Annotated in this window: 55 protein-coding genes, 1 tRNA gene and 6 pseudogenes (1 of these 62 cut by a window edge); 43 read left to right on the top strand and 19 right to left on the bottom strand. The window is 59.5% G+C overall.

What is annotated here, in order from left to right:
• Both NKI16_RS30125 and NKI16_RS30120 read left to right on the top strand, forming a co-directional pair.
• Window positions 1–351, top strand: the final stretch of a protein-coding gene (locus NKI16_RS30125) for a thermonuclease family protein (RefSeq protein WP_352828441.1). It extends 462 nt beyond the left edge of the window; only the last 351 of its 813 coding nucleotides appear in the window; its start codon lies off the left edge, out of view; its stop codon occupies window positions 349–351.
• A gap of 100 nt (window positions 352–451) precedes the next feature.
• Window positions 452–901, top strand: a complete 450-nt coding sequence (locus NKI16_RS30120) for a hypothetical protein (RefSeq protein WP_352924253.1) — start codon at window positions 452–454, stop codon at window positions 899–901.
• A gap of 279 nt (window positions 902–1,180) precedes the next feature.
• On the opposite strand, the pseudogene NKI16_RS30115 reads toward NKI16_RS30120, so the two are convergent.
• A pseudogene (locus tag NKI16_RS30115) lies at window positions 1,181–1,431 on the bottom strand (DUF2285 domain-containing protein).
• A 132-nt stretch (window positions 1,432–1,563) separates the two neighbouring features.
• Between NKI16_RS30115 and NKI16_RS30110 the strand changes: the two are divergent.
• The 3 genes from NKI16_RS30110 to NKI16_RS30100 are packed head-to-tail and all read left to right on the top strand — an operon-like array spanning window position 1,564 to window position 3,504.
• Window positions 1,564–2,691, top strand: coding sequence for a hypothetical protein (locus NKI16_RS30110; RefSeq protein ID WP_352692236.1), 1,128 nt, complete (start codon window positions 1,564–1,566; stop codon window positions 2,689–2,691).
• Window positions 2,688–3,041, top strand: a complete 354-nt coding sequence (locus NKI16_RS30105; RefSeq protein ID WP_352646953.1) for an STAS-like domain-containing protein — start codon at window positions 2,688–2,690, stop codon at window positions 3,039–3,041. Before NKI16_RS30110 ends, NKI16_RS30105 begins: the two co-directional genes overlap by 4 nt.
• The gene (locus NKI16_RS30100) at window positions 3,025–3,504 is read left to right on the top strand and encodes a hypothetical protein (RefSeq protein WP_352646951.1); all 480 of its coding nucleotides are present in this window, start codon (window positions 3,025–3,027) and stop codon (window positions 3,502–3,504) included. The genes NKI16_RS30105 and NKI16_RS30100 overlap by 17 nt, the downstream gene beginning before the upstream one ends.
• 28 nt (window positions 3,505–3,532) lie before the next feature.
• Here the strand turns inward: NKI16_RS30100 and NKI16_RS30095 are convergent, their stop codons facing one another.
• From NKI16_RS30095 to NKI16_RS30060, 8 genes are all read right to left on the bottom strand, one after another.
• On the bottom strand, window positions 3,533–4,291 hold the full coding sequence (locus tag NKI16_RS30095) for a tyrosine-type recombinase/integrase (protein ID WP_352692235.1): 759 nt from the start codon (window positions 4,289–4,291) through the stop codon (window positions 3,533–3,535).
• Between the two features lie 187 nt (window positions 4,292–4,478).
• Window positions 4,479–4,895 (bottom strand): hypothetical protein, encoded by a 417-nt coding sequence (locus NKI16_RS30090; RefSeq protein WP_352924251.1) that lies wholly within the window; start codon window positions 4,893–4,895, stop codon window positions 4,479–4,481.
• A 65-nt stretch (window positions 4,896–4,960) separates the two neighbouring features.
• A complete protein-coding gene (locus tag NKI16_RS30085; protein ID WP_352692298.1) occupies window positions 4,961–5,503 on the bottom strand; it encodes an FRG domain-containing protein in 543 nt (180 codons plus the stop codon).
• A 288-nt stretch (window positions 5,504–5,791) separates the two neighbouring features.
• The gene (locus NKI16_RS30080; protein ID WP_352692233.1) at window positions 5,792–6,229 is read right to left on the bottom strand and encodes a hypothetical protein; all 438 of its coding nucleotides are present in this window, start codon (window positions 6,227–6,229) and stop codon (window positions 5,792–5,794) included.
• Entirely contained in the window at window positions 6,226–7,086 is an 861-nt protein-coding gene (locus NKI16_RS30075; protein ID WP_352827714.1) for a hypothetical protein, read from the bottom strand. The genes NKI16_RS30080 and NKI16_RS30075 overlap by 4 nt, the downstream gene beginning before the upstream one ends.
• Window positions 7,087–7,486: 400 nt before the next feature.
• A complete protein-coding gene (locus tag NKI16_RS30070; protein WP_352692297.1) occupies window positions 7,487–8,107 on the bottom strand; it encodes a nitrogen fixation protein NifQ in 621 nt (206 codons plus the stop codon).
• 336 nt (window positions 8,108–8,443) lie between these two features.
• A complete protein-coding gene (locus NKI16_RS30065; protein WP_352924249.1) occupies window positions 8,444–8,644 on the bottom strand; it encodes a ferredoxin in 201 nt (66 codons plus the stop codon).
• A 40-nt stretch (window positions 8,645–8,684) separates the two neighbouring features.
• Window positions 8,685–9,902, bottom strand: coding sequence for a cytochrome P450 (locus NKI16_RS30060; RefSeq protein ID WP_352924247.1), 1,218 nt, complete (start codon window positions 9,900–9,902; stop codon window positions 8,685–8,687).
• Between the two features lie 645 nt (window positions 9,903–10,547).
• On the opposite strand from NKI16_RS30060, the gene NKI16_RS34155 reads away from it, so the two are divergent.
• A complete protein-coding gene (locus NKI16_RS34155; protein WP_502897637.1) occupies window positions 10,548–10,673 on the top strand; it encodes a hypothetical protein in 126 nt (41 codons plus the stop codon).
• Between the two features lie 91 nt (window positions 10,674–10,764).
• Here the strand turns inward: NKI16_RS34155 and NKI16_RS30050 are convergent, their stop codons facing one another.
• On the bottom strand, window positions 10,765–11,832 hold the full coding sequence (locus NKI16_RS30050; RefSeq protein WP_352924245.1) for a hemin-degrading factor: 1,068 nt from the start codon (window positions 11,830–11,832) through the stop codon (window positions 10,765–10,767).
• Window positions 11,833–11,864: 32 nt separating this feature from the next.
• Window positions 11,865–11,969: a hemin uptake protein HemP gene (hemP, locus tag NKI16_RS30045; protein WP_023678236.1), complete on the bottom strand. Its 105-nt coding sequence runs from the start codon at window positions 11,967–11,969 to the stop codon at window positions 11,865–11,867.
• Between the two features lie 588 nt (window positions 11,970–12,557).
• Between hemP and NKI16_RS30040 the strand changes: the two genes are divergently transcribed.
• From NKI16_RS30040 to NKI16_RS29960, 17 genes are all read left to right on the top strand, one after another.
• Window positions 12,558–12,878: a HesB/IscA family protein gene (locus NKI16_RS30040; protein ID WP_023678237.1), complete on the top strand. Its 321-nt coding sequence runs from the start codon at window positions 12,558–12,560 to the stop codon at window positions 12,876–12,878.
• 264 nt (window positions 12,879–13,142) lie between these two features.
• Window positions 13,143–13,388, top strand: coding sequence for a NifU family protein (locus tag NKI16_RS30035; RefSeq protein WP_352609761.1), 246 nt, complete (start codon window positions 13,143–13,145; stop codon window positions 13,386–13,388).
• Window positions 13,339–14,556 carry a cysteine desulfurase NifS gene (gene nifS, locus NKI16_RS30030; RefSeq protein WP_352924243.1) on the top strand — a complete coding sequence of 406 codons (1,218 nt, stop codon included), beginning with the start codon at window positions 13,339–13,341 and terminating at the stop codon, window positions 14,554–14,556. Before NKI16_RS30035 ends, nifS begins: the two co-directional genes overlap by 50 nt.
• Window positions 14,553–15,761 (top strand): homocitrate synthase, encoded by a 1,209-nt coding sequence (gene nifV / locus NKI16_RS30025; protein ID WP_352516051.1) that lies wholly within the window; start codon window positions 14,553–14,555, stop codon window positions 15,759–15,761. Before nifS ends, nifV begins: the two co-directional genes overlap by 4 nt.
• The gene (nifW, locus tag NKI16_RS30020) at window positions 15,758–16,138 is read left to right on the top strand and encodes a nitrogenase stabilizing/protective protein NifW (RefSeq protein ID WP_352577709.1); all 381 of its coding nucleotides are present in this window, start codon (window positions 15,758–15,760) and stop codon (window positions 16,136–16,138) included. Before nifV ends, nifW begins: the two co-directional genes overlap by 4 nt.
• 187 nt (window positions 16,139–16,325) lie before the next feature.
• Window positions 16,326–17,177, top strand: coding sequence for an electron transfer flavoprotein subunit beta/FixA family protein (locus tag NKI16_RS30015; protein WP_352924240.1), 852 nt, complete (start codon window positions 16,326–16,328; stop codon window positions 17,175–17,177).
• Between the two features lie 18 nt (window positions 17,178–17,195).
• On the top strand, window positions 17,196–18,305 hold the full coding sequence (locus NKI16_RS30010; protein WP_352924238.1) for an electron transfer flavoprotein subunit alpha/FixB family protein: 1,110 nt from the start codon (window positions 17,196–17,198) through the stop codon (window positions 18,303–18,305).
• 9 nt (window positions 18,306–18,314) lie between these two features.
• Window positions 18,315–19,622: an FAD-binding protein gene (locus NKI16_RS30005; protein ID WP_352924261.1), complete on the top strand. Its 1,308-nt coding sequence runs from the start codon at window positions 18,315–18,317 to the stop codon at window positions 19,620–19,622.
• An 11-nt stretch (window positions 19,623–19,633) separates the two neighbouring features.
• On the top strand, window positions 19,634–19,933 hold the full coding sequence (locus NKI16_RS30000) for a ferredoxin family protein (protein ID WP_352480510.1): 300 nt from the start codon (window positions 19,634–19,636) through the stop codon (window positions 19,931–19,933).
• A 185-nt stretch (window positions 19,934–20,118) separates the two neighbouring features.
• Window positions 20,119–21,882, top strand: a complete 1,764-nt coding sequence (nifA, locus tag NKI16_RS29995; RefSeq protein ID WP_352924236.1) for a nif-specific transcriptional activator NifA — start codon at window positions 20,119–20,121, stop codon at window positions 21,880–21,882.
• A gap of 236 nt (window positions 21,883–22,118) precedes the next feature.
• Window positions 22,119–23,597 (top strand): nitrogenase cofactor biosynthesis protein NifB, encoded by a 1,479-nt coding sequence (nifB, locus tag NKI16_RS29990; protein WP_352924234.1) that lies wholly within the window; start codon window positions 22,119–22,121, stop codon window positions 23,595–23,597.
• A 32-nt stretch (window positions 23,598–23,629) separates the two neighbouring features.
• On the top strand, window positions 23,630–23,824 hold the full coding sequence (locus NKI16_RS34150; RefSeq protein ID WP_023678248.1) for a 4Fe-4S dicluster domain-containing protein: 195 nt from the start codon (window positions 23,630–23,632) through the stop codon (window positions 23,822–23,824).
• A 98-nt stretch (window positions 23,825–23,922) separates the two neighbouring features.
• A complete protein-coding gene (locus NKI16_RS29980; protein WP_352639920.1) occupies window positions 23,923–24,243 on the top strand; it encodes a nitrogen fixation protein NifZ in 321 nt (106 codons plus the stop codon).
• Entirely contained in the window at window positions 24,240–24,452 is a 213-nt protein-coding gene (nifT, locus tag NKI16_RS29975; protein WP_023678250.1) for a putative nitrogen fixation protein NifT, read from the top strand. The genes NKI16_RS29980 and nifT overlap by 4 nt, the downstream gene beginning before the upstream one ends.
• 38 nt (window positions 24,453–24,490) lie before the next feature.
• Window positions 24,491–25,396, top strand: coding sequence for an SIR2 family NAD-dependent protein deacylase (locus NKI16_RS29970; RefSeq protein WP_352924232.1), 906 nt, complete (start codon window positions 24,491–24,493; stop codon window positions 25,394–25,396).
• 73 nt (window positions 25,397–25,469) lie between these two features.
• Complete coding sequence (locus NKI16_RS29965; RefSeq protein WP_352924230.1) at window positions 25,470–27,338, top strand: ABC transporter ATP-binding protein; 1,869 nt, start codon at window positions 25,470–25,472, stop codon at window positions 27,336–27,338.
• A complete protein-coding gene (locus tag NKI16_RS29960) occupies window positions 27,338–29,233 on the top strand; it encodes an ABC transporter ATP-binding protein (RefSeq protein WP_352639923.1) in 1,896 nt (631 codons plus the stop codon). The genes NKI16_RS29965 and NKI16_RS29960 overlap by 1 nt, the downstream gene beginning before the upstream one ends.
• A 597-nt stretch (window positions 29,234–29,830) precedes the next feature.
• Here NKI16_RS29960 and NKI16_RS29955 read toward each other — a convergent pair.
• The 3 genes from NKI16_RS29955 to nifA (NKI16_RS29945) form a co-directional block, all read right to left on the bottom strand.
• Window positions 29,831–30,871: an LLM class flavin-dependent oxidoreductase gene (locus NKI16_RS29955; RefSeq protein WP_352639924.1), complete on the bottom strand. Its 1,041-nt coding sequence runs from the start codon at window positions 30,869–30,871 to the stop codon at window positions 29,831–29,833.
• Between the two features lie 91 nt (window positions 30,872–30,962).
• Window positions 30,963–32,102 carry a histidinol-phosphate transaminase gene (gene hisC / locus NKI16_RS29950; protein WP_352542067.1) on the bottom strand — a complete coding sequence of 380 codons (1,140 nt, stop codon included), beginning with the start codon at window positions 32,100–32,102 and terminating at the stop codon, window positions 30,963–30,965.
• A gap of 234 nt (window positions 32,103–32,336) precedes the next feature.
• Window positions 32,337–34,109, bottom strand: coding sequence for a nif-specific transcriptional activator NifA (nifA, locus tag NKI16_RS29945; protein ID WP_502897638.1), 1,773 nt, complete (start codon window positions 34,107–34,109; stop codon window positions 32,337–32,339).
• Between the two features lie 735 nt (window positions 34,110–34,844).
• Between nifA (NKI16_RS29945) and NKI16_RS29940 the strand changes: the two genes are divergently transcribed.
• The 4 genes and pseudogenes from NKI16_RS29940 to NKI16_RS34145 form a co-directional block, all read left to right on the top strand.
• Entirely contained in the window at window positions 34,845–35,054 is a 210-nt protein-coding gene (locus NKI16_RS29940; RefSeq protein WP_156937379.1) for a hypothetical protein, read from the top strand.
• 54 nt (window positions 35,055–35,108) lie between these two features.
• Complete coding sequence (locus NKI16_RS29935; RefSeq protein WP_023678259.1) at window positions 35,109–36,437, top strand: dicarboxylate/amino acid:cation symporter; 1,329 nt, start codon at window positions 35,109–35,111, stop codon at window positions 36,435–36,437.
• Window positions 36,438–36,739: 302 nt separating this feature from the next.
• A complete protein-coding gene (locus NKI16_RS29930; protein ID WP_023678260.1) occupies window positions 36,740–37,771 on the top strand; it encodes a LacI family DNA-binding transcriptional regulator in 1,032 nt (343 codons plus the stop codon).
• A 414-nt stretch (window positions 37,772–38,185) separates the two neighbouring features.
• Window positions 38,186–38,430, top strand: a pseudogene (locus NKI16_RS34145) (IS1634 family transposase); the annotation flags it as partial.
• A 92-nt stretch (window positions 38,431–38,522) separates the two neighbouring features.
• Here the strand turns inward: NKI16_RS34145 and NKI16_RS29925 are convergent.
• Window positions 38,523–39,545 carry a LysR family transcriptional regulator gene (locus tag NKI16_RS29925; RefSeq protein WP_352846623.1) on the bottom strand — a complete coding sequence of 341 codons (1,023 nt, stop codon included), beginning with the start codon at window positions 39,543–39,545 and terminating at the stop codon, window positions 38,523–38,525.
• Between the two features lie 269 nt (window positions 39,546–39,814).
• Between NKI16_RS29925 and NKI16_RS29920 the strand changes: the two genes are divergently transcribed.
• The 9 genes and pseudogenes from NKI16_RS29920 to NKI16_RS29880 form a co-directional block, all read left to right on the top strand.
• Window positions 39,815–40,408 carry a NodA family N-acyltransferase gene (locus tag NKI16_RS29920; RefSeq protein ID WP_023678262.1) on the top strand — a complete coding sequence of 198 codons (594 nt, stop codon included), beginning with the start codon at window positions 39,815–39,817 and terminating at the stop codon, window positions 40,406–40,408.
• The gene (nodB, locus tag NKI16_RS29915) at window positions 40,405–41,061 is read left to right on the top strand and encodes a chitooligosaccharide deacetylase NodB (protein WP_352586914.1); all 657 of its coding nucleotides are present in this window, start codon (window positions 40,405–40,407) and stop codon (window positions 41,059–41,061) included. The genes NKI16_RS29920 and nodB overlap by 4 nt, the downstream gene beginning before the upstream one ends.
• 14 nt (window positions 41,062–41,075) lie before the next feature.
• Window positions 41,076–42,434, top strand: a complete 1,359-nt coding sequence (gene nodC, locus NKI16_RS29910; RefSeq protein ID WP_352924227.1) for a chitooligosaccharide synthase NodC — start codon at window positions 41,076–41,078, stop codon at window positions 42,432–42,434.
• A 48-nt stretch (window positions 42,435–42,482) separates the two neighbouring features.
• Window positions 42,483–43,079 carry a nodulation methyltransferase NodS gene (nodS, locus tag NKI16_RS29905; protein ID WP_352450799.1) on the top strand — a complete coding sequence of 199 codons (597 nt, stop codon included), beginning with the start codon at window positions 42,483–42,485 and terminating at the stop codon, window positions 43,077–43,079.
• Window positions 43,080–43,114: 35 nt separating this feature from the next.
• Window positions 43,115–43,363, top strand: a pseudogene (locus tag NKI16_RS29900) (carbamoyltransferase N-terminal domain-containing protein); the annotation flags it as partial.
• A 38-nt stretch (window positions 43,364–43,401) separates the two neighbouring features.
• A complete protein-coding gene (gene nodI / locus NKI16_RS29895) occupies window positions 43,402–44,313 on the top strand; it encodes a nodulation factor ABC transporter ATP-binding protein NodI (protein ID WP_023678267.1) in 912 nt (303 codons plus the stop codon).
• A gap of 3 nt (window positions 44,314–44,316) precedes the next feature.
• The gene (locus NKI16_RS29890; RefSeq protein WP_023678268.1) at window positions 44,317–45,105 is read left to right on the top strand and encodes an ABC transporter permease; all 789 of its coding nucleotides are present in this window, start codon (window positions 44,317–44,319) and stop codon (window positions 45,103–45,105) included.
• Between the two features lie 67 nt (window positions 45,106–45,172).
• Window positions 45,173–46,135 (top strand): LysR family transcriptional regulator, encoded by a 963-nt coding sequence (locus tag NKI16_RS29885; protein ID WP_023678269.1) that lies wholly within the window; start codon window positions 45,173–45,175, stop codon window positions 46,133–46,135.
• An 8-nt stretch (window positions 46,136–46,143) separates the two neighbouring features.
• Window positions 46,144–46,405, top strand: a pseudogene (locus NKI16_RS29880) (hypothetical protein); the annotation flags it as partial.
• Window positions 46,406–46,434: 29 nt separating this feature from the next.
• Here NKI16_RS29880 and NKI16_RS29875 read toward each other — a convergent pair.
• Window positions 46,435–46,590, bottom strand: a pseudogene (locus NKI16_RS29875) (hypothetical protein); the annotation flags it as partial.
• Window positions 46,591–46,625: 35 nt separating this feature from the next.
• On the opposite strand from NKI16_RS29875, the gene NKI16_RS29870 reads away from it, so the two are divergent.
• From NKI16_RS29870 to NKI16_RS29850, 5 genes are all read left to right on the top strand, one after another.
• Window positions 46,626–46,835 carry a hypothetical protein gene (locus NKI16_RS29870; protein ID WP_023678271.1) on the top strand — a complete coding sequence of 70 codons (210 nt, stop codon included), beginning with the start codon at window positions 46,626–46,628 and terminating at the stop codon, window positions 46,833–46,835.
• Window positions 46,836–47,305: 470 nt separating this feature from the next.
• Complete coding sequence (locus tag NKI16_RS29865; RefSeq protein ID WP_023678272.1) at window positions 47,306–48,106, top strand: calcium-binding protein; 801 nt, start codon at window positions 47,306–47,308, stop codon at window positions 48,104–48,106.
• 386 nt (window positions 48,107–48,492) lie between these two features.
• Window positions 48,493–50,265 (top strand): type I secretion system permease/ATPase, encoded by a 1,773-nt coding sequence (locus NKI16_RS29860; protein ID WP_245274754.1) that lies wholly within the window; start codon window positions 48,493–48,495, stop codon window positions 50,263–50,265.
• Window positions 50,243–51,556, top strand: coding sequence for an HlyD family type I secretion periplasmic adaptor subunit (locus NKI16_RS29855; RefSeq protein ID WP_023678274.1), 1,314 nt, complete (start codon window positions 50,243–50,245; stop codon window positions 51,554–51,556). Before NKI16_RS29860 ends, NKI16_RS29855 begins: the two co-directional genes overlap by 23 nt.
• A 670-nt stretch (window positions 51,557–52,226) precedes the next feature.
• On the top strand, window positions 52,227–53,444 hold the full coding sequence (locus tag NKI16_RS29850) for a tyrosine-type recombinase/integrase (RefSeq protein WP_245274750.1): 1,218 nt from the start codon (window positions 52,227–52,229) through the stop codon (window positions 53,442–53,444).
• 21 nt (window positions 53,445–53,465) lie between these two features.
• Here NKI16_RS29850 and NKI16_RS29845 read toward each other — a convergent pair.
• A tRNA-Ile gene (locus NKI16_RS29845) sits at window positions 53,466–53,541 on the bottom strand.
• 184 nt (window positions 53,542–53,725) lie between these two features.
• On the opposite strand from NKI16_RS29845, the gene NKI16_RS29840 reads away from it, so the two are divergent.
• Complete coding sequence (locus NKI16_RS29840) at window positions 53,726–54,436, top strand: SIMPL domain-containing protein (RefSeq protein ID WP_023678276.1); 711 nt, start codon at window positions 53,726–53,728, stop codon at window positions 54,434–54,436.
• A gap of 113 nt (window positions 54,437–54,549) precedes the next feature.
• Here NKI16_RS29840 and NKI16_RS29835 read toward each other — a convergent pair whose 3' ends face one another.
• Together NKI16_RS29835 and NKI16_RS29830 are read right to left on the bottom strand one after the other, a co-directional pair.
• Window positions 54,550–54,909: a hypothetical protein gene (locus NKI16_RS29835; RefSeq protein ID WP_023678277.1), complete on the bottom strand. Its 360-nt coding sequence runs from the start codon at window positions 54,907–54,909 to the stop codon at window positions 54,550–54,552.
• Window positions 54,910–55,151: 242 nt separating this feature from the next.
• Window positions 55,152–55,598: a YcgN family cysteine cluster protein gene (locus NKI16_RS29830; protein WP_023678278.1), complete on the bottom strand. Its 447-nt coding sequence runs from the start codon at window positions 55,596–55,598 to the stop codon at window positions 55,152–55,154.
• A gap of 235 nt (window positions 55,599–55,833) precedes the next feature.
• Between NKI16_RS29830 and NKI16_RS29825 the strand changes: the two are divergent.
• A pseudogene (locus NKI16_RS29825) lies at window positions 55,834–56,260 on the top strand (OmpA family protein); the annotation flags it as partial.

Here is a 56,260-nt window from a genome sequence, read left to right as displayed (position 1 = left end):
GCCTCATGGATGGTGGAACACGGCCAGGCGCTGGATTGGCCGCGCTATAGCCACGGCGCGTACGCGGAGCAGCAAGCAAAGACAGAGGCGGCGAAGGTCGGTCTGTGGGTCGGAATGTTTCAGGCGCCCTGGGAATGGCGCGCGGCGCACGCGGATGGCGCGGCGCCGTCGGGCCAGCCGCTCGGCATCATCGGCAGCCGGCAAGTGGCGCGGAGCTATTCGTGCGAGCCGCGGAGGACGTGCTCGCAGATCAGCACGTGCGATGAAGCCCAATGGTATGTTGGCAACTGTTCGTGGGGCCGCAAGCTGGACCGAGATGCCGATGGAGTAGCGTGCGAAACGCTGTGTTAGTGAAAGACAATCCGCCGAAGGGGTTTGGCGGAACTGAGTGATTGGATGGGAGGGTGAAATGGGGCTCGGTCGACGAGCCGCAGTTTCGGCTGCGGTAGTCTTGGCGCTTGCAAGCGCCTCGTGCACGACATCGCAACAGTCGCTCAAGAAGAATCCGAGCGCAGTCAGCACTTCAGCGCTCTGCAGGACGCTGGCGTCTACCAAGGACGCGACGTTCCAGCAGGATCTTTTCGCTGAACTAACGCGCCGATCGGTGACGCTAGATCAGTGCGCCAACATGATCAGGAAGCAGAACCAGGCGATCGCAGCCGGCGTCGCAATCGCTGCGGTGGGCGCGGCCGTTGTGGTATGCTCGAATAACAACTGCGGCGGTGGGGGCTATGTCAGGCCGAACTATTACCAGGGTGCTGACTGGGACGAATTCTACAGCCAGTACAGCCAACTTGTTTGGGCTTGTCGAGACATCGCGACCGGTCAATTTGTCGACTACAGCAACTGCATGGGCAAAGCGCAGACAGATTGGCGCTGGCCTGCAAAATACGTCTTCTGAAACGAACGCCAGCAAGACGCTTGGCAAGCTGGGGTGAGAATTGAATTACTATATCTACGAGAATTGGGCCCACGATCGGGGGCGAATCCATAGAGCCGACTGTGGCTTCTGCAACGGAGGTCAAGGCACGCAGGCCGGAGCGGGCGACAGGAACGGCCGCTGGCTCGGCCCATTTGACCGAGAATCCGCATTCGCAAAAGCTACCCAGCTCAATGGCGCTGACATGCGCGGCTGCTCAATATGTAATCCCTAAACGACTGTCGGGCGAGGAGGGAGATTTCAGTGCCGCGCGCCGCCGGCCAGGAGGTATCTGTAGCCATTCGTCGTCATCCACCGTGCGCGGGCAAGATGTGTCTCCCATGCCCGGAATGCACGATCCTTCTCCGGATCGATGTGCAGCACGATCCTGGCGACCTCGCGCCAGTCCGCATCTTCATATAGGTAAGCATGCATTCTTCGTCGTAGCCGGTCAGGACCGATGAATTGGGCGCCTCGTCGGCGACGTCGGGGTCAAACAAGGGTTTGCGCATGGCCAAGTTCTAGTGACCGTTAGCCGTGTTGCAAATCGCGGATGCGAAATTCTGAGCCGCTTGGAAAAGCGTTAGCCCCTCCTTGACTCTGCCGAGCGTTTAATTTCAACAGTCCAGCGGGGGTGACGAAAAGTGAAGAAACCTGACGAGGTCTGGAAGAATTGGCATGCATTGAGAGCAGCCAATGAACGTCGCCGCAAAGCAGCAACGTCAGGGGGAAGCCGTATTCCGACAGTCTTACCTGCGGAGACTGCCAATCCGAGATTGCCAAGACCGGCAACCGACATCGTTGCACCTATAATGGAAGTAAGAAGGGGCAGTCGGCGCAAACCCTACCTGTATATTCAACCTCCTGCTGATTTCTCGCTTCGATCGAACTATGAACAGGTCGCGTCGTTCTTCGCGTATCTTCGTTTCCAAATTTATCGTGACAAAATACCATCTGAGCTCCCTAGGGGTGTTGCTTTCGAGGCTTTTCAACGTGCCTCGCCAGGGGCGGCCCTCGTATTGGCGGCAGAGTTATTCCGTTGGCAGCAATTTATCGGGAGAAAGCTCGCCATCCTGAGACACAGCCTCTGGAATCCAGAAATTGATTATCTTTTCCAGAACCTGGGTCTGTTCGATTTTCTTGAGACCCCCAACAAACCAAAGATCCGGCGCCGGCCCGCAGCGCCCCTGGTTGAAATCCTCAAATATCGCAGTGACACTGATGTGGTGGGCGCCAAATGCGACGATTTGTTGGAACATTTGGCGGAAATTTCCGGACCAATACATGCGGCCAATTTCATCTATGACGGGCTCATTGAGGCTCTTAAGAACTCTAAGCAACACGCCTATTTGGAACCCGATGAGTGGTTCGGCGTTCCTGCGGGTACGTGGTTTATGTCCGGTTCGTATAACCGAACTTCGCAGTCCCTCACAGCAGCAGTTTATGACATGGGAGTTGGAATTCCCCGCACCTTGCCCCGGGCTACGATTTGGGAAGGGGTGCGCGGTGTTTTGACTGCATTGGGTGGAACGACCGATGATGCGCAGATGATCAAAGCCGCTATGGAATACGGGCGCACCCGTACCATGGTCCAGGGGCGTGGCAACGGCCTTCCCACGATGATGAGGATCCTCGACCACCACCGTGGATACCTGCGAATTATCAGCGGGACGGGTGAGGCTGTTTATGATAGCGTAGATAGTGTGATAACCACGACCAACCACAGGGTGGCCTTGGGCGGCACACTGATTGAGTGGAGCATTTCAAAATGACGATGGCTCTGAAGAATCGGGTGGCGACGATCAACATACTCAAGCAGTTTTCGAAGACCCCCGGCGGCCGATACTACACTGATGGCCCCGCATCGGGGCAGAAATTTCGTGAGGAATTTCTGCTTCCCGCATTGGCCGCGAACGACCGCGTCGTCGTTGAGATGGATGGGACTAGAGGTTACCCGTCTTCGTTTTTGGAAGAGGCCTTCGGCGGTTTGACCCGCGAACTGAAATGGTCGCCTGAAGAGTTCCGCCAGCGCATTGAACTTCATGCATCGCCGGACTTCGCTGTGTATATTTCAGATATTGAATTTCATGTCAGAAAAGCGAGCGATGGCGGACGGCGCTGAAACCTTCTTCATCTCCGTGCTCGGCGGCGTAGCTTCTGGTTTGGTCGGTTTAACTGGATTGGCCATTCAGCAGCGTTTCACATCGAACACGCAGATGATTGACGCCACCCTTGCGGAACTTGAGCAAATGACCGCGGAATGCGCAGCCAAAGCTTCGGCCGTTTGGATGCTGCCGGGCGACCCCTTGTCGCCAGACGTGGAAAATACAATCGTCAGCCTACACGACATCAATGTTTTCGCGAATTTCGTCACTACGCGCGTCAAGAACTCGCACACTAGAGTCAATTCCGCCTTCCTGAATTTTAGGCAAGCCACTAGCGGCGATGATTTTGATGTGAAGGGACGCCAGCCCGACCCTACCAGGGTGCTTGAGATTCGTTCCACGGCCTCAAAGCTCAAGATTGCGTTTCGAGAGGTGAACTACGAGCGAAAGGCGTTCCACTTTCCGTACCTGGATATCTGAGGCCCGGTTCGTCCGTCCGATCGGGCTATCAGATATCAGGCGCTAGCCGCCTGATCGTGTCGGCCACGTAGGAAGGCGCCAAGTGTGCATAGTGCTTCTCGGCCATTCGAGTATCGCTATGGCCGAGCGCTTCGGCGATGACGATCAGGGGCGCCCCGTTGCGGACCATCGTGCTGGCATAGGTGTGCCGGATCTCGTGCAGCGTCACGTCTGACAGTTTGGCCCGAGCGAGCAGCGCCTTCCACGGCCTATTGTATGTGGACGGCGCCCAAGCCGCGCCGCTTTCCTGCCGCAGCAGCGCGTCGGTGCCGGGACGGTCGCGAGAAAGCCTTTCGAATAGCTCGGCGCCGCCGGCAGGCAATGGGATGTGCCGCGGCTTGCCGCTCTTGCTCTCGGCAATGAAGACAGACTTGTTGGCTGCGTCGTAGTCCGACACACGCAGCCGGGCGAGCTCGCCGAAACGGGCGCCAGTCACCAGGGCGGCCGACACGAGATCGCGAATTGCGCCGTTACTGGCGGCGATCAACGCCTTCTGCTCAGCCGGCGAAAGGAAGCGGACCCGCGCGGCAGTCGTGCCGCGGTACGGCTTCACAAGGCGCCACGCAGCGTCATCAGTAACTAGCCGATTGTTGAACGCCCAATTGAGCGCGGCTTTCAACGTCGTCAGCGTTCGGTTGGCTGAGTCCCGGCGGCGGCGGATAGTTTCCGGGTCCGACAGATCGACGGTAACGACATTTGCCTTTTTGGCGAATTTGCCGGTGCGCAACCGCTTCTGCGCCGAAACCATGCCGTCGCGCCAGGCACGAATCTTTTCTATCGAGAGATCCGCGACCTTCGACGATCCGAGCTTTGGTCGAATGTGGAACGCTGCCCTTGTCTTCGGATCGACTTCATGCCCTCGGCGGCGCGTGCTTCGAAATACCGATCGAGCACGTCATTTAGAATCAGCGCCACAGGGGCATCGTTGCCAGCCTTTAGCGATTTGAGCCACCCGCGAGCCGCGTCCTTTGCCTGCTCATGCGAAAGGATGGTTGAACCACGGCGGGGATGAGATCGTCGGCGCGGCCCAGCTTGATCTTGACGCGAGTGCCGTCGCTCGAGCAGCGATGCTGCCAGCCAAGAACCACCACGGCCATAGCTCCCGCGGCCGCGCCCGTAGCCCAACCGCAAATGGGATTGATGATCTCCCATTCGGGAGCATCCGAGTAAGAAAGAGCCGCCCGACTAGTTCGGCTGGATAATACGCTGCGGCGCTGCGCCATATTCGCTCCGAAGATTTTCGTTGCCAATTTCGTTGCAACAAACCCGCCCAATCGCAGATGGTCGCGTCTACACAATAGCGCACATTGACCTTTTAAATCAAACGTGTATGGCTGATCAAAGTTGTTCATGAATGTTCAAGATGCCGCCCTCTCACGGCGGGAACAGCGGTTCGATTCCCCTTGGCTTACGAAAATCAATGACTTACTTTTGGATGCGTCATTCGGTCGAATATCCGCCGAATAAACGTCCGCGTAGACCAGCGATTGAGGCGGCGTGTCCGCGCCAGTGTGAGTTCCCATCCGCGTTCCGCGTGGCCCCGATCGCAGCTCCCGCTACGGCGCACGCTTTCTTGCCAGCGTCGAGCTCGATAGCCCGGCAATGGCCAGTTTTGTTGTCGGGCAGCTGTGGGTGGTCGCTCACTACGAGGACATGCTGGAGCGCGGCAGTGAGCTCGCCAAGCGGTGAACGGCGCAGCCGACACGATCCTTAACCGCATCATGGATTCCTCTTTGCGTACCTGGCTACTGATAGTGAGGCTAGAGATCGAGCCGTAGTGCTGTGCGCGCACCAGCATGTCGAACATCGACTTGTCGTTGCTGAACTCTGTAGGTGCCTCAAGCATTAGTTCGCTGAAGATGCGGTTCTCCGCATCAGAGCGCACTCCCCGCATAATAGAGGGCTTCAGTTGCCACTTGGCATCAGACTCGCCACGGTAGCAGCGAGCGCCACCTGTCATCTCAGGGAGCTCGAACACCCGTTGCAGGTATGCCGTCACGCTTTCGACTAGCAGCGGCTTCTTCGTGCCCCGGTTCGCTTCATAGTGGAGGTCGCAATCTTGGCCGCCCCAGCCGACTTGGGACGAGGAACCATCCTACGTATATGTGAGGTCATCCGCCGTTCGCTCCATGCCCCTCATGTGCATAAGATAAACAAAGGCAGAAAATCTACAAGTTCATCCTCGTCTAAATTGAGCTTACTTCTTCCAAGAGCTTAATCAGTCGACCATTGAGTCTTTTCGTTTTGTTCACGAGGTCGATCGAAGATTTCCGTAAACCGCCTTTATAAATGATAGGATTGCAAATAGCATCATCATTACCATTGCAAGTGTGAATGCCATGGTCACATAGTCCCAGGTGGGTTGCAGCTTCCCTATGGTTTCGCGGGTCAGAGGGAAATTTAGCCAAATCCTTATGGCATTGCAGAAGCAAAAGAGGACCACAACGGCAGCGGCGAAGCCTATAGCGATCGCTTTAAGGCGTGCCGCAGTTGTGGAAACAGTAATCAATACGAAGAAAATGGCGAACAGAGTGGAAATGGCCAACGCTGTGGAAATGACCTGATCGTTGGCATCTGAACGCATTATGTACGTGTTTTTGAAGAGCGTAGCCCAGCTAGAAACCCAGCCCTGAAGAAGCTCTGGCGTGACCTTTCGAATAAAGTCAAAAATCTCTTCTAAACTCATCCGCCTGAGCTCTGGAAGAGCGGCATTGGTATGGCTCCCAACACTCGGCCATGCTTGTCGCGAAACTCGTAGAACGCCGGCGCAGGCCCCCAGGCGTTAGAAAAGGGGGTGAGCACGTCAAAGCTGATCGATCCGTCGCGCGAAAGCCCTGTCGCCTCTTTGTTTTCTTTGAAGAAGGCCGCAGCGAAGAAGTCGGATTTTATCGGGAAAACAGGCGTGACCGTAACGTCCTCAACCTTGCCAAGCTTTCTTCCCTCATACTGTTTCGCGGAGTAAGCGAAGAAGCTTTGGAAGCCACCCCCCGTCACGCCTCCTGGGATCGGTGCGATGCCAATTTTTCCGGTAACTTCGAGCATTGTGTCGTGCGGATCATCTGGGTCGCTTGGGAAGAATACTCTCACATCATCCTGCCACCCATCGGGAGGTAAGTCCGTACCCTGAGGTTCGTTCCCAACTTGGGTGGCGGGAGCGCAATTTCCTTCTTTGCCATTTCGTTCTTCGTCGTCGGCCGTCCCCATGAACTCGGCAGGCGTCCTTTCTCCGAGGTTCCCATGTTGGATGCAGCCACGCACTGGCCTGGGGCTGATGTCGTCACGCAATCGAGGCGTGGGTAGTTCGACTGTCGCGGGAACATAGGTCTGAAATGGCCCAGCGATAAACCAGGTGACTAGGAGATCGCTGTTGGGATCGAGGTTTTTAACACAAGAAATGTAACGTCGCAGCTTGCCTTTCTTCTCGACCCAGGAGCTGGTTACGAAGTTGAAGTTGCCGACGTGATGTTCCTGACGGGTATCGCCCTCACCGCAGGTTTTCGCTTCGGCCGATACAACCCCGACTACCAACGACGCGGCGAGCATTGGAAGCATTCTGGATCGCGATTTCATAGTGACCACCCGACTTGGCGGCACAATGCTGCCCAAAAATCGAGAAACTGCAATCATGCCAGCTTAAAAATGCAACAAATATCCTCACGAATTGTCAGTGCGATCACTGTCACTCTCCCGTTTTCCGCTTTAGCTCACTTTGAGGCTCTCTTTTTGCGGCAACGAGAAAGACGCTCGCAAGCAGGTCAAATCGCTTGCGCCTGCCGTAAGAGCTCCACCGGCGGCGCGCCATGACGACGGCCCGCCGAAGCGAGCACCGCGAGCAATCGGACAGCAGGCACAGCATTCAATCCCCGAAGGCGTCAGTCGACATTCGACAAGAGACATATGGCGCGGCGCGAGCGCTGGGGCTTACGACTGACGGAAGCGGCTCTCAATCCGAGGCGATGCCGTTCTTGATCCGTGTGAGGTGGCTTTCGCCTTCCTCCGGGCCGAAGCAGCTTTCGAAATCATTGCATTCCCGGCAACTGGGCGCGCTGCACAGCGAAAAACCTTCGGCCTCGCAGAGCTTGCGGTAAAAGTATCTCTTCCATTTCATGTTTTGGGTGTTGCCGGCCGCCAGCGTCGGAAAATGCGAGGCGAGCAGGCGGCCGAGGTCGGTTCGATTAAAAAGGCCAAGGTCCTGCCAGAGATGGTCATTGCGCATGGCACGCCGGGCGATGATCTTGGCGAAGCGGGCGCTCGCCGGGTCGCCGGGCCGGGCATGCGCCAGCAGCAGTCCGCGCAGAAGTTCTTCCTCCAGATCCGGCTCGGGCTCGCTCACCTCTTCCAAGGCAAACGCGTTGATAGGAATAGCAGGGAAACAGCGGGCCAGGACATCGCGCAGCTCGGCGCGCGAAAGGCCGGTTGCCTCCGTCGCCGTCGCCTCGCCGGCCTCGATCTCCTCGAGCGCACGTGAAAGCACACAGGCAAGCACATGCTGGTCGAACCTCCTCTCCAGCTCGATCTGCGGCCATTGGCCGGTGCTGAGCCGGGCATAATGTTGGGCAAATATGGTGCGTTCTCCTGGTTTGTCCTATCAAATCATGCAGAGACCCGGCCTGCCGCAACATGGGTCGGGCAGTTCTTCGGGTATACGCAGTCGCGGATCGCCTCGCGGTCGAGTAGTTCGGCAATTTTCGTCTGGTCCATCGGCTCTGTCGCAAATTCTGTGATTGGAAGAGGCGTTTCGCGAGCCCCCGCCCTGCCGTTTGCGCCTCATGGGGAACACTGGCGCCGGAAATGCCCCCGCAGAGTTGGAGGTGGACCGTGCAGGACAAACGTCGCGTGCTGAGTGCGGCCACATGGTCGGCCCCATTCAAGCCCGCCAGACTCTCGGTTGAATGAGTCCTCAAAGCGGGCAGCGGGTGAGTTCCAGCGCACGTTCAGGACAGGATCGCGCGCCCCGCGATGCAGGCAGTTCCTCCCCTTTCGCAACTTCAATGTCACCAGGCAGGATGTAGCCCTCGTCATCAAGCTTGAAGATGTCCGGCGCTTGCGCCGCGCATCGCGCGTGACCCTGGCATTTGGCCTTTTGGACGATGATGCGCATGGCGCTGCCTCCATTGTCTGTGCCCCGGCTCGGGGCGGGCCTAAGACCAGTCCAGGATCAAATTTTCGATCCCGAACACATGGCCGCCAGAGGTTATCGGTGCCGTACCCTGCTTGATCCTGAAAGCCGGGATGCGCGCCAGCCACTCCTCCAGGCCAATGACAATCTCCCGCCGGGCAAGGTGTGAGCCAAGGCAACGGTGGGGACCATAGCCAAACGCTGCGTGGCGGTTGTCCTCCCGCTCCAAATCGATCGTGTTGGGGCATTCGAATTCCGCCGGGTCACGATTGGCAATCATCGTGGCGCAGGAAACATAGTCCCCCTTCCGGATCGGCGCGCCTTCGAAGTCGATATCTTTCGTAGCCACGCGGATCAACTGAATGGGCGGATAGGCCCGCAGCAATTCTTCGGTTGCGAGCGGGATGCGGTCCGGTTCGCTCCGCAGCAATTGCTGATCTTTGAGGTTGCGCGCGAGGTACGCCAAGTCAAAGCCTATAGCTGCTGCGACCGTGTCGAGCCCAGCGACGAAGACAAGCACGCCGATGCCGCGGACTTGGGTGTCCGTCAGCCGGCGGCCCTCGACCTGTGCCTGCACGATAAAGGTCATGAAATCGTCAACCGCCTCCTGGCGGCGCATGGCTGCAAGTTCGTCGATGAATGCCACGATCGTCCGGGCAGCCACAGGTCGTTCCTTATCGTCGCCGTGGAGCAGATCTTTCCCCCAGCCGACGAATGTATCGAGTCGGTCATCGGGCAACCCCAGAAAGCGAAGAAAGGTGCTCACCGCGAAAGGAAAGGCAAAATCCTTCATCGCGTCGCAGCTTGTGCCCGATGCGACAATTCTATCGATCAGCATGATTACTTGCTCGCGGACAGCCGGCTCCAACACCCTCACCCGCTTTGGCGAAAGCAGCGGACTGAGCAGTGAGCGAAAGACGCCATGGGCCGGTGGATCGAGCTCAAGCGGGATCGTCGGCCAGTTTTCACCCAGTATGGAGGAGAAGATGCTGCGATGGCTGGAAAAAGTCTCTGCGTCCTGCAGCACCTTCCGCTGGTCCGCGGCACGGGTGATGACCCAGGTACCCCGGCCATCTTGCGTGTTGTAGCGGGAGTAAAAGATCGGAGGCCCGTCATGTACGCAAGCGACAGCTGCGTGTGGATCCCCGTTGGGTGTTGGTGGCATGCCTGGCGATGTAAACAGACTGAAGTCCCTCACCATTTCGGGCGGGACATGATCTGGAACGGGGTTGGTCGCCATTTTGTGTTCTCTACATTGGCGTTCATGGCTCGATTGAGATTGCACGGCTGTTCATAAAGTCGATTTCCAGCATGGGCACGTCTCTTGTCGGGCGCCTTCTAGATTCTGTCGCCTGATACAGCCCACCTGCACCAGCGCGGATGAGATCGGTTGCGAAGTCGATCAGAAGGGGCATCTCCGCCGCGCTGCGGTCATGAAGCAAAGCCGCCGCTTAATCCCGTTAGGGTTGAGAGGCTGGTCAATCACCTCTGAGCACCGTGACGCACTGCTGATGCCCTGCTGATCAAATTGTCGAAGCAAGTCGCGTGCCGGATAGGCGTACCCATGGCGCTGCACCAATCGATGCCAGCCTGCACTGGGCCCGCCGCTGATGATCACCTGTCCATCATTCTTAGGACAACGTCCGACAACCGACATCCGTGGTCGGTTTTGTCGAGTCCGGGACATCGGGCTGTTTCGGCTTGGCTGCTGCTGCACAGCCTTCCGGTCGACGAGCGAGGAGATCGCTCGCACGGCCCGGATTGAGCAACGACGCGATCCAGCGCAACGATCGGGTGCGGTCCGACAAGAACCGACGGCGCTTGCGCGCGATGATCGGAAATATCAACAAGGTCGAGCCGCGCTTCGGTTCGGCGCTGATGGCGTATGCGTTTTATCGCTCGCAGGCGCTGCAAGGATTTTCGGTCAGACGGCGATGCACTCGTGCGCAGCAGTCCGGCCGGCGACGAACTGGACCGTATCGATGCGGTCAATTCCGGCGTGCACACCTAACCGTCCGTATGCGCTACTACCTCGCAGCCGCTGTCGCAACGTGGTGCCGAGTCCTATGGCGGCCGGTTCAATCCGAGGGCCTGTCGGCACTCTACACGTCACCGTGGGTCGGACCATGAACACGTGGCAGACTCTCGGCCAGAAACCGCCAGTCGCTGCGCTCGCGTTCGCCTTCCTTGCGCGTGCCGAAGAACTGGATGATCATCTTGCCGTCGGCGCCATAGGCTTCAATGGACGTGACGTGACCGTCCCTCGTCGGCTTGCGCACGGCCCAGACCTCGCGGATGTGATGGGTCCTAAGATGCAGATGGAAGGTCTCGTCGAGCACATTGATCCGCGGCCCGATCTGCTTGACCGACTTGATCGGGCCGGAATGGATCTGGATGCAACCATGATTGCCGACAAAGCACATGATCGGCATCTCGTCTTCGGCCGCCTGTTGGAAGAGGGCGCCAACGGCATCATTGTCGAGCAGCCAGGCGTAATCCTCGTCGGCCATACGCATCGCCTGGCAGCGGCTGAGCTTCAGTGCCTTCAACATATGGTAGAACTGATGCACGTCGCTCAGCCGGCTCCAGTGCTCGCGTAGGTCGTCGACCGTGGCGGCTTGGTCTGGACTCACTGCGTTATCGCGCACCCCGCTCGCCTCGACCGATATGATCGGCTCCTGGTCGGAGGATGCGAGCTCTGCCGCCAGATTCTGATAGGCCTGCAGGTTCGAGGCGGGCCTGAGATGTACTTTGTGCATCGCCTCGCCGGTGGCATCAAAGAATTGCAGGCTGCGGCGGATCTCGGCTCCCTCGCGCTTCTCGACGGCGAAGCCATACGCCCACGCTTTCGGGAAGATGCGCAGGTCGATCTCGTCGCCGAGCACCATGGCATGCGGGTTGCCGGTGACCACTTTGTCGTAGACGCCGATCTTTTGGTGCACGGCACTTTGGTTGCGGGTGACCGCCATCACCTCGCCGACCGCTTCGAGGCCGGTCAGCAGATCATCGACGCGCGGCTCGATGCGCACCGCGCCGTGACCACAATGCGCCGCGACCAATTCGGCTTCCGAAATGCCCAATCGAGCGGCGAGATCATGCTCCCGGATTTTCGGATTGTCTTCGCACGCCCGCCGGATTTCGTCCGGCGACGGTTTCTCGCGCTGGTCCATGTCTTACCCCTGCTTCCACCTACGTGTGAGGATCAGCTGCCCTGCCGGTGAATCTTCAGCCGATAGGGCGCGCCGTAATGCTCGACCCTGATCTGCTGCTGGCCCGTGAACAAAGTGTCGCTGGACAGCGTGCGCACGTCGTCGCACCCGCGCGAAAACCGGGGGTGCTATCGGAGCGGCGAGACCCGAGTGACACGAGCAGGCACATGCCGATGGAATCACATCGAGCCGGTCGGTGGCCACCGGGCGGTGGTGAGCGATTGTGGGTGTTGTCGCAATCGGCCAATCGGTCATTCGGATGCCACGGGCGGCGCTGCTTCGCCAAACAAAGCGTGTCTGACCCAGTCCTGACATGTTGCTCCCTTGCTTCGCCCCATCGATCGCGAGGGCACCCACGACATGATTGTGGATCGGCAGTCTCTTGCCGCCTCGCCAAATGGAGCTTCAAAAACCGTGCCAATTGCGCCGAAGCAAGCTCAGAAGAAGTCTTCTGTAATCGTCATTGGTTTAACGTGAGTTCAGCCAAGAACTCAGGCCCAACATCCCCCGTGGCGGACCCGACAAACCCGACAGTACGTGTCGGTTGGCCGACACCTTCGCAGCAATGGACTCACAAGAACCACCGCAGGGTCAGAGATGCCGCGCTGTGTTGAAACGGTTTTCGCTTTGGCACGGTGCATGCAGCGTGATGCGCAAGCAGGTCCCGGACTGAGGAGAATGGAGCCATGATTACGCTCACCGACAACGCTGTTGCCGCCATCAAGACTGCTCTTTCCCGCGCCAGCGAGCCGGCGGAAGGCTTTCGCATCATGGTCCAGGCCGGCGGCTGCGCCGGCTTCAAATACTTAATGGGCCTGGAGAGCGTGTCGCGCGAGGGCGACGCGATCACCGAGACAGATGGGATCAAGCTGTTCGTGGACGCGGGCTCCCAACCGCATGTCGCCGGCATGACCGTCGACTTCCTCACCGGGCTCGAATCTTCCGGCTTTGTCTTCGATAACCCCAACGCGCGCGAGAAGTGCGGCTGCGGCAAGTCCTTCAGTTGATCCCCCGAAGCGCCTGTGCGGGTCCATGAAGCGATTGCCGCCAACGGACTCTTTTGCGGAAGAGGAGGCTTACATGGCCGGCACAACAGATGTCCCCGTCCTCAACAACAAGGCAAGGTCAAAGCCGATCTCGGGACCGGCAATCGCTTCCGGTAGGATGCAAAGAACGTCGCCTGCCGAAACAGTTCGGTTCCTGGTGGCACCCGAGCTGCTGGCGGCCAAATCGCGCCGCTGCGCCAAATTCGGCTTATCGATAACGATGTCGTGTTCGGGCGTCCTTACCTGCGGGCTGACGGCGGCCACTGCGGACTTGGCCATGTCGACGCCGATCCGGTCTACGTCAAACTCTCGGGCGTCCGCGCCGGCTGCCAGTTCGGGCCCATCATCATCAACGGCATACGCCAGAGGCTCAATGAGGCGGTCGCGCGCTCGCGTCATTCCGGTCAACTGAGGATCGCACATGAAACCTGTCTACCTCGACAACAACGCAACCACACGGGTCGATCCTGAGGTCGTGCAAGCGATGTTGCCGTTCTTTAGGGATCAATTCGGCAACCCTTCGTCGGCGCATGCTCTCGGCGCCTCAGTCAGTGCGGCGGTGAGAAAGGCGCGGAGGCAGTTGCAAGCTCTGATCGGCGCGGAGTTCGACGATGAGATCACCTTCACCTCGGGTGGGACAGAAAGCGACAATGCAGCGCTTCTTTCGGCGCTCGAGGCGGCGCCCAACCGAACCGAGATCGTGACGTCCGCGGTCGAGCATCCCGCCGTGCTGACGCTCTGCGCGCATCTTGAGAAGACCCGCCGCGTCAAGGTGCACAGGATCCCGGTGGATTGCCGTGGCCGGCTCGACCTCGACGCCTATATGGCCGCCCTCACCCCACAGGTGGCAATCGTCTCGATAATGTGGGCGAACAATGAGACTGGTGTGATCTTCCCCGTGGCCAGGCTTGCCGAGTTGGCCAAGGAAGTGGGCGCCCTTTTCCATACCGATGCTGTGCAGGCGGTCGGCAAGCTTCCGATGGACCTGAAGTCGACCGCAATCGACATGCTGTCGCTCTCCGGCCACAAGCTGCACGGGCCGAAAGGGATCGGCGCGCTTTTCGTAAAACGTGGCGTCAATTTCCACTCGCTGATCAAGGGGGGCCACCAAGAACACAACCGGCGTGCTGGCACCGAGAATACGCCCGGCATAGTCGGGCTCGGCATGGCGGCCGAACTCGCCTTGAAATTCATGGACGACGAGACCACACGGGTAAAGTCGCTCCGCGACCGTTTAGAGGACGGGATTCTCCAGCGCATCCCAAGCACCTGTGTCACCGGTGATCCCCTGGAACGGTTGCCCAACACCGCAAACATCTCCTTCGAAGATGTCGAAAGTGATGGAATTCCACTCCTCCTCAGCCGCGTGGGCATCGCGTGTTCCTCCGGCTCTGCCTGCACCTCCGGCTCTCTGGAACCGAGCCATGTCCTGAGCGCGATGAAAACGCCACACGCGGCAGTCCGCTTCTCCTTGGCGCGGGACAACGGCGAAGCGGACGTCGACCGGGTGCTCGAGGTCATGCCGGCAATCGTGGAGAAGCTGCGTGGCTTTCCCAGTTCTGGGCCGGGTAACCGAAGCTCCGAAGACGGTCAATCCGGTCTATGCCTGAGCGGCAGCAGAACCGGCTACCGTTCATGACCCGTCATGTCTTTCTCAACGATACGACCTTGCGCGATGGCGAGCAGGCGCCCGGCGTCGCCTTTACCACGACGGAAAAGCTGGAGATCGCCGAGTCTCTTGCGGCGGCCGGCGTCACAGAGATCGAGATCGGCACGCCGGTCATGGGCGCCGACGAGATCGAAACAATTCGCGCCGTGGTCGCGCGGTGTCTCCCGGTTCGGCTCATGGCCTGGTGCCGGATGACGTCGCTGGATCTCGATGCAGCGATCGAGAGCGGCGTCCACGCCATCAATCTATCGCTGCCTGCGTCGGACATCCAACTTGCCGCCAAGCTCGGCCTCGATAAGGCGGGAGCGCTCCAGGTCATCGAACGTATGGTCAGGCGCGCAGCCGCCGCCGGCTTCTTCGTCGCGGTGGGCTGCGAGGACGCCTCGCGGGCCAATCGGGATCATCTCGCCCGCGTCATCGAGACGGCTGCACGCGCCGGCGCAAGCCGCGTCAGGCTAGCCGACACAGTCGGCGTTCTCGACCCGTTTTCGACCTTCGAACTTGTCGCCCAGCTCGTGCCGCAGTCTCCAATCGAGCTTGAATTTCATGCGCACAACGATCTCGGACTTGCTGCCGCCAACACGCTGGCCGCGATCCGCGCAGGCGCGCGCCATGCGTCCGTCACCGTCCTGGGGCTCGGCGAGCGTGCGGGCAATGCCGCGCTGGAAGAGGTGGCCGCCGCGATGGCGGTCCTCGACGGCGCGGATACCGGCATCGAGCTGACCGCATTGCCCGACCTCGCCGCCCAGGTGGCTTGGGCCGCCCGCCGGCAGACCGCGGCCATTAAACCGGTCGTCGGCGCCGATGTTTTCACGCACGAATCCGGCATTCACGTCGCAGGGCTGCTGAAGGACTCGCGTACTTATCAGGGGCTCGATCCGGCTCTCGTGGGCCGCTGCCGGCGTATCGTCATCGGCAAGCATTCCGGCGCCACTGCGATTGCCCATGTGCTGAGCGAAAGCGGCCGCGATCTCGACCCGGATCTGGCAGCCGCGATGGTGGCCCGCGCCCGGCGCGAGGCGACCGAGACCAAATCGACCGTCACTGCAACTCAACTGGTCGAGCTCTACGATGGAATGTGCAGCGAGGCATCCCTCGCGGAGCTGTGCGGGTCCAGGTCAGCCGTGCGCGAGCGCACCGACACCACAGTTTTCCGACCAGGGAGAATGCAATGAATTGTTCCGCTGACAGCCGCCCTATCGATGTCACCGACATCCTCGCACGACTGAAGCGCCTGTCGGCTGCGGAGGAGTTCTTCGCAGTCCTTGGCGTCTCCTATGATCCGAAGGTGCTGAATGTCTCGCGGCTCCATATCATGAAGCGCGTGGGCCAATACCTTGCCGAAGAAGATTTCTCCGGTCTGCCCGACCAGGTGATTGCCGCGCGGGTGCGCGCGACGCTCGAACGCGCTTACGAGGACTTCGCGGTTTCCTCGCCGCTCACCCATCGGGTCTTCAAGGTGCTCAAAGACCACGATCCGAACAGACCTGCCACGCCGGGCCGCACCTTTGTCCCGTTCGACTCCGTACTGAAGCGGTTCGGACAGGAATGACCGCGACACGGGTTGTGACGCGACAATGTCGAGAAGCCGACAAATCCGGTCATCACCACGGCGCCCTCAGAAGCAACCAAGCGAAGTTCTAGGAATAGTGGGCAGCGCAAACAGTTGGCACGAATGATGCGCACCAAAGAGATAACCGCCAAGCCCGCATCCGGACAGGAGCCTAGAGAAACCGCCAATGCACATCGTAATCTGCATCAAGCAGGTGCCGGACTCGGCACAGATAAGGGTCCATCCGGTGACGAACACGATCATGCGCCAGGGTGTTCCGACTATCATCAACCCTTACGACCTGTTCGCCCTCGAAGAAGCTCTCAGACTGCGCGACGCCTATGGTGGCGAAGTCACCGTGCTCACTATGGGTCCGCCCATGGCAGAGGACGCGCTGCGCAAGGCGCTCGGTTACGGCGCCGACCGAGCGGTGCTCTTGACCGACCGCTATTTTGCCGGCTCCGACACGCTGGCGACCTCGTTCGCCCTTTCCCAGGCAATCGCAAAAGTTGGCGAGACGTTCGGCACGCCAGACCTCGTCTTCACCGGCAAGCAGACGATCGATGGCGACACCGCCCAGGTCGGGCCCGGCATCGCCAAGCGCCTCGGACTCCTGCAACTGACCTATGTCGCGAAGATCGCCTCTATTGACCTTGCTGCACGCGAGATCAAGGTCGAGCGCCGCTCCGAAGGCGGCACACAGATGCTGAAGAGCAGGCTCCCTTGCCTCATCACTATGCTGGAAGGCACAAACGAGATCCGCCGGGGCTCGATCCAGGACGCCCTGTGCGCCGCGCGCAGCCAGGTCTTGAAATGGAGTGCGGCCGATGCCGGCATTGAGGATCTCACCAAATGCGGCCTGCGCGGTTCACCGACGGTCGTCAAGCGCGTTTTCGCGCCTCCTGCGCGGGCGGAAAAGGCGGCAAAAATCGACACCGCCGATATGGCCTTGCGCGATGTCGCTGACGAACTCATCACGGCAATCTTCACCCGCCAGCCGGCATTGGAACATGAGCTCGCCTTCAACGGCGGCGCGTGAGAGGGCAAGGAGCAGACGATGTCGACCGCGAACCGAGAAACCCCTCGCCCTGCAGCCGGCCGTGCCGGCATAAAGAAGGAGCTGCCCGCGCATTTCAAAGACTACCGGCACGTTTGGGTTTTCATCGAGCTCGAACGCGGCCAGGTCCATCCCGTATCATTCGAACTGCTCGGCGAAGGCCGCAAGTTAGCAGACAAGCTTCAGGTCCAGCTTGCGGGCGTCGTGCTTGGACCGCCGGGAGAGGCCATCGGGAATGCCGTTGCCGAAGCGTTCGCTTATGGCGCCGACCTTGTCTACATCGTCGAGGCGCCGCTGCTCGCCGACTATCGGAACGAGCCATTCACCAAGGCGATGACGGATCTGGTCGATGCCCACAAACCCGAGATCCTTCTTCTCGGCGCCACCACACTCGGCAGGGATCTTGCCGGCTCCGTGGCGACGACCTTGCAGACAGGGCTCACGGCCGACTGCACCGAACTTGATGTGGATACCGACGGATCGCTCGCCGCCACCCGTCCGACTTTCGGCGGTTCCTTGTTGTGCACGATCTATACGCTCAATTTCCGCCCCCAGATGGCGACAGTGCGACCGAGGGTAATGCCCATGCCGCAGCGGGCGGACAAACCGGTCGGGCGTGTCATCCGGCACAAGCTCTCGGTAGCCGAGGACGAGATCGTTACCAAAATCCTCGGCTTCCTGCCGGATAGTCAGTCGGCAAAGGCAAATCTTGCCTATGCCGACGTCGTGGTTGCGGGAGGCCTCGGTCTAGGCGCGGCGGAGAACCTGCAGCTTGTGAAGAATCTCGCGCGGGCAATCGGCGCCGAGCATGGCTGTTCGCGCCCGTTGGTCCAGAAGAGCTGGATGCCAGCTGATCGGCAGATCGGCCAAACTGGCAAGACCATCCGGCCGAAGCTTTACATAGCGGCCGGGATTTCCGGCGCCGTCCAGCATCGGGTTGGCGTGGAGGGGGCGGATCTCATCGTGGCCATCAACACCGACCCGAACGCGCCGATTTTCGATTTCGCTCACCTCGGGATCGTCACCGACGCGATCCGCTTCCTGCCCGCACTGACGGAAGCCTTCACCCGGCGGCTGTCGCCCCACAGTCGCGATAAGCTTGCGAGCTAAGGGATGGACATGATTGAGGAACAATTCGACGCCATTGTTATTGGGGCCGGCATGTCCGGAAACGCAGCTGCTTACACCATGGCCAGCCACGGCCTGAAGGTGCTGCAGTTGGAGCGGGGTGAATATCCGGGCTCCAAGAATGTCCAGGGTGCCATCATGTACGCGAACATGCTGGAGAAGATCATCCCGGATTTCCGGGACGATGCGCCTCTCGAGCGGCATTTGGTTGAACAGCGGCTTTGGGTGATGGACGACACATCCCATACCGGGATTCACTATCGGTCGGACGACTTCAATGAGGCGAAGCCCAACCGCTACACGATCATCCGTGCCCAGTTCGATAAATGGTTTTCGCGTAAGGTGCGCGAGGCCGGCGCGACGGTTCTGTGCGAGACGACCGTGACGGAACTCATCCGTGACGCCAAGGACAGGGTGATCGGCGTCCGCACAGACCGGGCCGGCGGAGCCATCTACGCGGACGTGGTCGTCCTCGCAGAAGGTGTCTGCGGACTGCTTGGCACGCGGGCCGGCCTGCGTGAGATGCCGAAGCCGCAAACCGTGGCGCTCGCCGTCAAGGAAATGCATTTCCTGCCCGAAGAGGTCATTGAGGAGCGGTTCGGCCTCAAGGGCGATGAAGGCTGCGTGATCGAGGCGGTGGGCACGACCTCCCGCAGCATGGCCGGGCTCGGCTTCCTCTACACCAACAAGGAGTCGATCTCACTGGGCATTGGCTGCCTCGTCTCCGATTTCGCCGCGATGGTCGAGAGCCCTTACGTCCTCCTCGACGCCTTAAAAAAACATCCTTCGATCCGGCCGCTGATCGCCGGCTCGGAAGTGAAAGAATATTCCGCGCATCTCATTCCCGAAGGCGGCTACAAGGCTATTCCGCAGCTCTTTGGCGACGGTTGGGTCGTGGTCGGCGATGCCGCGCAATTGAACAACGCCATTCACCGCGAGGGTTCGAACCTCGCCATGACCTCTGGCCGCATCGCGGCTGAGGCAATCGTCGAGGTCAAGAGCCGCAACGGTCCTATGACCAAACGGAATCTCGCCCTTTACAAAGCCATGCTGGACAAGTCCTTCGTGGTCAAGGACCTAAGGAAATACAAAGACATGCCGGCCTTGCTCCACACCAATTCCTGCAATTACTTCACGACTTATCCGCGGTTGATGTCGCAAGCCGCGCAGAACTTCATGCGTGTCGACGGCACGCCCAAGATCGAGAAGGAAAAGGCGACCACGGCGGCCTTCATCAAGGCGCGCTCGCGCTGGGGGCTGGTCAGCGACGCGGTCCGCCTTGCATTGGCGTGGCGCTGAGGGGAGACGAAATGACGATCGCAGTGACGAAGTCACGTGTCGAGGACAAGCTTTACCAGAACCGCTACTTGGTGGATTCCGGCCGTCCGCATATCAAAGTGCTACCGCACGAGAGGCCAAGCGCGAACTTGCTTGCGCTGACCCACGTCTGCCCGGCGAAATGTTATGAGTTGAACGACAAAGGTCAAGTGGAGATCACCGCCGACGGCTGCATGGAGTGCGGCACCTGCCGGATTTTGTGCGAGACCAGTGGCGAGATCGAGTGGAACTATCCACGCGGCGGCTTCGGAGTGCTCTTCAAATTCGGATGACCGACGCACGCACCGTATCAACAGGGTCAATCTTGGTACACCTGAGGAACAGGGTCAATCTTGGTACACCTGAGGTCGGGCTGCTAGAATGGCCTCGCAACGAAGAGAAGCTCGTGAATACTGTGCTTTCAGAATTGAGATACAAAAGGAGGAGCACTCTGGACGACAACCCCTGAGGTGTTTCCATGGCTCACGTACCGCAAGATCGGGTCGACGAGGTAGCACCTCGGGATACCCGCCCTGAACCGCCCATCAAAAGCATGCCCCAAGCAGATATCGCGCTCAGGGGACTCTACGAGATATCGAAGGTGCTGACCGCCCCCAGCGAGCTGGAGATTACGCTCGCCAATGTCGTGAACATCCTGCCTTCGTTTCTGCAGATGCGTCACGGAGCAATCGTCGTCCTGGACGCTGAAGGAGAGCCGGAGATTGCCGCAACTGCCGGCAATACCCACGCACCTCAATCAGGCACTCGCCGCGTCATACCACAGGCCGTAACAGATCAAATCGTCGCTACGGGGACGCCGCTCTTCATCCCGGACGTCCGCAAGTCCCAACTATTTCAGGCTGACCTTCAAACGTCTTCGAGCAGCGGCACCATCCCAATTGCCTTTATCGGTATCCCGCTAAAGGCTGATCATAAGATCCTTGGGACATTGTCGATCGACCGCGCCGGAGACGGCGCCACCGACTTTCGCGACGACGAGGACACATACTTCCTGACGATGGTCGCCAACCTTGTCGGCCGGACCATCCGTCTCCATCGCATCCTGAGTACAGATCGTCAGCGGTCTGTCCATGAGCAATGGAGACCGGAGAAATCGCCCAACGAGGGTAGGACCTACGACCCTGCCCGGCATGCGGATGTCAAAATCGACGGGATCATCGGGGAAAGCCCCGCACTCAAGCAGGTGCTCGAAACCGTCTCGGTCGTAGCAGGGACCAATTCCACCGTGCTACTGCGGGGTGAAAGCGGCACCGGCAAGGAATTCTTTGCGCAAGCCATCCATAAGCTCTCACGTCGGAGGAAGAAGTCTTTCGTCAAATTGAACTGCGCCGCACTGTCTGAAAGCGTTCTGGAGTCAGAACTGTTTGGGCATGAAAAGGGCGCTTTCACGGGTGCTATCTCCCAGCGCGCCGGTCGTTTTGAATTGGCAAATGAGGGAACGCTGCTACTTGATGAAATCGGCGAGATTTCGCCGGCCTTTCAAGCCAAGCTGTTGCGTGTCTTGCAGGAAGGCGAGTTGGAGCGAGTCGGCGGCACCAAAACGCTACAGGTCGACGTGCGCCTCATATGCGCCACCAACAAGGACCTCGAGACGGCCGTCATAAAAGGGGAGTTCAGGGCCGACCTTTATTACCGCATCAATGTGGTGCCAATTATCCTGCCTCCGCTCAGAGAGCGACCCGGCGATATTCCACGCCTTGCGAACGCGTTCCTCAACCGATTCAACAAGGAGAACGATCGCGCACTTGCCTTCGCGCCGTCGGCGCTTGACCTGATCTCGCAATGCTACTTCCCTGGTAACGTCCGCGAGCTGGAGAACTGCGTCGAAAGGACGGCCACACTTGCGCGTTCAAGGACGATCACGCCATCCGATTTCGCCTGTAAGAAGAGCCAGTGCCTTTCCTGGCTCCTCTGGAAGCGAGCCGACCGCTCGAATGGCGGCAATGCCATCGACGATCTCGCACGGTTCAACGAAGTGCCGGTCGGATTGCGGCTGCCGGCCAGTCGCATCGGTGCCTCCGCAGGCAAGGTATCTCCCCTTGCGGCGGGCGATCCGAACGATCCCGCTTGTCCCCCGCGTCTGACGGAACGCGACCGGCTGATCGACGCGATGGACAAGGCCGGTTGGGTTCAGGCCAGGGCGGCTCGTATCCTCGGCCTCACGCCGCGGCAAATCGGCTACGCGCTGCGCCGGCATGGTATCGAGGTGAAGAAATTCTAGACGTTGTGATGACGTCAAACGTAAGCCCGGAGTAGTCTCCCTCACACTCTGCGCGCCCAAGGCTGGTAGCCTTCGCGACCCGATTTGCTTGTCCACTGTCGGAAGCCCGACAAAGGTGTGTCGGAGCAATCCACGGAATCCGACACGAAAGCCAATTCGTGAACCAAAACCGCTCTTTGAGCTGGCATAGCTCTTGCGGTTTGAACTGCGACTTCACCCAGCAACGGAGCCGTTCGATGTCCGCACCGGCAATTTCGCTTGAGAGCCTCAGCACGACATTCGATGACCAGTTGCTTGCCACCGTGAAAGCCGGTGGCTGCGCGACTTCGTCCTGCGGCTCGTCGATAAAGCCGGACGACACGGATCCGGCTGTCTGGGACAAGATCAAGGATCACCCCTGCTTTTCAGAAGAGGCGCATCACTATTTCGCGCGCATGCACGTCGCGGTCGCGCCCGGCTGCAATATCCAGTGCAACTACTGCAATCGCAAATATGACTGCGCCAACGAAAGCCGGCCTGGGGTGGTCTCCGAAAAGCTGACGCCCGACCAGGCGCTACGCAAGGTGGTCGCGGTCGCCAACGAGGTGCCGCAGCTTTCCGTGCTCGGCATCGCCGGACCGGGCGATGCCTGTTACGACTGGAAGAAGACGAAGGCAACGTTCGAACGAGTCGCCAGGGAAATCCCAGACATCAAGTTTTGCATCTCCACGAATGGGCTCGCGCTGCCGGACCATGTCGAGGAGCTTGCCGACATGAATGTCGATCACGTGACGATCACCATCAACATGGTCGACCCTGAGGTCGGTGCAAAGATCTATCCTTGGATCTTTTACGACCATCGCCGCTACGTCGGCATCGAAGCCGCCCGGATCCTGCACGAGCGGCAGATGTTGGGCCTGGAGATGCTGACCGCGCGCGGCATCCTCACCAAAATCAATTCGGTGATGATCCCCGGCGTGAACGATGAGCATCTGATCGAGGTGAATAGATGGGTCAAGGAGCGAGGCGCGTTCCTGCACAACCTCATGCCGCTGATTTCGGACCCGGCGCACGGCACGCACTACGGACTGAGCGGGCAACGCGGCCCAAACGCAATGGAGATGAAGGCTCTTCAGGATCGTGTCGAAGGCGGCGCCCAGTTGATGCGCCACTGCCGGCAGTGCCGGGCAGATGCCGTCGGCCTGCTCGGTGAGGATCGTGGCCAGGAATTCACACTCGACCGGATTCCCGGCGAGGTCACCTACGATGCCAGCAATCGCAAGGCCTATCGGGAGCTGGTCGCGGAGGAGCGCCGTGATCACGTGGCGGCTAGGAGAGAAGCGATCGGATTGGTCAAGGCAGCGAGCCCCGGCAAGTCCCTTCTCTTCGCAGTGGCGACCAAGGGCGGCGGCCGCGTCAATGAACATTTCGGCCATGCGAAGGAATTCCAGGTTTACGAAGCCTCGCCGAGAGGGATCAGCTTTGTCGGGCATCGCAAGGTCGAGCAGTATTGTCTCGGCGGCTGGGGCGGAGAAGCCGCCCTGGATGGCGTCATCGCTGCGCTTGAGGGCATAGATGTCGTGCTGTGCGCCAAGATCGGAAATTGCCCGCAGGATCAGCTCGCCGACGCTGGAATCCAAGCCACCGACGCATATGCCCACGACTATATCGAGACCGCAATCAGCGCGATTTACGCGGCCGCGTCTGGGACCCCCGCACTCGCGGCGACGGCCTGAGCGCGTCTCATCCATTCGGACCAGGAGTTAAAATGGCTTTCAAGATCATCGCATCCCAATGCACCCAATGCGGCGCCTGCGAATTCGAGTGTCCCTCCGGCGCGATCAAGTTCAAAGGCGAGAGCTATGTGATCGAGCCGCAAAAGTGCACCGAGTGCGAGGGGGTCTTCGATGCGCAGCAATGTGCCTCGGTATGCCCGGTGCCGAAGACCTGCGTTCCTGCGTGACGAACATTGGGCTGCCGACATGGTCGGGGATGCCTTCGCAGGACGCCTGGAACGCCTTGTTCACAATCTGCAGCCTCAAGAGAAATCAGGGAACGGACATGTCGCTCGGACGCGAAGAGGAGGTCGAAATCCGCAGGCCTCCACGATTCATACCGGGAGAGCGGGTACGTGCCACTCGCCACATAAAAAATGACGGCACCTATCCTGGCAGGGAGATCGGCGAAAATCTCGTGCGGAAGGGCGACGAGGGATATGTGCGCGACATTGGCACCTTTCTCCAGCAGTTCTTCATCTATGCGGTCGAATGGATCGACCGTGGCACCGTCGTCGGCATGCGAGCGCGTGAACTGATGAGCCTCGACAAAGCCGAGGCGCCCTGCAGTGCTGAAAACAATACCAATGAAGGGACGGCCAGATGAAAGTCATGATCCGCAGGACCGATGCTGGCTTGTCGGCGTATGTCCCCAAAAAGGACCTCGAAGAGCCGATCATCAAGCTTGAGAAGGAAGAGTTGTGGGGCGGAACTGTGACGCTCAGGAACGGGTGGCGGCTCCTCCTACCCGATCTTCCACGGGATACGCGTCTGCCGATCACCGTCGAGGCAAGGAAGGTTTCCGAAGAGGACTGATGCTGCCCGTTCATAAGGTGCGTCGCGAGGAAACGAGCATGAACACGATCCTGACATCGGGCCACCTGGTCATCGTGCGGGACAGTTTTGCCGAAAAGCTGCTTGACCTGGCGAAGGAAGCGCTCGCCGCCGATCAGGTGATCCCCTATCTCGGTCCGGGTCTTCTTGGGTTCAACTGTGCGGAACCGCCTGTGCCGCATACGCCCGAGGTCGTTGCCGCGGCACTCAATGCACGGGCGCCAGCCCCTTCCAGGATCCGCACCAATATGTGGTCGGTTGCGCAGTTCATCGAACAGCGCCGGCATCGCCGGACGCTTCAAGCTTGGATGACCGACATATTCGCAGCGCCGGTGGCGCCGACCCTCCTCCACGCCTGGCTCGCAAGGCTGCCGCTCTCCCTCATCGTCGACAGCTGGTACGACGGCGCGATGCGCACGGCTCTCGTAGAGACCGGCCGAACGGACGTCGTTGAGATACAAGGCGTCACGCGGGCGAACGAAATCCGGGACATTTGGACGAAAACCTACGATCTGTCCGGGAGGGAACTCGACCCCCGATCGGGGGCAAAGACGGTTCTCTATACACCTCACGGGAGTATTAGGCCGGCGCAAAACTTTCTCGTCGCAGATTCCGACTATGTCGAAGTCCTGACCGAAATCGATATCCAGACACCGATCCCAGACGTGGTGAAGGAAGGGCGCATCACCCGTGGATTTTTCTTCGTTGGCTGCCGCTTCAACGATCAGATGCTGCGCACCTACGCCAGGCAGATCATGAAGCGCTCCCGAGGTCCACATTGCGCGGTAATGGACGCGGAAACGCTGACCAGAAACGAAGCGCGTTTCCTTGCGGCAAGCGGAATCACGGTGATCGACATGCCAGTAAGTGAAGCCGCGGCTCGGCTTATAGGAACGGGCACTGCTGCAGGTGGTGGACAGGATTAACAATGGCGGGCCCCTTTGATGATTGGTCCTTCGGCTTGCCTCGAAGGCGCAAAATGCAGTCGGGAATACACCCGTGAGCAGTGATGCTATCGGCAGCGCAACGAACGCTCTGAATTCGTTGACCCATATGGAAGCGGCGCGCTGGGGCAGGGATTTGAGTACGCTGTTGCGCATCACGCGTATGAATTTGCGGCATCCCTGGCAGGTCGCCTTCGCTATGGGCTCGACGATCATGGCGGCAATCCTCCAGTTGCTCATTCCCCAGCTTCTCGGCCGGGCCGTCGACCAGACCCAGACAGCCATCGGGGGCGGTGTCGCGGGGACCGCGGCAGGACAAGCGCTCTGGACCCCGGCTCTCCTGCTGCTCGCCGTCAGCGCGCTACGCGGCCTTTTCACGATGGCGCAGAACTATTTTGCCGAAGCCGTCGGGCATCATGTCGCGTACGAACTGCGGCTCGCCTACTACGACAAGATCCAGCGTCTCAGCTTTTCCTTTCACGACCGGGTCCATTCAGGCGATCTGATCACCATCGGAATGCTCGATCTCCAAGGCGTGCGGATGTATTTTTCCACCGCGCTCGTTCGCGTGCTCCTGCTCACCATGCTGATCGGGATCGGCGCCTACATGATGATCTCGACCGATCCCATGCTCGGCCTGGTCGCGCTGAGCTTCGTGCCTTTTGTCGCCTGGCGCTCATCGGCCACACAGCTTAGGCTGCGCGCCACCTGGCTCGACCTGCATGAGCGGCTTTCGGTACTAAGCCGCGTGATGGAGGAAAATCTCGCAGGCATCCGCGTGGTCCGCGCTTTTGCGGCTCAAGCCTACGAGATGCTGAAGTTCGACGGCGCTTCCAAGAACGCGCTCGACCTCGCCCACGACCGCGTTGACATCTACGTGCCCAGCACGTCGGCGATGACCTTGTCCTTCTTTTTCGCAATGGGATTGGTGCTCTGGATCGGTGGCAGCAAGCTCGTCGCTGGCGAGATCAGCGTCGGAACGGTGGCGACCTTCCTGACCTTCATGACAATCCTGCAAATGCCAGTCCGCCAGATCGGCCTCATGGTCAATGCCTTTGCCCGCGCTTCTAGCTGCGGTTCGCGGCTTTTCGGTCTCCTCGACCAGGAGATCACAATCAGGGATGCTCTCGAGGCCAGACCGCTCGAGATAAGCGACGGCACTCTGCGCTTCCACAATGTCTCGTTTGCGTACCCCAGCGCCGAAAACCGCGCCATTTTGAAGAACCTCAGCTTTGAGGCCCGTAGAGGCGAGACGATCGCGATCGTCGGTCCGCCGGGTTCGGGCAAATCGACGATGGCTCATCTGGTCCCCCGCTTTTACGACGTGACCGGTGGCGCCATCACGCTGGACGGCCAGGACGTACGCAATGTCACCCTCGCGACGCTTCGCAAGGCGGTCGCCGTCGTACAGCAGGATGCATTCCTATTCACCACTACGATCGAGAACAACATCGCTTATGGCGATCCATGGGCGAAGAGACAGCGAATAGAACGCGCTGGCGAATTCGCCCAGCTCCACAACTACATCCTCGGGCTCCCAGCAGGCTACGAGACGGTCGTGGGCGAACGCGGCGTCTCTCTCTCTGGCGGCCAGCGCCAGCGTCTCACGATTGCTCGCACCATGATGCTGCGCCCCTCCGTCGTCGTTTTCGACGACTCAACGGCGGCGATCGATGCCGGCACCGAGCAGCGCATCCGCGCGGCGATGCGGCGCTTCGCCAAGGATCGGGTGACGATCATCATCGCGCACCGGCTGAGTGCGCTTATGCACGCCGATCAGATCCTTTTTGTCGATAACGGCGAAATCGTAGAACGCGGCACGCATCAAGAGCTTTTGGCGAAGCGGGGACGCTACAAGGCCCTTTACGATCTCCAGACGCGCCCGGGTGATGACAATATGACCCAGTATGGGGGCGCCCGCTGATGGCGCAGGGCCGCGCCGGCGAAGTCGAAGCCGAACGTGACGACGGCAGACGCCCTCCGCGCGCGGTTGTCGGCTCGCACCGCATCGAGGAGGAGATGTTCGGCCGGGCTTTCGACAAGAGCATCCTCCGGCGCATCTGGGCTTTCGTCCGTCCCTATCGGGCCAGGGTAGTCATCACGATTGCAGCAATGCTGATCTTCACCGGGACGCAGCTTCTCATCCCGTTGATCATCCGCTACGCGCTCGACCAGGGCATGAACCCGGCAAGGACCGATCGCTCAGCCCAGCTCGCGGCCGTCGGCGCGTTCGTTTTGGCGATTTTGGTCAATTTCGCTGCCGGCTACATGCAGGAAACCGTGGTTGGGAAAGTGGCCGAAACTGTCCTGTTCGACATCCGCCGCGCCATGTTTGGCCATCTGCAGAAGGTTTCGCTCTCCTTCATGGACAAGACCGAGGTCGGACGCCTCATGTCGCGCCTGCAAGGCGACGTCAACTCCATACAGGAATTCCTCGAAACCTCGGTATATTCCGTAGGCGATGTTGCGCTTCTCTTCGGCATCGTTTTCGTAATGCTGTGGCTCGACTTCCGCCTCGGCCTCCTGACGCTCTCGGTTCTGCCGGTCCTGGTGATCGTCCGCATTGTCTGGCTGCCGCGTGCCCGCGACGCCTTCATGGCCGCACACGAGACTAATTCCGTCGTCAACGGCGCGCTGGCCGAAGCCATTCACGGCGTGCGCACCGTCCAGTCAATGGACCGCCAGCAGGTGAATTTCATCCTTTTTGACGACAAGGCCCATGCCAACCTCAGGACCCACCTGATCGCTGCCAAATATGCACTGGTCATGGTGCCTATCGTCGATGGCCTCACCGGCCTCGCCATGGCCGCCGTTATTGTGGTCGGCGGCTCGATGGTCATGAATGGCCGCATAGATGTGGGCGTATTGGTTGCCTACCTATTTTACATCCAGCGCTTCTTTGACCCGATCCGCTCACTCACCCTGCAATATTCGGTCATGCAGCGCGCCATGGCCTCAGGCAAGCGCCTGACCGATGTGCTCGACGTCAAGATCGATGTTCAGGACAAACCCAATGGCGAGGTGCTTTCGCCCGAAATGGACGGCTCGGTCGAGTTCAGGGACGTCACCTTCGGCTACAATCCGAACCGTTCGGTGCTGAAAAATGTCTCCTTCCGGGTCAATCCCGGCGAGACGGTCGCACTGGTCGGGCCGAGCGGTTCTGGCAAATCGAGTGCGATGGCCCTGGTCCACCGCTTCTATGATGTTCAGCAGGGCCAAGTGCTGGTCGGCGGATATGATGTGCGCGATCTCACCCAGGAATCGCTCGGCCGCCAGGTCGCCATGGTGCTGCAGGAGCCATTCCTGTTCACCGGGACGGTCTTCGAGAACATTCGATACCACAAGACAGAGGCCACGCGAGACAAGGTGATCGAGGCCGCCAAGGCGGTCGGCGCCCACGACTTCATCATGAGCCTCGCCGACGGGTATGAGACCCAACTTGGCGAACGCGGCGACAACTTATCTCTCGGCCAGCGCCAGCTTATCAGTTTCGCCCGCGCCCTAGTCGCCGACGCCAAGATCCTCGTGCTCGACGAAGCTACCGCCAACATCGACAGCTACACGGAAATGCAGATTCAGAAGGCTCTGATAAAGCTGCTTGAAGGGCGCACTGGCCTCGTCATCGCCCACCGTCTTGCCACGATCCGGGGTGCCGACCGCATCATCGTGCTTCAGAATGGCCAAGTTATTGCGACTGGCAACCACGATCAGCTAATAGCCATGGGGGGCCTGTATTCCAAACTCTACAATCTCAACTACGCCTCCTTCGACGATATTCCCGAACACGATACGACCGTACAAGCCGGCTCCCAGACCTGACGTCTTGGCGGCCTTGTGGTACTGGCATTGACTTCGGGCGTGCCGGCGGACACAAGGCCGCCGCAGACGAGGAAGCAGGCAGCATTCATGCAAAGCACTCGCGCAGATCGTGAAGACCGGCTGCGAACGATTTCCTCCAGCATCGTTATCCGACCGCGGTGCACCCCGCGACATCGGGCGAACTCGCTCCAGGTGGTGTCGCTCGGCGTAGCAAAGCCGCTCGCGAGCGCGCCCTCAACAGCGCCGTAGCGAGTGACGGCTTTGCTACCGCCGAGCCGCTGATGAAGCTGGATCTGGGCGCCGCACCGGCGCCGCCCCGGGCGAGAAGAGCCTCTGCGGCGGGCTATGTGCAACGACTAGCGCGAGCCCGACGAGCAGACGCGCCCGCATCGTGACGCGCTCGGCTCCTTAGGATCGCGCAGGCTCACACGGCCCAGACGCCAGCCAACGCACAACCTGGTAATCTGTGCCGCCGGCTCGTGGTCAGTTTGGCCTCCCTCCCGATTGCCCGTCCCCACCACGTGCACGCTCGAGCACGTGGATGAGGGAGCGCTGTTACAACAATTTAACCTTCAGATCAGACCGCCAATTTCACGGTCAGACAAGTCGAGCCATGATTTCGGATTGAATGGTCGTCGCGGTGTACAGGGAAGCATCTAGCGGCAGATTTCCAAATGCCAGTTGACAAAGCAGGTAGTTGGCACCTGCCTCTTCCAACTGATCTAACAGAACTTTTCGCACAGATTCTGCTGATCCTACCACACACAATTCACGCTCTATTGCCGCATCGAAGGTCAGCGGCAGGTTTGGTGGAGTCGGGATGGCATTAAGCTCGTAAAGGAATTGGAAGCTCTTGAGCCATCGTTCGTAAGCAGGTGCCGCCAGCGAATAGGCATGTGTGTCACAACGCCCAACCACGACCATGCGGAGCAATCCAATAAATGGCGCTTGATCGCCCGCGCCAGCGTTGTCCTCTCGATAGGCGCGGAACGCATCAGTAGTTTTGCGAACAGAAGAGGAAGGTCCTACACACGCGATATTTGCTCCATTCGCAGCGGCCCAGGCTGCGGACTCGGGTCGATTGGCGGCGACCCATGTCGGCGGATGTGGACGCTGATGAGGTCTTAGCGTCAAAGGAACGTCATTGAGCTCAAAATGGCGGCCTTGATAGCACAGCGTGCCAACCTTCATGGCATTAACAAGTATTTCAACAAGAATTTCGCTGGCTTCCGCATAGCGGCCCGGCACCGCGTCCGCACCAATCCCGAAGTAACCCAATTCGATCGGGAGAGCACCGCGCCCTATGCCCAGTTCGAGCCTGCCACCGCTCAACTGGTCCAGCATACAGATCTCTTCGAACGCACGCAGCGGATGATAAAGCGCAAGCAGCATCACCAAGGGTCCGAGACGCAGGCGCCGGGTGCGCTGGGCGACGCTCGATAAGAACAGATTCGGCGATGGACCTCTCCCATGGGGGGTACAGTGGTGCTCTGCGAGATGATAGGCATAGAACCCTAGCTGATCGCACGCCTCTGCTAATATCAGGCGATCTTCGTACTGCCGGGCGATATCGAGGCCGTCCTCGTCCAGATGATCGAAGATGCCGAAGGCTAGGTTTGAAGGAAAGACGTTTGTCACTCGATATTGTCCCCGATTTTAAAGAAAAATGTTGTCGTGCTTGGGTGACCAAGCAAGTCTAAAGATAGCAATGTGTGATATCGGATTAGCGTCAGCGTACCGAACGAGCAGAGCCTGACGCTCCCCTGCCCGTGGTGCTTGGTATGTTTAAGCTTCCAACTATATCGCGAGCGGCAGCAAGAAATGCATCCAATTGCTCTTTTGTGCCGATGCTGACGCGGATGCAATGTTCCAAACCATTGTCCGGAAAGTAGGCAACGAGTATCTTTTGCCTTTCCAAGGCTGCTTGCCACCATGAGCCGTCCTGTCCCGCTGGCACACGGGCTAGCAAGAAATTTGCGTGGGAGGGCGTTACGGAAAATCCAAGTTGCGACAGTGCGGCTGTCACTCGCTGTCGTTCATGTCTGATGTGCTTGTGGTTCTCTGCGTAGGCGCCGCGATGCGCAAGCACGCTGATACCAACCGCATGCCCGATCACGTTCATGTTGAAGACGTTCTGGATGTTGCGCAGCCTGCCAATAATCTCAGGGTGACCGAAACCGAAACCGACGCGAATGCCGGCGGCGGCATAGCTCTTCGAAAATGTTCTCAAGATCAGAAGGTTCGAATAACGGTTGATGAGGCGCAGCCCGTGATCGGGTGCAAAGTCGACGTAGGCCTCATCAAGGACGACCAGGCGATCCGATTGTGCCACGAGGCGTTCGATATTGCTTATCGAGAGGAATGTTCCGGTCGGATTGTTTGGATTGGCCACCAGAATGAACTTGGCGTCTTTTGCCGGACCGGAAAGCAATTGCTCCATTGGCAGCGAATGAGTTTGACATCCGATCTCGAGAAACTCAGCACCATGCAACATGGCAAGTTTGCGGTTGAACGAAAACCCTGGCGATATCATCGCCACCTTGTCGCCAGGGGCGAGGAAAGCTCTGTAGATGAGTCCGAGCAGTTCAGACGACCCGTTGCCTGCGATGACCTGATCCGTGGATACGCCATAGGTATTGGACGCTGCTTCCCTCAAGCTGATGTTATCGTCGTCAGGATACAGATACTGGCGATTGAGGGCCGCCACTGCACTTTGCATTATGATTGGCGGCAACGGAAACGGGTTCTCATTCGTATTCAGCTTGACAAAACTTCTGTCCGGCGCTGGTCCGTTGGACGGCAGAGCATCTAACTGTCGCGTCCCTTGCGGAAGAGACGAAAGCACAGCTTGCAGTTTTGCATCGGACATATTTTATCTCCGTTTCAGTCGCACAGGGCATCCGTATGAGCTCGCAACGAGAGCAACATGGCGGACGGATTGACGATGGCAGCGTCGCCTTTCACAAGATGGTCGCAACGCCGGCTGCCACGGGAATTCGGCCAGGCTGTCCTCGGTCGGATCGACTTGACGCGGACGCGGATCTGCATCCCTGCGCGGGCCAAGCCGCTAAGCGGTCTCAGCTAATCCGCCTGAGTCATGCTTTCACAGACGCTTGATCTCGATGCCGTATTTCCTCAGCACGTAGCCAATCTGGCGCGGGGTCAGTCCAAGCAGGCGCGCCGCCTTTGCCTGCACCCAGCCACAACTTTCCATGGCAGCAATGACGCGCTCGGCGTCGGTGGTCCTCGCGCCCAATGAGTGGGTTGCGCCGGCAGGCGGGACTGTGGTGGCGGCCGAACGAGCGGCCGCATCCGGCGGCGTGGCCGGATTCACTGCCTCTGGCAGGATTGGCGCTGGTTGCAGCGCGGCCTTGCCCGATCTGCTCTTCCGCAGCGCCTCGGCAAAGCATTGGTCGTGGGAGCACGCAAAGTCGTTTCTCCCGATTGATAGTCCCTCCGCCAGGATCGCGGTCCGGTGCACGCAATTTTCAAGCTCGCGAATGTTGCCGGGAAATTCACATTTCATCAGTACTTCAATCGCACGCGGGTCGAAGGTCAGCGTACGGCCGTTCTCATCGTTGAAATTCTTGAGAAACTCAGCTGCGAGGAGCGGAATATCGCTGCGCCTTTGGCGTAACGCCGGCACCAGCAAGGGAACCACGTTGATGCGATAATATAGGTCGGCGCGGAACTCATTCCTTGCAACCGCCTCTTCAAGGTTCCTGTTCGTGGCGGCAATCACGCGAACGTCGACCTTGATGGTCTGGTTGCTGCCGACGCGCTCAAACTCCTGCTCCTGCAGCACGCGCAGTAGCTTTGCCTGGAAGGAGGCCGAGATCTCGCCGATCTCATCCAGAAACAACGTCCCCTTGTCGGCGAGCTCAAAGCGACCCTTGCGGGAATTGAACGCGCTTGTGAAGGCACCCTTCTCATGACCGAACAATTCGGATTCCAGGACTGTCTCTGGCAGCGCTGCACAATTGAGTTTGATGAAGGGCCGCTTGGCGCGCGGCGACAACTCGTGAATTGCCTTGGCGACCAGCTCCTTCCCGGTACCGGATTCGCCTCGCAACAGAACCGTGGTCTTTGCCTTAGCTACAACTGCGATCTTCTCGAGCAGCGCGCTTAGCGCCGGACTATCGCCAATCATTCCCTTGACGTGAACCTTCTTGCGCTGCGGTGCAGGGTGCTTGACATCAGAGAATTGCGTTTGCAGCCCATCTTCCACCTCCGTCGGTCGCTCGCGGTCGCCCGCGGAGAAGCGGTGCAACTTGACTGTCTGTCCCACCATGTTGGCTATCATGGTGAGCAGCCGGACATCATAATCGAGCCGATACGTTGACCTGCTGTCCAAGGCGCGGTCGATAGTCAGCGTGCCTACGGCGTTCCCATCAACACGAATGGGAACGCCGATGAAGGACACGGTGTCGGAGGCCCCAAGCACCTCTATGTCAGCGGCAGTGAAGGCCGAATGCACCGCTATGTTCTCGGCGACGAGCGGCGTGTCCGTCGTCACAATCAGATCGATTGCCTTGCGCGGCAGGCGCATCCGGGAGCGCTCATCGCTGTTCTCGTCGCAGCCGGTGACTACGGTGATGTCCAGTACGCCCTCAGCGTCGAAGAGAGCGATGATGCCGTGCCGCATCTGCACAAACGAGGGCAGGAGATCGACGACCTTGGCCAACGTGACTTCGAGCCGGGCGGGGTCGGTGAGTATTTTCGATATTTCGAAGATGCCGGTAAGCGCGTGCTCGTGCGATGGCACAAAAGGGACCGCGGTGTTCATCTCGGACTTTGGGTAAGCCCTTTTCGCATCCGGAAGCGAAATGCGGCACTCGCTGGCATTTTGTTCTGATTTGGGAATGTTGTGGTGCATATGATCCTCGATCTCGCGCCATGAAATGCATGCCGGCGGCATGTGCGCCCGCGACGTCGCGGGCAAGCGCGAAAATGCTCTGACGTGAACTCGTGCCACCGCCGTGTGGTCGAGTGCAAAGCGGGTCGACCCCTGACGCATCGCTTGGCTCTCCCTCCACGAAGCTTGGCCACGTTCTCGGCTTGCACGGGGGCAACCACACGTTGATTTTCAAAAGACTGGAGCGAGGCGGGATAGTCAATCGAGCTTTCTTTCATTCGTGAAAGGAAACCTCGCGGCCTATGATAGAATTCATCAGTTCTAATTTTTGTCGGCGATGTTGAACGACAGAAATACGGCGCCGGCGATGCGGTGCCCGAGCGGCTGACCGCGCCGAGTTGCCGGGCCGTGCCAGTCACCAGCGCCTGCGAACCAGGGGCGGGAGCGATAATCACTGCCGACGACACTGGTCGGTCGCGGCAACCGCCATTTCCTCGATATTGATGACGCAGAAAAGGCGGCGGCGTCGCGTGTGAAGGCGCGAAGGTGGCGGTCGAGCGCGGCTTTCTCGGCGGTGCTCGGAACTTCTGAACCGCATCGTCGCGGTCAGCACCAGCGGCGTCAATCCCTACGTCTCGACGTCGCTTTCAAGCTGTCGCTGCAGCGGGAGCGCGGCAAAGAACACGGCAATTCTGCGCCCTGGTGCCAGCGATGCGGCCCTTCCCAAAGTCGGCAAACCGAGGAGCCCGCCACGATGTGCAGCAAAACCGCAAGCCAGAGAGATCGACCGGCAATCTGCCGGAGAACATCAAGCGCGTGCTGGACGGCGGCCTTGTCATTCCCGTCTTGTGCCACCGCATTCATCCCATCATTGGCGAGCCCAACGTCAGTTCAGGTCATGCGGATCCATTTGGCATGGGTATTGCGGCGGCGTTGGTGCAGCGTTCGACCGGAGCGCCGCGATAGGGAGAAGCCCGGGAGAAGTCACGCCACCTCGATCCGGTCAGGGAGAGAGAAACAGTGTCAGCTGCACAAGTCCGCGGCGCGAGTCCCGCGCCCCGCAAACCCTTCTATGCCAAGCTTTACGCGCAGGTGCTTGCCGCCATCGCTCTAGGCGTCGCAATTGGCTATTTCTATCCGGGGACCGGCGAGAGCCTGAAGCCGCTGGGTGATGCCTTCATCAAGCTGGTCAAGATGATCATCGCGCCTGTCATCTTCCTGACAATTGCGACCGGCATTGCCGGCATGAACGATCTTCACAAGGTCGGCCGGGTCGCCGGCAAGGCAATGGTCTATTTCCTCACCTTCTCGACGCTGGCGCTGATCGTCGGCCTCATCGTCGCCAATGTCGTCCAGCCTGGCGCCGGCCTCAACATCGATCCGGCCTCGCTCGATGTCCAGGCCGTGAATACCTATGCCGCAAAGGCCCACGAGCAGTCGGTCACCGGCTTCCTGATGAACATCATCCCGCCAACGATTGTCGGTGCCTTCGCGGAAGGCGACATCCTGCAGGTGCTGTTCTTCTCGGTTCTGTTCGGCATGGCGCTCGCGATGGCCGGAGAGACGGGCAAGCCTGTCGTTTCCTTCCTTCAGGCGCTCATCGCGCCTGTCTTCAAGCTCGTCGGCATTCTGATGAAAGCCGCGCCGATCGGCGCTTTCGGCGCAATGGCCTTCACCATCGGTAGATATGGCATCGGTTCGGTCGTCAACCTCGCGATGCTGGTCGCGACGTTTTATTTCACCGCCTTCCTCTTCGTGTTCGGGGTTCTCGGCGCGGTCTGCCGCTACAACGGCTTTTCGATCTGTTCTCTTATTCGCTACATCAAGGAAGAGCTGCTGCTTGTCCTCGCAACGTCCTCCTCGGAGGCCGCGCTCCCCTCGCTCATGCAGAAGATGGAGAAGGCGGGCGCCAGGCGTTCGGTTGTGGGTCTCGTCATCCCGGCCGGATATTCGTTCAATCTGGACGGCACGAATATCTACATGACCCTGGCGGCCCTCTTCATCGCGCAGGCGACGAACACGGATCTGTCAATCGGCGATCAGGTGCTGCTGCTGCTCGTTGCGATGCTTTCCTCCAAGGGCGCTGCAGGTGTGACAGGTGCGGGCTTCATCACCCTGGCTGCTACGCTCGCCGTAGTTCCGAGTGTTCCCGTTGCTGGGATGGCACTGATACTCGGCATCGACCGCTTCATGTCCGAATGCCGGGCGCTGACGAATTGCGTCGGCAACGCAGTGGCATCCCTCGTCGTTGCCCGCTGGGAAGGAGAATTGGACCGAGCGCAGATGAAAGCCGCCTTCTGCGGTCATCAGCTTGCCGAGGCATCAAACCGGCTATCCTCCGCCGAGTAAGGTCGACGCACCGCGACCGGTTTCGCCAAGCTGGTCACATGACCTGAACGATCGACTCGCAGGCTCTAAACGGCGCCTCACGGACCATGTATCAGAAGCGCAATATGTGTGAGTGCAAATCATCGCCGCCCTAAGCGAATGAACCTTCCGTTATACCCGGCCGGTCTACATCTGGAGTAGTCCAATACGCCGTCGATCATTCAGTATGCGGGCGTCTCCACTTTGCCCACCCGAAACCATTGTCGAATCGCGCTAGGTGACAGAGAGCCAGCCTGCGTCAAAAACCAATCAGAATAGGACCCATGACCAAGCGCCCCACAATTGCCGATCTCGCCCGCGAAGCCCGAGTCAGCGTAGCAACGGTCGATCGGGTTCTGAACGCCCGCCATCCGGTGCGCGAGGAGACCGCGCGGCGGGTCCACGACGCCGCCCACGCGATCGGCTATCATGCTGCCGGGCTCATCAAGCAGCGCTTGCGGCGAGACCTACCGTGCTACCGTCTGGGCTTCATCTTGAGAAAACCGGCCCAGCATTTCTACCAAGACTTTGCGCGCGAGGTCGAAGCGTCGGTCAATTTGGCCCAGTCCTTCCACGGCATTCCGCTCATCCAATTCGCCCCGTCACATATGCCGAGCGACCTAATCGCACCGCTCAAGGATTTGGGCGCACGCTGCCATGCGATCGCGATGGTGGCACCGGACCACCCGAAAATTACAGCAGCGGTTGAGGACCTCAAGGCCAAAGGCATTCCGGTTTTCTCGCTGCTTTCCGACTTCGCCGCCGGCGTGCGACAGGGCTATATCGGCCTCAACAACCGCAAGGTGGGGCGCACGGCCGCTTGGATGGTGTCCAAGGTCGCAAAACGGCCCGGCAAGGTGGCGGTGTTTGTCGGCAGCCATCGTTTCCAGGGGCACGAGCTCCGTGACGTCGGCTTTCGCTCCTATTGCCGTGAGAACGCGCCGACGTTCGAGGTGCTCGATCCGCTTGTGAACCTGGAGAAACGGCAGGTCACCTACGAGGCAACGCTTGATCTCATGCAGCGGGAACCCGAGCTCGTCGGCTTCTATGTCGCCGGCGGCGGCATGGAGGGCGCCATCTCCGCGGTCCGGGAAGAGGGTAAAAGCCGCGATCTCGTCGCGATCGTGAATGAAATCACGCCGGAATCTCGGGCGGCACTCGCAGATAACATCATCACCATGGCGGTCGCCACGCCAATGCGCCGGCTTTCCCAGGAGCTGATAACGCTGATGACGCGGGCTATCGAGACCGGCACTGCTGAAACACCAGGACAGACCTTTCTGCCGTTCGACATCCATCTGCCGGAAAATATATGAAGCTGATGGATTCTATCGTAAGCGGGGAGTTTCCTTTCATAAATGAGAGAAAGTTGATTGATGATCCGATCCACGCGGGGTAGCCGCACCCCACAGGCCTCAGCCGCGGCCCAGGATGAAAGCGCCGATTGAGTGAACGGATCGGCCGCGCGTTCAGGCGGAAGCGCGAGGTAAATTCCCTACATCCGCAGCGTCGACCTCGACCGGCTTCATTGCCAACATCTCGACGTTGTCGGTGCAGGGCGGTGTCGTCAAGGATGCCTCACGCCAGTAGCCGAGCGAGGCCGGCACAGTCCATTGGGATCGACCTCGTCGACCGCCATCTCCTCGCCTGGCCGCGCGTGAAAAGCCGCGGCAAGGCCGGCAAAGTTGGCATTTGAGTGGGGCTAAACATCTTCTGGGACTTCGCACGCGAAATCGGAGGCGGCAGTCAACTCAGCACCAACCGGGCATGTGTTCTGCTCGTTCCTGGCCCTCGTACTCAGCAAGGAACTGCGCCGCTCTGCCCCGAATGGCAACCGCTCCTCCGCGACCGCCTCCAGGAGCCACCATCGAAAAGGATGGTCGCGTCGTCACCACCACGTCACGGCAAAAGTGGGCAACGTCTTGAAGGCAGCTGGCATCGCTCTGCGACACACCTCGACAAACAACTCGCCTGAGATCACCCCCAAAAAGGTAGTGGTAACACGCGCCGGCGCGCGCCTAACATGCTGATTAATGACATTTTCTTACAGCCGGTGTTTAAGTGAGGCTAAATCTCTTCTGGGACTTCGCACGCGAAATCGGAGGCGGCAGTCAATTCGGTACCAACAACGGCAAGGTCGGATCCGGCGTGCCCGAGACGCTCAATAATTTCAAGCAAAGGCGCCAGGCGAGATGCCTCCTGCAACATCATTTCCCGCATCCACAGGCTTGCCGGATCAGTATTGTGAAGCGCAGGCCATTGGACGGCCTCCGTGAATGCGGGATGAGGAAGTGGCGGCGGAAGTTCGACAATCCGCAGGGGTGTTGTTTTTGCGAAATGCTGCGCCAGCCGTAAGGGCATGGTCCCGATGCGGTTGGTGCCTGATACAACGGGCGGGATCATGCTAAAGCCCTGTACGACGACCTCGATACGTCTCTCGAAACCGTGCTCGAGCAAATACCATTCCTCCATGGTGGGCTGCCGGGTGTGCCTGAATCTGAGCACAACATGCCCCATGGACAAGTATCGCTCGAATGTAAGTGGCTCTGACAGCTGCTTGTTCGTGCCGCAGCCTACGCATACGAGCATATCTTCGAACAGGGCTGCGCGAGGATGTTTCGACATGAACACTTCCGGCATAATCAGAAAATGAACGTCGCCGCGCCGGAGAAGCTCCTCGGGGTCGTCGGAAATAGGCAGACATTCGAAGCGGACGGCGGGAGCTTCCCGCGCAGCACGCTCTACGATCTTCTTAAAAAATACGAGCGTGAGGTAATCGGAAAGCATGATTCGGAAGAGACGATCCGATTGGGCTGGGTTAAAGGCGTCCCAGGAAATAATCGATAGCTGGATGTGCAGCAATGCGTCCCGGACTGCTGGGGCGAGCCCCTCCGCGCGCGGTGTCAAAATGAGCTCGCGGCCGTTCATCGCAAATAGCTCATCGCTGAAATAGGCGCGTAACCGAGCGACGGCGGCGCTCATGGCCGGCTGGCTCAGGTTAATACTCCGGGCCGCCGCGGTGACTTTACGTTCCCTGATCAGAGCGTCCAGCACAACGAGGAGATTTAGATCCAGCCCCTTAAAACGCATGTCCTGATCTATCCAGCGTGTGGATGGGTATCATCTAAACAATCAATTTTACGAATTTACGAACCATGCATTAGAGGAACGTAAATGACCGACGTCAAGCTCAAATCGACGGCGCCGCGACACGGGCGGGAACATCGAGAGAGCTCATTTGCGAGCCCGACCGGCTGGCTCACCTTCGCTAACGACAACGGTTGAGTGCAGTCAAACAACGCCGCCGCTTTGGCCGGTAATGCGGCCCGCAAGAAACTAATAAGAAAGAGAGATCCTGAATGCGCTCGCAGGTGCAGTGGAAGTTGTGCTGGGAAAATGAGTTGCAGCTCTCCGACCATGTCGAGCTCGCCAAGTTCTTTCGAAATACCTATGGGCCGACTGGGGCGTGCAACGCAGAACCGTTCGAAGGTAGTCGAAGCTGGGCCGGAGCCAGGCCTGAACTCCGCGTAATCGCCTATGATTCGAGCGGTGTAGCGGCCCATATGGGCATACTGCGCCGTTTCGTCAAGGTTGACGCGGTCGATCTATTGGTGGCTGAGCTGGGCCTGTACGGGGTACGTCCGGATCTTGAGGGCCTCGGAATCGCCCATTCGATCCATGTCATGCTTCCAACACTGCAGGAGCTTGGCGTTCCATTCGCTTTCGGAACCGTCCGGGACGCGCTGCGGAATCATGTTGAGAGGTTCGGGCGGCGATACAGCCCTTTGGCTGTTTTGTCGGGAATTCGCGTGCGCTCCACCCGACCAGAGGCGCGCCTCGACCTGCCGCCCACACGCATCGATGACGCACTCGTCATTGTTCTGCCAGTTGGACGACCGATCAGCGAATGGCCCACCGGCGCAATGATCGATCGGAACGGACCAGAGCTATGAGCCGTCCCGATTGCTACGAAGTGCGCCGTGAGTGCTCCGACGGCACCAGCCGTCGCAGCGTTTATCTGACGTTCGACGACGGTCCCAATCCACTTTTCACACCGGAGATTCTGGATGTGTTGGCAGAGCAGCGGGTGCCGGCGACTTTCTTCGTCATCGGCGCCTACGCCTTAGAGCACCCGGATCTAATCCAACGAATGTTTGCAGAAGGGCACGAGCTAGGCAACCACACGATGACTCATCCGGATCTGTACAAATGCGGCTTCGGCGAAGTGCAACGTGAGATCTATGAAGCGAACGGCGCCATCATGAGGGCGTGCCCTCAGGCCTCGGTGCGCTACATTCGCGCGCCCTACGGCGCCTGGAGCGAAGAAGTCTTCACAGCGTCACAGATCGCCGGGCTGACGGCCCTCCATTGGTCCGTCGACCCTCGAGATTGGTCTCGCCCTGGGGTCGACGCGATTATCGATACCGTGCTCGCCTCTGTCCGGCCGGGCGCAATCGTACTCTTACACGACGGATGCCCTCCCGGCGAGTTGAGCCAGGGCGCTCACGCCGGTCTGCGCGACCAGACGGTCACGGCGCTGTCCCGGCTGATTCCAGCACTTCATGAGCGCGGATTTGTAATCCGCTCACTTCCTCAACATCACTGAACAAACGAGATCCCATGACTCTTCTTGGTACAACCAGCACTGTGGCCATTTCGCTATATGCACTGCTCTCGACTGCTTATAAGAGCATGCAGGGGATTTATGCTCTGCCGACAAACGACTCATCGGCGTTGGAGGATCTCGTCGGCTCCGATCAACTGCCCAGCGTGGATGTCATCGTCCCCTGCTTCAACGAGGATCCGCGCACGCTTTCAGAGTGCCTGGCTTCCATTGCAGACCAAGAATACGCCGGAAGACTTCGGGTCTATGTGGTTGATGACGGTTCTGGAAATCGCGAAGCCGTAGGAACTGTCCACGAAACCTACGCGCGCGACCCTAGGTTCGACATCATTTTGCTTCCCGAGAATGTTGGAAAGCGCAAGGCACAGATCGCCGCGATACGCCGCTCATCCGGGGATTTGGTGCTTAACGTTGATTCAGACACGATACTCGCGTCCGACGTCATTACCAAGCTTGTACCGAAGATGCGAGATCCAGCGGTCGGCGCAGTCATGGGTCAGTTGACGGCCAGTAACCGGAGCGAGAGCTGGCTGACCAGGCTGATAGACATGGAGTACTGGCTGGCTTGCAACGAGGAGCGCGCGGCACAGGCTCGCTTCGGTGCCGTTATGTGCTGTTGCGGCCCATGTGCCATGTACCGCCGGTCTGCGCTCCTTTTGTTACTGGACCAGTACGAGTCGCAATTTTTTCGGGGCAAGCCAAGCGACTTCGGTGAGGATCGCCATCTCACTATCCTCATGCTGAAAGCAGGCTTTCGAACCGAGTACGTTCCGAGCGCCATCGCGGCCACAGTCGTTCCGAACAGACTCGGACCGTATCTGCGCCAACAACTCCGTTGGGCACGAAGCACATTCCGGGACACGCTGCTTGGGCTGCGCTTGCTGCCCGGCCTCAATAGCTATCTCACGTTGGACGTGGTCGGACAGAATCTCGGGGCGCTACTCCTCGCCCTATCGGTACTAACGGGCCTCGCACATTTCGCACTGACAGGCACTGTGCCTTGGTGGACAGGACTGATGATTGTGTCCATGACCATGGTCCGATGCAGCGTGGTAGCAGTTCGTGCTCGACAGTTTCGATTTCTGGGCTTTTCCCTGCACACGTTCATCAACATCTTTCTCTTACTTCCCTTGAAGGCCTACGCGCTGTGTACATTGAGCAATAGCGATTGGCTGTCGCGAAGCTCTGCTGTCGCTACATCGAACACTGGGGGAAAACAGGCCCCCACCCAAACTCCGATCACTGGATCAAGCAGGGCAGAATTCTCACCGCATTCAGCTCCGCTTCGCAGGCTCAATCTTGGGCGGGATTCTTCGGGATTAGCGCTTTCGGGCAACATTTGCGGCGACGAGTGATCGCTAATTACCTAGGTGGACGAGAGGTGGACGAGTTTGACCCAGAACATGAATCATCAGTTGCTCGATCGGGAATTGGCCGCAGACGATCCGTGGCGCCTCGACGGCAATCCGTTCGAGCGGGAGCGCCACACGCAAATGCTCCAGCTGGCGCTTGCCCAAGGCTCCATTACAAATGCCCTCGAAGTCGGGTGCGCTGCCGGCGCATTCACGGAAAAACTAGCCCCCTACTGCCAAGGGCTCACCGTCATCGATGTCGTGGCGCAAGCGATTGCTCGAGCACGTCAACGGATAAAGGAGCCGTCGCGCATCAACTGGATAGTCTCCGATGTTCAACAGTTTTCGACCGACGAGTTGTTTGACCTGATCGTTGTGGCGGAGGTCCTATACTACCTCGAAGACATAGCCGAGATGCGCGCGGCCGTCAAAAACCTGGTGCGGGTGCTTGCGCCAGGCGGGCATCTGATCTTCGGATCGGCAAGGGATGCTAATTGCCGTCGCTGGGGTCACGCCGCTGGTGCTGAGCCGGTCATCGCCATGCTGAACGAAACGTTGATCGAGGTAGAGCGTCTTGAGTGTCGGGGCGAGTCGGTCAACGAAGACTGCTTGCTCGTCCGTTTCCGGAACCCGCTTTCCGCTTCCTGATGAATCGAATCTATCGCCGTTAACGTGGAGACACTATGCGCATCTGTGGTACCAAGCTGACCCATGATGGGGCGATCGCCCTTGTCGAGGATGGACGGCTCGTCTTCCGCGTAGAGCAGGAAAAGCGGCACAACAATCCGCGTTACCAAACCATCGATAATCTCGACGCAATTGTCGCCGCTTTGGCGGAACAGGGGCTAAATCCTTGTGATGTCGATCAGTTCGTTATCGACGGCTGGGATGGCGAAGACGAGTCACAGTTTCAGGTCCGGCAGGCAACAGCAACCGCCAGTCGTGGCGACGCTCTCGGTAAAATGAACCCATGTCCACGGTAACGATCGATCTTACTGACGTAAGCAAAACTTATGACAAGCTCGTTGTCGACAGACTGTCGTTCCGCGTTACGGCGGGGGAATGCTTCGGGCTCTTGGGACCGAACGGTGCGGGTAAAAGCACGATTGCGCGTATGGTCCTCGGCATGACATCGCCTGATGCGGGGAAGATTACTGTGCTCGGCGCTCCAGTGCCGGCGCGCGCGCGTTTGGCACGTATGCGCATCGGCGTGGTCCCGCAGTTCGACAATCTTGATACCGCGTTCACTGTACGCGAGAACCTGTTGGTGTTCGGGCGCTACTTCCGGATGAGCAGACGCCAGATCGAAGCGGTCATACCGTCGCTGCTTGAGTTCGCCCGCCTCGAGAACAAAGCGGATGCGCGCGTCGCCGAACTGTCCGGCGGCATGAAGCGGCGCCTGACGCTCGCGCGTGCGCTGATCAATGACCCGCACTTGCTGGTGATGGACGAGCCGACCACCGGCCTCGATCCGCAGGCCCGCCACCTGATCTGGGAACGGCTGCGATCGCTGCTGGCGCGGGGCAAGACTATTCTTTTGACTACCCATTTCATGGAAGAGGCCGAGCGGCTGTGCGATCGGCTGTGCGTTATGGAGGAGGGGCGCAAGATCGCCGAAGGCCGCCCGTCCGCACTCATTGACGAGCAGATCGGCTGTGACGTGGTCGAGGTCTACGGCGGCAATCCGCATGAACTGGGTGCGCTGATCCGGCCGTACGCACAGCGCATCGAGGTGAGCGGTGAGACGCTTTTTTGCTATGCACCCGATCCGGAGCAGGTGCTGGGGCAGCTACGCGGGCGCGCGGGTCTGCGCCTTCTGCAGCGTCCCCCCAATCTCGAGGATGTGTTCTTGCGGCTAACCGGGCGCGAGATGGAGGACTGAACAATGGGCGAACGTTATGCGGCGGGCATGCCCGCCAATGCGTGGAATTGGGTCGCGGTTTGGCGCCGCAACTATCTTGGATGGAAGAAAATCGGGCTTGCATCGGTTCTCGGCAACCTCGCCGATCCGATGATCTATCTGTTCGGTCTCGGCTTTGGCATCGGAACAATGATAGGTCCTGTTGAGGGCACTTCGTACATTGCGTTTCTCGCGGCTGGCATGGTTGCCACAAGCGCGATGGCATCGGCGACCGCTGAAACGGTTTACGGGAGTTTCGGACGCATGGACAACCAGCGCACCTGGGAAGGAATGCTATGCACTCAGCTGACGCTCGGCGATATCGTACTCGGCGAATTGGCGTGGGCAGCCACCAAGGCCCTGATGGCGGGCACAGCAATCACCATTGTTGCCACCACGCTCGGCTACACATCGTGGCCATCCATCCTCTGCTTGCTGCCAGTCATCGCTCTCAGTGGCCTCGCCTTCGCGAGTCTAGCGATGGTCGTCACGGCGCTTGCGCCCAGTTATGAATATTTCATATTTTATAATACGCTTGTTATAACACCCATGCTGTTCCTTTGCGGCGCGATGTTTCCGGTCAACCAATTGCCCGGCGCTTTTCAGGACGTCGCCTCCTTGTTGCCGCTCGCACATGCAATTGACCTCATTCGTCCGGCGATGCTTGGCCGTCCGGCCGGCAGCATGGGCCTGCATATCGGCGCGCTTTGCATATACACGGTTTTGCCGTTCTTCCTATCGGTTGCTCTATTTCGTCGTCGGCTGATGCGTTGACGCTACTCACCATTCGTAAAATTGTTTCTTTGGGCGATACCCATCCACGCGTCGGATAGGTCAATACATGCGTTTTAAGGGACTCGATCTAAATCTCCTGGTTGTGCTGGATGCTTTGATCAGGGAGCGTAAAGTCACCGCCGCGGCCCGCAGTATTAACCTGAGTCAGCCGGCCATGAGCGCCGCCGTCGGTCGGTTACGCGCCTATTTCAGCGATGAGCTATTTACGATGAACGGCCGCGAACTCATTTTGACACCGCGCGCGGAGGGGCTCGCCACAGCAGTCCGGGAGGCATTGCTGCACATCCAGCTGTCGATTATTTCCTGGGACGCCTTTAACCCGGCCCGATCGGATCGTCGCTTCCGCATCATCCTTTCCGATTACCTCACGCTCGTATTTTTTAAGAAGATCGTAAAGCGTGCTGCGCGGGAAGCTCCCGCCGTCCGCTTCGAATGTCTGCTTATTTCCGACGACCCCGAGGAGCTTCTCCGGCGCGGCGACGTTGATTTTCTGATTATGCCGGAAGTGTTCATGTCGAAACATCCTCGCGCAGCCCTGTTCGAAGATATACTCGTATGCGTAGGCTGCGGCACGAACAAGCAGCTGTCAGAGCCACTTACATTCGACCGATACTTGTCGATGGGGCAGGTTGTGCTTAAATTCGGGGACACCCGGCAGCCCTCCATCGAGGAATGGTATTTGCTCGAGAACGGTTTCGAGAGACGTATCGAGGTCGTCGTACAGGGCTTTAGCATGATCCCGCCCCTTCTATCAGGCACCAACCGCATCGGGACAATGCCCTTACGGCTGGCGCAGCATTTCGCAAAATTAACACCCCTGCGGATTGTCGAACTTCCGCCGCCACTTCCTGCCGCATTCACGGAGGCCGTCCAATGGCCTGCGCTTCACAATAATGATCCGGCAAGCCTATGGATGCGGGAAATGATGTTGCAGGAGGCATCTCGTATGATTACCCCGCCTAAGAGCACCGGACGTCTCAGTTGTCGGCCGACGACCCCTCGGTTATGAGAGGAGGCATGGATGGCGATTGGGATTGGGCGATTCCTGCATTGTCGAGAACGATGCAGGGAGAGCAGATCCTTCAGCCTGAAGAGGTGCAGCGATGCTGCCGCTGCATGAGCTTGGCTGGGGAACCGACGGGCGAACGAATTCGGGTGCGCTCGCAACACGGTGCCTCGGTATCTAAGCGAGGGCGGGACTGTTCCGTTTCGCAAGCCTGTGCGGCCGACCGCGTTTGACGGACTGGACGATTGGCTGCGGGAGCGCTTCTTCCCCCATGGCTCGGGCTGGATGACGATCTCGACCCGCTCCAGATGCGCCGGGAACGCCTTGCGCGGTCGCGCAGCACGTCGCGGCTCGCCTGTCGGTCTTGCGGCCTCGAGCTCGGACTCAATCGCGCCGAGCCCGGTCTGGATTTCGAAGGCGAAGGCCTGCTGGGCACGTTCGAGCTTCTCGGAGCTGCGACCGAAGCGGCGCGCTCCAGCTGCTTGACGATCCCATGAAGGTCGGCGATCCTCTCCTGGGCACGCTCGTTGAGTGTCGCCATCCGGACGATCTCGGCCTTGAGTGTTTCGCTCCGGAGTTGTTGCAGTTCGGCCTTCTCCGCCGCCATGGCGACGAACATCGCCTTGAGCGGATCGATTTCGTGGGGACGGGCCGAAGCGCTTCTCGTCATGACGCCGACAGGAGCTTGTTTTACACGGCCTGAAGCCCGCCTTTTGCGCCTGAGTCACTTCGCCACCGCCTTCCGGCCGGACGCCGTCGCCGTTCGGCTCGAACGCGCGTCCAGTCCATGCCTTCGACGAGCGCCATCAGTTTCGGCGCGGCAAGCCGATCACGCCGTTCTCCGCCAGCGGAACTTGTCCTCGTCCAGCGCTCACGGTGCGGGTATGCCGGCGTCGAGCAAACAGAGAGAAGTTTGGGGCCCAACCAGGACGGCCCCGTTACGAAGTTCGTCCTAGTCTTAGTCTAGTCCCGGTTTGAGTGTCGAATCTTCATCGATTGCATCGGCGACCAGCGTCCCCGCCGCCTGCGAGCCCGCAACTGCTCAGCAGAAGGAAGTGAACGTGAGTGCATCCATTTCGTAAATGTGTGTCTATCCAAGCAATCGATTTCTCTAATTATCCGATGAGGAATATGAAACGCGTCAGGCAGGGTGCATCATTAGGAGTATTTTCGATGGCAAACATTATCGAGGGTGGCCCGGGTTCCGAAACACTCCTCGGCACCAAGCTTGAAGATTGGATGGAGGGTTTCGGGGGCAATGACTGGATTGACGGTCGTGGCGGCAACGACGAGATCTCGGCTGGCGCGGGCAGTGACCGAGCCCTCGGCGGCGAGGGTAACGACCGCATCTTCGGCGGAGATGGCTGGGACGATCTCTCCGGCGACAACGGCCGCTTCAACGCGCGCATCTCCGGTGAGGACAATGACAGGCTCAGCGGCGGTCCCGGCCAGGATGTCGTCTACGTGGGTGACGGCCAGGACACGTTGACCGGGGGCACCGACAGTGACACGTTCGTGTTCCAGTTCCACAATCCGGTGCCTGGGGTCGTCCCGAGTGTCGGGTCGAAGCCGGACATTTCCACTATCACCGATTTCAACCCGGCGGAGGACAAGTTCGCCTTCGATGCGGTGGGCCTCTACAACGACGGTTTTGGCGCGAACTTCGTCAACAACGCCAGCATACAGTCCGGCTACCCGGTTAGCAGCTTCTACAGTGGTGCGGCCTCGGGTGCGAACGGCGAACACGTCGTGGTGATCACTGGCGAATCTTTCAACTCTGCTTCTGAAGCCGCGAGTGCGATCTCCGGCGAGCACGCCGGCGACATCATTGTCTACCAAAGCAGCTACACCGACAGAGTCGCAACTCTGGCCTATGTCACCGCCGACAACAGCGCGCATGAGTTCGTCCACCTGGGCGGTGTGGTCACCGTGGCCGACCTAGGCCTGACCGCGTCGGACTTCACCTTCGTTTGATCCGGAAAACCCATACGGAACAGCGCCCCGCCCCCCTGGGCGGGCGCTTTCCGTTTCCGCTACTTGCGATGGGCCGGGGCGCCCGGGAGCAGTCGCAGCGTGTACAGCTTGACGAAGCCCTGCACGTCGCGCTGGTCGTACACCGAAATCTCCCTGAACGCGTGGAGGCGGAAGCCTGTTCGGGCCCTTGCGGCCGGCCACGATGACGTTGCCCTTCCAAACCTTCAGCCGGACGGTGTTGTTGTTGACCCGCTCCATTAGATGCCAAACCAAACATATTCGGCGGGAGCACTGATCCTGAATCAGCGAGTCGGTTGCCGCTCGGGGAGCAATATAGGGAGCTGGGTCGCCAGATCCTCACGGAGACCTACGTGAGTAACCATTCCTTGAAGGATTCAGCTTTGAGACCTTTCCCTCTGACTTCCGCTATTTGGGGAATTCTGTTGATCAGCGGCGTGGTCAACGTGCTTGCGCTGATCTCGCCGCTGTTCATGCTTCAGGTCTACGACCGCGTTCTGGCAAGTGGCAGCGTATCGACGCTAGTGGGGCTCGTCGTGCTTGCTGCAGGGCTTTATGCGTTCCAATGCCTGCTCGACGTTTTGCGCGCCCGCGTGCTGCTGCGGATTGGCGAGCGTTTCGATGAACAGTTTTCCGGACGCGTTCACGATGCGATCGTTCGCCTTCCGCTTTTAACGCGCATGCCGGGCGACGGCTTGCAGCCGCTTCGCGATCTCGACAATATTCGCGGATTCTTAGGTGGAAACGGTCCGACAGCGTTCTTCGATCTGCCATGGATGCTGCTTTATCTTGCCATTTGCTTCCTCTTTCATTTCTGGATCGGCATGACGGCACTTATCGGGGCGATCGGTCTCACATCTCTGACACTTCTTACCAACACTCTCTCGCAACGGCCGATACGCGAGACCATTGCCCACGACATGGTACGCAATGGCCTACTGCAAGCAGCGCGTTGCAATGCCGAGGTCGTGCAAGCTCTCGGTCTCGGAAAGCGGATCGCTGCCCGATGGCACAAGGCCAATGCCGAGTATCTGGCCGCCAACCGGAAAGCTGGGGACGTGGCAGGTGGGCTGGGTGGCATTGCAAAGTCGTTGCGCGTGCTGCTGCAATCGGCCATTCTTGCCGTCGGCGCGTACCTTGTCATCAGGCAGGAGGCTACGGCCGGGGTCATGATTGCCAGTTCGATCATGATGGGGCGTGCGCTGGCTCCGGTCGATCTGGCCATTTCAAGCTGGAAACCCTTCCTCATGGCGCGCCAGGGTTGGGCGCGGCTGGAGGACCTCCTGGGAACGGTTCCTGAAACCGCTTCTGTTATGCCAATGCCTGCACCTGAACGCGAACTCCGCCTCGAAGGCGTGACAATCGTTCCGCCCGGCGAAAGGAAGCCGACCGTGACCGGCCTTGCGTTTGCCGTTCAGGCGGGAAGCGCACTCGGGATCATCGGTGCATCGGGTTCGGGCAAGTCGACACTCTCGCGCGCCATCGTCGGCGCATGGACGCCGGTCGCCGGAAAGGTTCGCATCGACAGCGCAAGCCTCGATCAATGGGACCGGGAAGCGCTAGGCCGTCATATCGGCTATTTGCCGCAAGGTGTTGAACTGTTCGACGGCACCATTGCCGAAAACATCGCTCGTTTTGAAGATAATCCTGACCCTGAGGCTATTGTCACCGCGGCGAAAGCAGCGGGCACGCACGAACTGATCCTCCGATTTGAGCACGGCTACGAAACTCCGATTGGTGAGGCCGGATCGGCACTTTCCGCCGGGCAGCGCCAGCGTATCGGTCTTGCCCGTGCTCTTTATCGAGACCCTTTCCTTGTTGTGCTGGATGAACCCAATGCCAATCTCGATGCGGAAGGCGAGGCTGCGGTCGTCAAGGCGATCGCCTCCGTGCGCGGGCGCAAGGGCATTGCGGTTGTCGTCGCCCATCGGCCGAGCGCCATCCGCGCCGTGGATTTTGTGTTGGTCATGGAAGGTGGACGGCAGCGAGCATTCGGTGCGCGTGATGAAGCGCTTTCCAAAGTCTTGAAGAGGGCAGCGATGGCACCAGGCGCTGGCGTCAAGGCCATCGAGTCTACACAGGATAACGTGGGAGAGCGCGCTGACATGGAGGATCCCGGTGGCCGGCATTCATCAGAATAATGACGTTTCCAGCTCCATTCGCCGGCACCTGGTGGCGGGCCTTCTGGCGAGCGTGATCTTTGTTGGAGGAGCCGGAGCCTGGGCGGCCTTCACGAATCTCTCCGGTGCGGTTGTCGCGTCCGGACACTTTGTCGTCGATTCCTATGTGAAGAAGGTGCAGCACCCGACCGGCGGGGTGGTGGGAGAAATCCTGGTGAGCGAAGGTGATAAAGTAAAAGCCGGCGACATCCTCATGCGGCTCGACGCCACCCAGACGCGCGCCACTCTCGCTGTAGTCACCAAGCGGCTCGATGAGCTGGCCGCCAACCTGGCACGACTCGAAGCTGAGCGTGACGATCTGGCGGAGATCGCCTTCCCGGACTGGCTGCTCGCCCGCAGAGATGTTCCGGACGTAGCTTCGGCAGTACATGGCGAGACGCGGCTGTTCGAATTCCGCAGACAATCCCGCGACGGAAGGCAGGCGCAGCTAGCGGAACGCATCACTCAATATGAGCACGAGATCGAGGGGCTCAAGGCGCAGGAAATCGCTTGTGAGAAAAGCACCGAGATTCTCCAAAAGGAAATTGCTGCCCTGAGTGGGCTGCGCGACCAAGGCATTGTCTCGGACCAACGCTTGAACAGCCTGAAGACGCAGGTTGCCACTTTCGGCGGCGAACGCGGTGAGAAGATTGCACATCAGGCACAGACGGCAGCCCGCATAGCCGAAACGCGCCTGCAGATCCTGCAGATCGATCCGGATTTCAAGACGGAAGTCGGCCAGGAGCTCAGAGAGGTTCAGGCGCAGGTTGGGGAGTATGTTGAGCGCAAGGTGGCGGCTGAACAGGAACTGCGACGGATCGATATTGTCGCGCCGCAGTCAGGCGCCATTCAACAACTCGCAGTTCATACGGTCGGAGGAGTGATCACGCCCGCCGATCCGATTATGCTAATCGTGCCGGAAGGCGACGATCTTGCGCTTGAAGCACGAATCACCCCGAAGGACATCGACCAAATCCAGCTTGGTCACAAGGCCGTGCTGCGGATGTCAGCCTTCAATCTGAGGACCACGCCGGTATTGAACGGATATGTCAGCCGGATCGCAGCCGATCTGGCGACGGACGAAAAAAACGGCGTCTCGTATTACCTGGTGCGTCTGTCGGTTCCGCATGCGGAACTGACGAAGCTCAAGGACCTGACGCTCGTGCCCGGCATGCCGGCCGAAGCGATGATCCAGACGGGCGAGCGTACGGCGCTTTCTTATTTTGTGAAGCCGCTGTCGGACCAAATCAGTCGCGCATTCCATGAGGAATGAAAGTGATCCACAGAAATATTTTGTTGGTATTCTTGTTGGTTGTTACGCATGCATGAAAGTCATAACCGTCTGAAAACACAACCATGCGTTCCTCAGTTGGATTGCGCCTCTGACTCAGATACGTGGTTCCGCGGTCATTTTGCCCTTGCAAGTCGCCGCCCATTCAGTTCTTGGCCTCGAGCGCATTAAGATACCCATCATCGTACACAAAGGCTGGAAAAGAGTCCGGTGTCTTGAGCGATCCTAGGTCTGGAGACCTAGGGTGAGCCTGCAAGCACAGGGCCAGGACATGATTGAGCGTCTGCAATATTCGGACAGGTGCATAGAAAGACAGGCAGGCGCCAAAGACGCGCTTTCAACGCACTAAACCGATGCTGCGCACCCCGAGCGTCTTGCCGCCCTCGCTCCCGCCGGTAGGAATCAATCGCGAGCAGGCTGCGACGTTCATCGGCGTAAGCTCAACGACCTTTGATGAAATGGTCCAGGACGGCCGGATGCCGCAGCCACGAATGCCGAGCAAGGGGCGCATTGTTTGGGACGTCGAGGAACTTGTATTGGCGTTTCGAAAGCTCCCTCACCGCCAAATCGGAGGAGCACCAAAGCTTGACGAAGATTCGCCGCCACTAGACAATCCTTGGGATCGAAAACCACGAACATGACGGATGAGCCCGTGAAGGTCGCTCTTAAGGGCGTAGTGAAGGACACTGATCGCCACGGCAATGATCGGTACTATTTTCGCGCACCGGGTCGGAAGAAGGTCCGGCTCCGTGAACCGACCGGCAGCGACGAGTTCCTCGAGGAACTGCGGTGCGCGCGCGCCGAGGTCACTTATGTTCGGCCCGGCACTCTTCCCGAGATTTGCCGGCGCCTCCCCAAGCCTTCCGAGCCAGCGAAGAAAGGCACGTTGCTGTGGCTTTGCCAGGAGTATTACCGTCGGGGCGGCACGGAAATCACCCAAGACACTATGGCGCGCCGACGAGCAATTCTGGAGCGCGTATGCGAATTACCTCATCCCCTCGAAGGTGACCCGGATCCTCAGTATCCCACCAAGGGATCTCTGCCATTCGCCGGTATGAAACGGTCTCATGTTAAGGAGATCAGGGACACCAGGCTCGACGCCCTTGGCGCGGCAAACAATATCGTAAAAGCCATCAGCGCGATGTTTGAGTGGGCAAAGGACACAGAGATTCCGGGCGTCGACTCCAATCCCGCCCGCGGCATCAGACGGCTAAAGAGCGGCGACGGCTGGCACCCATGGGACGTGTCGGAGATCGTTCAATATGAGAAGCGGCATCCGCTGGGTACCGCAGCCAGACGTGCGCTCTCGATCTTCATGTTTACTGGCCTGCGGTTGTCCGACGTCGCGATCTTCGGTCGACAGCACATCACGCTCGTCTACAACGAGGAGACCGAGCAGTGGGAGAAGTGGATCAGAATTAAGCCTGGGAAGACCAGTCGTAACAAGGATGCGGTGTTGGTGGAGCTCCCGCTTCTGCCCGAACTAGAGGCGGAACTTGAGCACACGCCCTCCGACCAGATGACCTTCCTGGTCAATGAGTATGGTCGCCCGTTCTCGGAGAACGGTCTGGGCAACAAGATGCGCCAGTGGTGTGATCAAGCTGAGCTGCCGCACTGCAGTGCTCATGGAATTCGCAAGGCCGGCGCGACGATCGCCGCTGAGAACGGCGCGACGCACGAGCAGCTGAAGGCGATATATGGGTGGACTACGTACCAGCAGCCCGACCACTACATCAAGAAAGCGCGTCGCCGGAAGGTAGCGAGAGCGGCGAAATACCTGCTGGTTATCGATCGAAAAGAGAACAAAATTGTCCCACTTTCTGAGGGGGTTGAAAGAGGTGGGACAAAAATGGCCAAAAAATCCAATTAAATCAACGGCCACAAAAGCCAATGGTGGGCCCGGAGGGACTCGAACCCCCAACCAAGCGGTTATGAGCCGCCGGCTCTAACCATTGAGCTACAGGCCCCACGGCGCTGGATTAGTGTTTTTCCCTGAACCGCACAAGGCTTTCCGAGGGCTTTCCGAGCAGGCGTTCCAAGGGGGCTGGCAGAGATCGCCCAAATCAGCCCATATTGATAACCTATTGCACGTCGCCCATTGGACGCCGGCCAACACTCGGCTGTCTTGGGATCCCAGATCGAGGAGATTTCATGACCAGACGTATTTTGCCCCTGGCGATTGCCGCCGCAATCGCATTTCCGGCGATCGCGGCCGCCGCCGATTCGCCACCGCCGCCGCGTATCGTCGTCACCGGTGAAGGCGAGGCGGCGATAGCACCCGATCTGGCTCTGCTGACGCTCAGCGTCATGCGTGAAGCCAAGACGGCACGTGCAGCGCTCGATGCCAATAACGACGCGATGGCCGCAGTGATCGCTGCCATGAAATCGTCCGGCATCAAGGAGCGCGACCTGCAGACCGCGGGCATCCAGATCAATCCGCGCTATAACTACACCAACAAGCCCGACGGCAGCCAGGAGGCCGAGCTTGTCGCCTACCAGGTGACCAACACCCTTTCGGTGCGCATCCGCGACATCGACAAGACCGGCGACATTCTCGATAAGGCGGTGTCGCTCGGCGTCAACCAGGGCGGCGGCATCTCCTTCTCCAACGACGATCCGGCGGCAGCCGTCACCGAGGCGCGCAAGAAGGCCGTCGCCAATGCCATGGCCAAGGCCAAGACGCTGGCCGAAGCGGCCGGCGTCGGCATCGGCCGGGTCCTGGAAATCACCGACCAGAATTTCGCACCACCGCCGATGCCGATCAACGCCAAGGCATTCGATGCCGCCGGTGCGTCGGTCCCGGTGCAAGCCGGCGAAAATTCCTATACCGCACAGGTGACGGTGACTTTCGAATTGAAATGATCATCGCTTGCAGCATGAAAAACCCCGGAGGATCGATCCTCCAGGGTTTTTTGAGCCGCGCTTCCTGGCGGAAAGGCCCGGCTGCAAGTCAGCCGGCCGCAGGCCCGAAGACCTTAGCGATAGATGATCGGACAGCCGCGCTCGTTGGCGAATACGATCACGACGCGGTCGCCATACTGGCGGCCGGCGACCTTGACCGTGCGGCGGTTGATGTCGATGATGCGGGCGCGGTGCAGGCCCATGCGTTCGGCCTTGTCGATGGCACGCTCCGGCGAACAGGACCGGCGCCAGCCGCCATGACGGCGGTGTTCGCGATAGTAACCATCATCTTCGTCGCCGGTATAGACGCCGACGCGCGGATCCTGGTTGTTGCCGAAGCCGAGATAGATGCTGTCAGCATGAGCGGGGATGGCAGCAAGCGTGCCAAGGCCGACAAGAGCCGAAAGAGCCGCCGTCTTGATGGTGTTGAACATTGTCTTCTCTCCTTGTTGAGGGTTTCCACACGTTTTCGTCGAACCGATGGGAGGAGAATGCACCCGTCTGTCTGAATTTTTTGCGAACCGGCCGTTCATCTCCAGTTCATGAGGCAGAACCGGAATAGTCTCTCGCTTCTGGAACCGGTGTTATGGACGGCGGTGCTGCATAGGGTGGGCATGGTGGATGGACAACGTCCGTTTTGCCGTCGGTTCCGGATTCTCGATTTCGCGGTAAAATCCTAAGGCTCGTCCGCGAGCATATGGTCGAAATAGTCGTCCGGCTCGGCAAGGTCGGTCTCGCTGGCGCTGACCCGGCCGCGCATCGAGATGCCGGCCTCGTGCACGGTCTCGTCGCTTCCCGACACCAGCCTGTGCCACCAATAGAGATCGCGGCCCTCGGCCACTAGCCGGTAAGCGCAGGTCTTGGGCAGCCAGCTGATGGTGCGCACATTCTGCGGCGTCAGCCCGACGCAATCCGGAACACGCGCCAGCCGGTTGGCATAGTCGGAGCAGCGGCAGCTTCCAGCGTCGAACAGCCGGCAGCCGACGCTGGTCCAGTAGATCTCTCCGGTGTCCTCGTCTTCGAGTTTGGACAGGCAGCATTTGCCGCAGCCGTCGCAGAGTGATTCCCACTCGGCCGGGGTCATCGCCTCGAGCGTCTTGGTCTTCCAGAACGGCTTTTCCATCGTCGGCATGTGGCCCTCGGACGCTTCAAGGTCAAGCACGGCAACCGTGCACCCTCGTCCGAACGATACGCCGGGACAATACGCCGGAACATACGCCAGGACCATACGAATGACATGAAGTCGCCTTCAAAACGCCGGTCAATCGCCCTGTGCCACGGCTAGAACCTACAAACAGGAACCAAACATGGTTGCTGAAAGTTTGGGCAGGGATGGGACGCCACAAGGAGTGTTTATGATGAAACGCCAACCACGGATTCTGGCAGGCACGGCGCTTGGCCTGTTGATGGCGTCCGCGCCGCTAGGCGCGTTCCCGCTGCAAGGCAATGCCGCATTCAGCCCCGTGCAACGTACCGCAGCGCCGCTCATCCCAGTGCAATCGAGTTGCGCCGAGGGCGAGTCGGCGGAGGCCTGCGCGCAAAGCCAGCAGGCAGAGCAGCCCAGAAAGAAGAAGCGCGACCAGCAGCAGCAAACGGAATCCGCTCCGGCCGAGCAGGCGGCTCCAGCCGAGTCCGAGCAACCCCGCAAGAAGCGGCGCAATCAGCAGCAGCAAACAGAATCCGCTCCGGCCGAGCAGATCGCTCCAGCCGAGTCCGAGCAACCCCGCAAGAAGCGGCGCAATCAGCAGCAGCAAACAGAATCCGCTCCGGCCGAGCAGATCGCTC

Source organism: Mesorhizobium sp. M0698 (assembly GCF_040320455.1).
In the GTDB taxonomy this organism is placed as follows: Bacteria; Pseudomonadota; Alphaproteobacteria; order Rhizobiales; family Rhizobiaceae; genus Mesorhizobium.
This window is presented reverse-complemented; position numbering and strand designations above follow the sequence as displayed.

Bases quoted from the DNA above. Each gene is read 5' to 3' on its own strand.
- NKI16_RS29980 (WP_352639920.1), top strand. From the start codon at position 23,923: ATGTCGCTCGGACGCGAAGAGGAGGTCGAAATCCGCAGGCCTCCACGA.
- NKI16_RS30080 (WP_352692233.1), bottom strand. From the start codon at position 6,229: ATGAGTTTAGAAGAGATTTTTGACTTTATTCGAAAGGTCACGCCAGAG.
- NKI16_RS30050 (WP_352924245.1), bottom strand. From the start codon at position 11,832: ATGGACCAGCGCGAGAAACCGTCGCCGGACGAAATCCGGCGGGCGTGC.
- NKI16_RS34155 (WP_502897637.1), top strand. From the start codon at position 10,548: ATGCGTTTTATCGCTCGCAGGCGCTGCAAGGATTTTCGGTCAGACGGC.
- NKI16_RS30060 (WP_352924247.1), bottom strand. From the start codon at position 9,902: ATGGCGACCAACCCCGTTCCAGATCATGTCCCGCCCGAAATGGTGAGG.
- nifA (WP_352924236.1), top strand. From the start codon at position 20,119: ATGGCTCACGTACCGCAAGATCGGGTCGACGAGGTAGCACCTCGGGAT.
- NKI16_RS30010 (WP_352924238.1), top strand. From the start codon at position 17,196: ATGTCGACCGCGAACCGAGAAACCCCTCGCCCTGCAGCCGGCCGTGCC.
- nifT (WP_023678250.1), top strand. From the start codon at position 24,240: ATGAAAGTCATGATCCGCAGGACCGATGCTGGCTTGTCGGCGTATGTC.
- NKI16_RS29885 (WP_023678269.1), top strand. From the start codon at position 45,173: ATGCGTTTTAAGGGACTCGATCTAAATCTCCTGGTTGTGCTGGATGCT.
- nodI (WP_023678267.1), top strand. From the start codon at position 43,402: ATGTCCACGGTAACGATCGATCTTACTGACGTAAGCAAAACTTATGAC.
- hisC (WP_352542067.1), bottom strand. From the start codon at position 32,102: ATGTCCGATGCAAAACTGCAAGCTGTGCTTTCGTCTCTTCCGCAAGGG.
- NKI16_RS30015 (WP_352924240.1), top strand. From the start codon at position 16,326: ATGCACATCGTAATCTGCATCAAGCAGGTGCCGGACTCGGCACAGATA.
- NKI16_RS30090 (WP_352924251.1), bottom strand. From the start codon at position 4,895: ATGAACAACTTTGATCAGCCATACACGTTTGATTTAAAAGGTCAATGT.
- nifS (WP_352924243.1), top strand. From the start codon at position 13,339: ATGAAACCTGTCTACCTCGACAACAACGCAACCACACGGGTCGATCCT.
- NKI16_RS29835 (WP_023678277.1), bottom strand. From the start codon at position 54,909: ATGTTCAACACCATCAAGACGGCGGCTCTTTCGGCTCTTGTCGGCCTT.
- NKI16_RS29925 (WP_352846623.1), bottom strand. From the start codon at position 39,545: ATGCGTTTTAAGGGGCTGGATCTAAATCTCCTCGTTGTGCTGGACGCT.
- NKI16_RS30000 (WP_352480510.1), top strand. From the start codon at position 19,634: ATGACGATCGCAGTGACGAAGTCACGTGTCGAGGACAAGCTTTACCAG.
- NKI16_RS29930 (WP_023678260.1), top strand. From the start codon at position 36,740: ATGACCAAGCGCCCCACAATTGCCGATCTCGCCCGCGAAGCCCGAGTC.
- NKI16_RS29865 (WP_023678272.1), top strand. From the start codon at position 47,306: ATGGCAAACATTATCGAGGGTGGCCCGGGTTCCGAAACACTCCTCGGC.
- NKI16_RS29840 (WP_023678276.1), top strand. From the start codon at position 53,726: ATGACCAGACGTATTTTGCCCCTGGCGATTGCCGCCGCAATCGCATTT.
- NKI16_RS29970 (WP_352924232.1), top strand. From the start codon at position 24,491: ATGAACACGATCCTGACATCGGGCCACCTGGTCATCGTGCGGGACAGT.
- NKI16_RS30005 (WP_352924261.1), top strand. From the start codon at position 18,315: ATGATTGAGGAACAATTCGACGCCATTGTTATTGGGGCCGGCATGTCC.
- nodC (WP_352924227.1), top strand. From the start codon at position 41,076: ATGACTCTTCTTGGTACAACCAGCACTGTGGCCATTTCGCTATATGCA.
- NKI16_RS30075 (WP_352827714.1), bottom strand. From the start codon at position 7,086: ATGCTCGCCGCGTCGTTGGTAGTCGGGGTTGTATCGGCCGAAGCGAAA.
- NKI16_RS29960 (WP_352639923.1), top strand. From the start codon at position 27,338: ATGGCGCAGGGCCGCGCCGGCGAAGTCGAAGCCGAACGTGACGACGGC.
- nifB (WP_352924234.1), top strand. From the start codon at position 22,119: ATGTCCGCACCGGCAATTTCGCTTGAGAGCCTCAGCACGACATTCGAT.
- NKI16_RS30095 (WP_352692235.1), bottom strand. From the start codon at position 4,291: ATGGTTTCGGCGCAGAAGCGGTTGCGCACCGGCAAATTCGCCAAAAAG.
- NKI16_RS30040 (WP_023678237.1), top strand. From the start codon at position 12,558: ATGATTACGCTCACCGACAACGCTGTTGCCGCCATCAAGACTGCTCTT.
- NKI16_RS29920 (WP_023678262.1), top strand. From the start codon at position 39,815: ATGCGCTCGCAGGTGCAGTGGAAGTTGTGCTGGGAAAATGAGTTGCAG.
- NKI16_RS30105 (WP_352646953.1), top strand. From the start codon at position 2,688: ATGACGATGGCTCTGAAGAATCGGGTGGCGACGATCAACATACTCAAG.
- NKI16_RS29870 (WP_023678271.1), top strand. From the start codon at position 46,626: ATGAAGGTCGGCGATCCTCTCCTGGGCACGCTCGTTGAGTGTCGCCAT.
- NKI16_RS30065 (WP_352924249.1), bottom strand. From the start codon at position 8,644: ATGCGCATCATCGTCCAAAAGGCCAAATGCCAGGGTCACGCGCGATGC.
- nifA (WP_502897638.1), bottom strand. From the start codon at position 34,109: ATGCACCACAACATTCCCAAATCAGAACAAAATGCCAGCGAGTGCCGC.
- nodB (WP_352586914.1), top strand. From the start codon at position 40,405: ATGAGCCGTCCCGATTGCTACGAAGTGCGCCGTGAGTGCTCCGACGGC.
- nodS (WP_352450799.1), top strand. From the start codon at position 42,483: ATGAATCATCAGTTGCTCGATCGGGAATTGGCCGCAGACGATCCGTGG.
- NKI16_RS30085 (WP_352692298.1), bottom strand. From the start codon at position 5,503: ATGACAGGTGGCGCTCGCTGCTACCGTGGCGAGTCTGATGCCAAGTGG.
- NKI16_RS30100 (WP_352646951.1), top strand. From the start codon at position 3,025: ATGGCGGACGGCGCTGAAACCTTCTTCATCTCCGTGCTCGGCGGCGTA.
- NKI16_RS29830 (WP_023678278.1), bottom strand. From the start codon at position 55,598: ATGGAAAAGCCGTTCTGGAAGACCAAGACGCTCGAGGCGATGACCCCG.
- NKI16_RS29890 (WP_023678268.1), top strand. From the start codon at position 44,317: ATGGGCGAACGTTATGCGGCGGGCATGCCCGCCAATGCGTGGAATTGG.
- nifV (WP_352516051.1), top strand. From the start codon at position 14,553: ATGACCCGTCATGTCTTTCTCAACGATACGACCTTGCGCGATGGCGAG.
- nifW (WP_352577709.1), top strand. From the start codon at position 15,758: ATGAATTGTTCCGCTGACAGCCGCCCTATCGATGTCACCGACATCCTC.
- NKI16_RS34150 (WP_023678248.1), top strand. From the start codon at position 23,630: ATGGCTTTCAAGATCATCGCATCCCAATGCACCCAATGCGGCGCCTGC.